48 protein-coding genes and 3 tRNA genes (2 of these 51 cut by a window edge) are annotated in these 57671 nt (G+C 52.8%); 36 read left to right on the plus strand and 15 right to left on the minus strand.

The features are described 5' to 3' along the window. Window positions 1-566 carry the 5' portion of a DNA mismatch repair endonuclease MutH gene (gene mutH, locus ACT3RT_RS19290; RefSeq protein WP_353503271.1) on the minus strand. Its footprint begins 121 nt before the window's first position, so 566 of the gene's 687 nt are visible here — the first part of the coding sequence; it begins with the start codon at window positions 564-566; its stop codon lies off the left edge, out of view. Between the two features lie 694 nt (window positions 567-1260). Here mutH and rppH point away from each other — a divergent pair. The 12 genes from rppH to recD all read left to right on the plus strand — a co-directional run bounded on the left by rppH (window position 1261) and on the right by recD (window position 20072). Beyond that, window positions 1261-1788: an RNA pyrophosphohydrolase gene (rppH, locus tag ACT3RT_RS19295; protein ID WP_353503270.1), complete on the plus strand. Its 528-nt coding sequence runs from the start codon at window positions 1261-1263 to the stop codon at window positions 1786-1788. Between the two features lie 11 nt (window positions 1789-1799). Next, the gene (gene ptsP / locus ACT3RT_RS19300) at window positions 1800-4046 is read left to right on the plus strand and encodes a phosphoenolpyruvate--protein phosphotransferase (protein ID WP_034792869.1); all 2247 of its coding nucleotides are present in this window, start codon (window positions 1800-1802) and stop codon (window positions 4044-4046) included. 245 nt (window positions 4047-4291) lie between these two features. Beyond that, window positions 4292-5158 (plus strand): prolipoprotein diacylglyceryl transferase, encoded by an 867-nt coding sequence (gene lgt, locus ACT3RT_RS19305; RefSeq protein WP_353503269.1) that lies wholly within the window; start codon window positions 4292-4294, stop codon window positions 5156-5158. 6 nt (window positions 5159-5164) lie between these two features. Next, window positions 5165-5959, plus strand: coding sequence for a thymidylate synthase (gene thyA / locus ACT3RT_RS19310; RefSeq protein ID WP_353503268.1), 795 nt, complete (start codon window positions 5165-5167; stop codon window positions 5957-5959). 264 nt (window positions 5960-6223) lie between these two features. Continuing rightward, window positions 6224-6721: a prepilin peptidase-dependent protein gene (locus tag ACT3RT_RS19315; protein WP_496203593.1), complete on the plus strand. Its 498-nt coding sequence runs from the start codon at window positions 6224-6226 to the stop codon at window positions 6719-6721. Continuing rightward, window positions 6712-7290 (plus strand): prepilin peptidase-dependent protein, encoded by a 579-nt coding sequence (locus ACT3RT_RS19320; RefSeq protein ID WP_496203594.1) that lies wholly within the window; start codon window positions 6712-6714, stop codon window positions 7288-7290. Before ACT3RT_RS19315 ends, ACT3RT_RS19320 begins: the two co-directional genes overlap by 10 nt. Next, window positions 7287-7808: a YgdB family protein gene (locus tag ACT3RT_RS19325; RefSeq protein WP_496203595.1), complete on the plus strand. Its 522-nt coding sequence runs from the start codon at window positions 7287-7289 to the stop codon at window positions 7806-7808. Before ACT3RT_RS19320 ends, ACT3RT_RS19325 begins: the two co-directional genes overlap by 4 nt. Then, window positions 7792-8127 (plus strand): prepilin-type N-terminal cleavage/methylation domain-containing protein, encoded by a 336-nt coding sequence (locus tag ACT3RT_RS19330; protein ID WP_496203596.1) that lies wholly within the window; start codon window positions 7792-7794, stop codon window positions 8125-8127. The genes ACT3RT_RS19325 and ACT3RT_RS19330 overlap by 17 nt, the downstream gene beginning before the upstream one ends. Window positions 8128-8239: 112 nt before the next feature. Then, a complete protein-coding gene (recC, locus tag ACT3RT_RS19335; protein WP_496203597.1) occupies window positions 8240-11614 on the plus strand; it encodes an exodeoxyribonuclease V subunit gamma in 3375 nt (1124 codons plus the stop codon). Between the two features lie 42 nt (window positions 11615-11656). Next, complete coding sequence (gene ptrA / locus ACT3RT_RS19340) at window positions 11657-14545, plus strand: pitrilysin (RefSeq protein ID WP_496203598.1); 2889 nt, start codon at window positions 11657-11659, stop codon at window positions 14543-14545. Next, window positions 14542-18126, plus strand: a complete 3585-nt coding sequence (gene recB / locus ACT3RT_RS19345) for an exodeoxyribonuclease V subunit beta (RefSeq protein ID WP_485904038.1) — start codon at window positions 14542-14544, stop codon at window positions 18124-18126. Before ptrA ends, recB begins: the two co-directional genes overlap by 4 nt. Next, window positions 18123-20072, plus strand: coding sequence for an exodeoxyribonuclease V subunit alpha (gene recD / locus ACT3RT_RS19350; RefSeq protein WP_485904039.1), 1950 nt, complete (start codon window positions 18123-18125; stop codon window positions 20070-20072). The genes recB and recD overlap by 4 nt, the downstream gene beginning before the upstream one ends. Before the next feature lie 75 nt (window positions 20073-20147). Here recD and argA read toward each other — a convergent pair whose 3' ends face one another. Continuing rightward, window positions 20148-21473, minus strand: a complete 1326-nt coding sequence (gene argA / locus ACT3RT_RS19355; protein ID WP_353503259.1) for an amino-acid N-acetyltransferase — start codon at window positions 21471-21473, stop codon at window positions 20148-20150. 229 nt (window positions 21474-21702) lie between these two features. Between argA and amiC the strand changes: the two genes are divergently transcribed. After that, window positions 21703-22953, plus strand: coding sequence for an N-acetylmuramoyl-L-alanine amidase AmiC (gene amiC / locus ACT3RT_RS19360; protein ID WP_353503258.1), 1251 nt, complete (start codon window positions 21703-21705; stop codon window positions 22951-22953). 142 nt (window positions 22954-23095) lie between these two features. On the opposite strand, the gene ACT3RT_RS19365 is transcribed toward amiC, so the two are convergent. The 3 genes from ACT3RT_RS19365 to ACT3RT_RS19375 form a co-directional block, all read right to left on the minus strand. Further along, window positions 23096-23172, minus strand: a tRNA-Met gene (locus ACT3RT_RS19365). A gap of 49 nt (window positions 23173-23221) precedes the next feature. Continuing rightward, a tRNA-Met gene (locus ACT3RT_RS19370) sits at window positions 23222-23298 on the minus strand. A gap of 69 nt (window positions 23299-23367) precedes the next feature. Next, window positions 23368-23444 (minus strand) — tRNA-Met (locus tag ACT3RT_RS19375). A gap of 221 nt (window positions 23445-23665) precedes the next feature. On the opposite strand from ACT3RT_RS19375, the gene mltA reads away from it, so the two are divergent. Together mltA and tcdA are read left to right on the plus strand one after the other, a co-directional pair. Further along, entirely contained in the window at window positions 23666-24853 is a 1188-nt protein-coding gene (mltA, locus tag ACT3RT_RS19380; RefSeq protein WP_353503257.1) for a murein transglycosylase A, read from the plus strand. Between the two features lie 127 nt (window positions 24854-24980). After that, window positions 24981-25796, plus strand: a complete 816-nt coding sequence (tcdA, locus tag ACT3RT_RS19385; protein ID WP_496200186.1) for a tRNA cyclic N6-threonylcarbamoyladenosine(37) synthase TcdA — start codon at window positions 24981-24983, stop codon at window positions 25794-25796. A 28-nt stretch (window positions 25797-25824) separates the two neighbouring features. On the opposite strand, the gene csdE is transcribed toward tcdA, so the two are convergent. Beyond that, on the minus strand, window positions 25825-26259 hold the full coding sequence (csdE, locus tag ACT3RT_RS19390; protein WP_485904052.1) for a cysteine desulfurase sulfur acceptor subunit CsdE: 435 nt from the start codon (window positions 26257-26259) through the stop codon (window positions 25825-25827). Between the two features lie 34 nt (window positions 26260-26293). Further along, complete coding sequence (gene csdA / locus ACT3RT_RS19395; protein ID WP_485904055.1) at window positions 26294-27499, minus strand: cysteine desulfurase CsdA; 1206 nt, start codon at window positions 27497-27499, stop codon at window positions 26294-26296. A 252-nt stretch (window positions 27500-27751) separates the two neighbouring features. Between csdA and ACT3RT_RS19400 the strand changes: the two genes are divergently transcribed. The 4 genes from ACT3RT_RS19400 (at window position 27752) to rlmM (ending at window position 30938) form a co-directional block, all read left to right on the plus strand. Further along, a complete protein-coding gene (locus ACT3RT_RS19400) occupies window positions 27752-27973 on the plus strand; it encodes a YgdI/YgdR family lipoprotein (RefSeq protein WP_034792834.1) in 222 nt (73 codons plus the stop codon). Between the two features lie 509 nt (window positions 27974-28482). Then, complete coding sequence (locus tag ACT3RT_RS19405) at window positions 28483-29403, plus strand: transcriptional regulator GcvA (protein WP_034792832.1); 921 nt, start codon at window positions 28483-28485, stop codon at window positions 29401-29403. 40 nt (window positions 29404-29443) lie between these two features. Continuing rightward, the gene (locus ACT3RT_RS19410; RefSeq protein ID WP_034792830.1) at window positions 29444-29839 is read left to right on the plus strand and encodes a DUF423 domain-containing protein; all 396 of its coding nucleotides are present in this window, start codon (window positions 29444-29446) and stop codon (window positions 29837-29839) included. Further along, window positions 29832-30938, plus strand: a complete 1107-nt coding sequence (gene rlmM / locus ACT3RT_RS19415; RefSeq protein ID WP_353503253.1) for a 23S rRNA (cytidine(2498)-2'-O)-methyltransferase RlmM — start codon at window positions 29832-29834, stop codon at window positions 30936-30938. Before ACT3RT_RS19410 ends, rlmM begins: the two co-directional genes overlap by 8 nt. Window positions 30939-31026: 88 nt before the next feature. Here the strand turns inward: rlmM and xni are convergent, their stop codons facing one another. The 3 genes from xni to queF form a co-directional block, all read right to left on the minus strand. Next, window positions 31027-31782, minus strand: coding sequence for a flap endonuclease Xni (xni, locus tag ACT3RT_RS19420; RefSeq protein ID WP_496203599.1), 756 nt, complete (start codon window positions 31780-31782; stop codon window positions 31027-31029). A gap of 77 nt (window positions 31783-31859) precedes the next feature. After that, window positions 31860-33224 carry a nucleotide 5'-monophosphate nucleosidase PpnN gene (gene ppnN / locus ACT3RT_RS19425; RefSeq protein WP_353503251.1) on the minus strand — a complete coding sequence of 455 codons (1365 nt, stop codon included), beginning with the start codon at window positions 33222-33224 and terminating at the stop codon, window positions 31860-31862. Window positions 33225-33467: 243 nt separating this feature from the next. Further along, entirely contained in the window at window positions 33468-34313 is an 846-nt protein-coding gene (gene queF / locus ACT3RT_RS19430) for an NADPH-dependent 7-cyano-7-deazaguanine reductase QueF (protein WP_496203600.1), read from the minus strand. Between the two features lie 93 nt (window positions 34314-34406). Here queF and syd point away from each other — a divergent pair, with 93 nt between their 5' ends. Beyond that, complete coding sequence (syd, locus tag ACT3RT_RS19435) at window positions 34407-34958, plus strand: SecY-interacting protein (protein WP_353503249.1); 552 nt, start codon at window positions 34407-34409, stop codon at window positions 34956-34958. A gap of 697 nt (window positions 34959-35655) precedes the next feature. On the opposite strand, the gene ACT3RT_RS19440 is transcribed toward syd, so the two are convergent. Next, on the minus strand, window positions 35656-36894 hold the full coding sequence (locus ACT3RT_RS19440) for an MFS transporter (protein WP_496203601.1): 1239 nt from the start codon (window positions 36892-36894) through the stop codon (window positions 35656-35658). A gap of 202 nt (window positions 36895-37096) precedes the next feature. Between ACT3RT_RS19440 and ACT3RT_RS19445 the strand changes: the two genes are divergently transcribed. Genes ACT3RT_RS19445 through ACT3RT_RS19455 form a run of 3 tightly spaced genes read left to right on the plus strand, consistent with a single transcriptional unit; the run spans window position 37097 to window position 38683 of the window. Continuing rightward, window positions 37097-37420, plus strand: a complete 324-nt coding sequence (locus ACT3RT_RS19445) for a YqcC family protein (RefSeq protein ID WP_353503247.1) — start codon at window positions 37097-37099, stop codon at window positions 37418-37420. A gap of 1 nt (window position 37421) precedes the next feature. Beyond that, a complete protein-coding gene (gene truC / locus ACT3RT_RS19450) occupies window positions 37422-38192 on the plus strand; it encodes a tRNA pseudouridine(65) synthase TruC (protein WP_496203602.1) in 771 nt (256 codons plus the stop codon). Window positions 38193-38233: 41 nt separating this feature from the next. After that, complete coding sequence (locus ACT3RT_RS19455; protein WP_353503245.1) at window positions 38234-38683, plus strand: flavodoxin; 450 nt, start codon at window positions 38234-38236, stop codon at window positions 38681-38683. An 86-nt stretch (window positions 38684-38769) separates the two neighbouring features. On the opposite strand, the gene ACT3RT_RS19460 is transcribed toward ACT3RT_RS19455, so the two are convergent. The 4 genes from ACT3RT_RS19460 to map all read right to left on the minus strand — a co-directional run bounded on the left by ACT3RT_RS19460 (window position 38770) and on the right by map (window position 43771). Beyond that, complete coding sequence (locus tag ACT3RT_RS19460) at window positions 38770-39159, minus strand: DUF3461 family protein (RefSeq protein ID WP_034792811.1); 390 nt, start codon at window positions 39157-39159, stop codon at window positions 38770-38772. Between the two features lie 159 nt (window positions 39160-39318). Then, the gene (gene dapD, locus ACT3RT_RS19465; protein ID WP_034792809.1) at window positions 39319-40143 is read right to left on the minus strand and encodes a 2,3,4,5-tetrahydropyridine-2,6-dicarboxylate N-succinyltransferase; all 825 of its coding nucleotides are present in this window, start codon (window positions 40141-40143) and stop codon (window positions 39319-39321) included. 48 nt (window positions 40144-40191) lie between these two features. Next, a complete protein-coding gene (gene glnD, locus ACT3RT_RS19470) occupies window positions 40192-42882 on the minus strand; it encodes a bifunctional uridylyltransferase/uridylyl-removing protein GlnD (RefSeq protein ID WP_353503244.1) in 2691 nt (896 codons plus the stop codon). 91 nt (window positions 42883-42973) lie between these two features. Continuing rightward, window positions 42974-43771 (minus strand): type I methionyl aminopeptidase, encoded by a 798-nt coding sequence (gene map / locus ACT3RT_RS19475; RefSeq protein ID WP_034792806.1) that lies wholly within the window; start codon window positions 43769-43771, stop codon window positions 42974-42976. A 372-nt stretch (window positions 43772-44143) separates the two neighbouring features. On the opposite strand from map, the gene rpsB reads away from it, so the two are divergent. The 13 genes from rpsB to lpxA form a co-directional block, all read left to right on the plus strand. Continuing rightward, window positions 44144-44869 carry a 30S ribosomal protein S2 gene (gene rpsB / locus ACT3RT_RS19480; RefSeq protein WP_013574193.1) on the plus strand — a complete coding sequence of 242 codons (726 nt, stop codon included), beginning with the start codon at window positions 44144-44146 and terminating at the stop codon, window positions 44867-44869. A gap of 274 nt (window positions 44870-45143) precedes the next feature. Then, a complete protein-coding gene (gene tsf / locus ACT3RT_RS19485; protein WP_353503243.1) occupies window positions 45144-45995 on the plus strand; it encodes a translation elongation factor Ts in 852 nt (283 codons plus the stop codon). Between the two features lie 157 nt (window positions 45996-46152). Then, window positions 46153-46884, plus strand: coding sequence for a UMP kinase (gene pyrH, locus ACT3RT_RS19490; RefSeq protein WP_034792800.1), 732 nt, complete (start codon window positions 46153-46155; stop codon window positions 46882-46884). Between the two features lie 124 nt (window positions 46885-47008). Next, window positions 47009-47566 (plus strand): ribosome recycling factor, encoded by a 558-nt coding sequence (gene frr / locus ACT3RT_RS19495; protein ID WP_353503242.1) that lies wholly within the window; start codon window positions 47009-47011, stop codon window positions 47564-47566. Between the two features lie 159 nt (window positions 47567-47725). Further along, window positions 47726-48922: a 1-deoxy-D-xylulose-5-phosphate reductoisomerase gene (gene ispC, locus ACT3RT_RS19500; RefSeq protein ID WP_353503241.1), complete on the plus strand. Its 1197-nt coding sequence runs from the start codon at window positions 47726-47728 to the stop codon at window positions 48920-48922. A 228-nt stretch (window positions 48923-49150) separates the two neighbouring features. Continuing rightward, window positions 49151-49909, plus strand: a complete 759-nt coding sequence (gene ispU / locus ACT3RT_RS19505; RefSeq protein ID WP_034792792.1) for a (2E,6E)-farnesyl-diphosphate-specific ditrans,polycis-undecaprenyl-diphosphate synthase — start codon at window positions 49151-49153, stop codon at window positions 49907-49909. 9 nt (window positions 49910-49918) lie between these two features. Then, a complete protein-coding gene (cdsA, locus tag ACT3RT_RS19510) occupies window positions 49919-50767 on the plus strand; it encodes a phosphatidate cytidylyltransferase (protein ID WP_353503240.1) in 849 nt (282 codons plus the stop codon). Between the two features lie 41 nt (window positions 50768-50808). After that, window positions 50809-52164: a sigma E protease regulator RseP gene (rseP, locus tag ACT3RT_RS19515; protein ID WP_353503239.1), complete on the plus strand. Its 1356-nt coding sequence runs from the start codon at window positions 50809-50811 to the stop codon at window positions 52162-52164. Window positions 52165-52200: 36 nt separating this feature from the next. Further along, window positions 52201-54627 carry an outer membrane protein assembly factor BamA gene (bamA, locus tag ACT3RT_RS19520; protein ID WP_353503238.1) on the plus strand — a complete coding sequence of 809 codons (2427 nt, stop codon included), beginning with the start codon at window positions 52201-52203 and terminating at the stop codon, window positions 54625-54627. A 150-nt stretch (window positions 54628-54777) separates the two neighbouring features. Further along, a complete protein-coding gene (gene skp / locus ACT3RT_RS19525) occupies window positions 54778-55275 on the plus strand; it encodes a molecular chaperone Skp (protein ID WP_185689321.1) in 498 nt (165 codons plus the stop codon). Between the two features lie 2 nt (window positions 55276-55277). Further along, window positions 55278-56300, plus strand: coding sequence for a UDP-3-O-(3-hydroxymyristoyl)glucosamine N-acyltransferase (gene lpxD / locus ACT3RT_RS19530; protein WP_353503237.1), 1023 nt, complete (start codon window positions 55278-55280; stop codon window positions 56298-56300). A gap of 149 nt (window positions 56301-56449) precedes the next feature. Next, window positions 56450-56905: a 3-hydroxyacyl-ACP dehydratase FabZ gene (gene fabZ / locus ACT3RT_RS19535; protein WP_034792780.1), complete on the plus strand. Its 456-nt coding sequence runs from the start codon at window positions 56450-56452 to the stop codon at window positions 56903-56905. Between the two features lie 3 nt (window positions 56906-56908). Then, window positions 56909-57671, plus strand: partial view of an acyl-ACP--UDP-N-acetylglucosamine O-acyltransferase gene (lpxA, locus tag ACT3RT_RS19540; protein ID WP_496203603.1) — the 5' portion only. The gene runs 26 nt beyond the window's last position; 763 of the gene's 789 nt are visible here — the first part of the coding sequence; the start codon lies at window positions 56909-56911; its stop codon lies off the right edge, out of view.

Genomic DNA, 57671 nt, shown 5'->3' on the forward strand with positions numbered 1-57671 from the left:
TTGGCCCCTTTGGGACGAAGTTGTAAGAATTCGCCTTTACGCGCGGTTATGGTTTCGACCTTGCCCAAAACAATCAAATCCATCAGCTCTTCCCAGTCTTCGCGCAGTTGCTGCTCTTCCTCTTCGGAAGGACTCCAGATGAGAGGCGCACCAATGCGGCGCTCTGCCAGCGGGATCTGCCGCTCGCCTTCGACCGGTATCCACAGCACTCGCGCTAATTTATGTCTGACATGGCTATTTTCCCACGTCACGCCGCTGTTGCCGGTCAGGGGCGCGACGCAGACAAAAGTGGTCTCTAAAGGTTTACCCTGTGCGTCGATGGGGATGGTTTTTAGCTCGACGCCGATGTCCGCAAAGTCCTGCTCCGGCTTACTGCCCGCCATCGCCCCTAAATAGACCTCAAGCAGCATGCCGACCCAACCCTTCTCGCGCTTGAGATCAGGAGGAATAGGCAAAGAAGCCCGGGCAGCCAGTTCACCCAGTGAGTAACCAGCCAGGGACTGGGCGCGCGCCAGCAGGCTCTGTTCATCCTTGGGAGGTTCTGTCATAGGAAATGGAATCGACATACAGCAAGTCTCAGATTTATTGGTTAATTTTCATACGCAGGTTTAATCACATCGGGAATTAAAAGTTATACCCGTGGATAGGTCGAATAATAGCATGATTTATTGCGCTTTTTTTTCCGCATAGCCGCGATCGCGCGAGGGATAATATAAAGTTGATCCACAGTTGCGGGTGACAATGAACAGGATCTTCCCCCTAGTTATCCACAGATTTTCTGGATAACCTCAGCTTATTCCGATCACTGGTTCGATTTACAGGCTTGACGGAGGGGGTATTTTGTCTTTTTGTCCCATAATTGGACAAAGTAGCGACTTTCTCTGTGGATAAAAACGGCGTTGATGGATCTTTCGCCAATAGCGATCGCTGTTACTCATTAAGGGCTGAGTAAACCCAGTGAAGAAGCTGTGAATTACTTTTAATTACATGAAATATATATCTTTAATATCACTGTCATCTGAGGGTAAGAAAAAGCTAAAAATAGTTTTACCCCTCTTGCTATGAAGTTCTTCACACATCTATCCACAGAAAAAGTGAATAAAATCGCACGACATGGCGAGCTTCTGTTTATAACTTTGCCATTCTCTGTGAGTTATCCCATTTTTATTCGTGAAGATAGGGGGTAAGCAGTGGTTTACCGCCTGTTGGTAGTATGAAACAATCAAGACATCTATGATTTGAAGTTATTGAGGTAGTCCGGTGATCGATGATGATGGCTACCGCCCGAATGTTGGTATCGTAATCTGCGACAAGCAGGGTCAAGTTTTATGGGCCAGACGATACGGCCAGCACTCCTGGCAGTTTCCGCAAGGGGGCATCAACCCTGGCGAAACCGCCGAACAGGCCATGTACCGTGAACTGTTTGAAGAGGTAGGTCTCAGCAGAAAAGACGTACGTATTCTGGCTTCGACCCGCAACTGGTTGCGCTATAAATTGCCAAAACGTTTGGTGCGTTGGGATACAAAGCCGGTGTGTATCGGCCAAAAGCAAAAATGGTTCTTGCTGCAATTGATGTGTAATGATGCGGACATCAACATGCAGCGCAGCAGTACGCCAGAATTCGATGGCTGGCGCTGGGTGAGTTTCTGGTATCCGGTGCGTCAGGTCGTGTCCTTCAAACGTGATGTTTACCGCCGCGTAATGAAAGAGTTCTCCACGACTGTGATGCCAATACAGGAGATCCCCGTGCCCCGGACATCGCCCGCTTACCGTCGGAAAAGAGGCTAAGTCGCAAAGAGATGCTCACGCGTTTGCGAGAAATTGTTGAAAAGGTAGCAATGGCGTCCAGCCTGAATGATGCGCTGGACGTTTTGGTCAATGAAACCTGCCTGGCGATGGACACAGAAGTGTGTTCCGTTTATCTCGCTGATAATGACCGCCGTTGCTACTACCTGATGGCGACGCGAGGTTTGAAAAAACCTCGCGGGCGCACTATCACGCTAGCCTTTGACGAAGGGATCGTCGGGTTGGTAGGGCGGCTTGCCGAACCCATCAACCTCGCCGACGCTCAGAGCCACCCTAGTTTTAAATATATTCCTCAGGTTAAAGAAGATCTTTTTAGATCCTTCCTCGGCGTCCCGATCATTCATCGTCGTCAGCTGCTTGGCGTGTTGGTTATCCAGCAGCGTGAGCATCGGCAGTTCGACGAAGGTGAAGAGTCCTTTATGGTCACGCTGGCCAACCAGCTGGCAGGGATACTTTCGCAAGCGCAGCTCAACGTTCTCTATGGCCGCTTTCGCCAGACTCGCGTCAAAGCGCTGGCCGCCTCGCCGGGTGTAGCTATCGGCATTGGCTGGCAGGACAGCACCCAGCCTTCGCTTGACCAAGTCTACATGGCGTCCACGCTGGACACCGTGCGTGAACGCGAACGCCTGACCCGCGCACTGGAAGAAGCCGGAGCCGAGTTCCGCCGCTTCAGTAAGCGTTTCACCGCCAGCGCGCAAAAAGAGAGCGCGGCTATTTTCGACCTCTACTCGCATCTGCTCAACGACGCGCGCCTCAAACGTGATTTATTCACTGAGATCGACAAGGGCGCGGTGGCCGAGTGGGCGGTTAAGAAAGTGGTCGAGCAGTTCGCCGCGCAGTTCGCCAGCTTGCAAGACACTTATATGCGCGAGCGCGGCAGCGATTTGCGCGCGCTCGGCCAGCGGCTGGTGTTCCACCTTGATGACACCATTCAGGGCAATACGACGTGGCCAGAGCGTTTCATTCTGGTGGCCGATGAGCTGACGGCAACCCTGCTGGCGGAAATGCCTCAGGATCGCCTTGCTGGCGTGGTGGTACGCGACGGCGCGGCTAACTCGCACGCCGCGATTTTGGTGCGCGCCATGGGTGTGCCGACCATCATGGGGGCCGATATTCAGCCTTCGTTGCTCAGCCAGCGCCAATTAATTGTGGATGGCTATCGCGGCGAGTTGCTGATCGACCCGGAACCCGTGCTGGTCAATGAATATAAGCGCCTGATTAGCGAAGAGATGGAGCTAAGCCAGCGCGCCGAGTATGACGTAGAACAGCCCGCGGCGATGAAAACCGGCGAGCGCGTTCAGGTGATGCTGAATGCCGGTTTGAGCGCCGACCACGAGAAACTGTTTGGCAGCCGTGTCGACGGCGTGGGTCTCTACCGTACTGAAATTCCCTTTATGCTGCAGAGCGGTTTCCCCTCTGAAGAGGAGCAGGTAGCGCAGTATCAGGGCATGCTCCAGCTGTTCCCAAGCAAGCCGGTGACGCTGCGTACGCTGGACATCGGTTCAGACAAACAGCTGCCTTACATGCCAATTAGCGAGGAGAACCCTTGCCTCGGCTGGCGCGGTATCCGCATTACCCTCGACCAGCCTGAAATCTTCCTGATACAGGTACGTGCCATGCTGCGTGCCAATGCCGCCACCGGCAATCTCGGTATTTTGCTGCCGATGATCACCAGCCTGGAAGAGATTGACGAAGCGCGCCGCCTGATCGACCGTGCGGGGCGCGAAGTGCAGGAGCAGTTGGGTTACGATCTTCCAAAAACCCGAATTGGCGTGATGATCGAAGTTCCTTCGATGATTTTCATGCTGCCATCGCTGGCAGGTCGGGTCGACTTTATCTCGGTTGGTACCAACGACCTGACTCAGTACCTGTTAGCCGTCGATCGCAACAACACGCGGGTCGCGGGTCTGTATGACAGTCTGCATCCGGCAATGCTGCGTGTCTTGAAGCAGATTGTGACCGAAGGCGAAGCGGCGGGTTTACAAATCAGCCTCTGTGGAGAAATGGCGGGCGACCCAATGGGCGCGCTGCTGTTGACCGGCATGGGCTACCGCAACCTCAGTATGAACGGCCGCAGTGTGGCAAGAATTAAATATTTATTGCGCAGTATTGAGCTGGCGGATGCTCAAGAGTTGGCGCGCCGGGTGCTTGAAGCCCAGTTCACCACTGATGTGCGACATATGACTGCAGCCTTTATGGAACGCCGAGGTTTAGGCGGTTTGATTCGCGGCGGTAAATAGCCCTAAGGCGCTAAATCACTGCTTTTCCAGCCGTCAGTCAGTATTAAACTGGCGGTAATGAGACGTTTTTTTACAGAACTTTTCCAGCCGTGTTTGCCCGTGGCTCATATTGCCTGTGCTATGATCCGCGACCTGCTGACCCCTAACCGGGCGATATCTGTGTACGTCGTGTTGCAGGAAGGCAACGAGCACACCTGCACCCGAAGTATGAAGGGTATAAAACAATAAACTACTTGTGGTGATAGATGAGCAATAGCTATCTGGCGTTTCCCCAGTTTGATCCGGTCATTTTCTCGCTAGGACCGGTTTCACTTCACTGGTATGGCTTGATGTATCTGGTCGGTTTCGTGTTCGCAATGTGGCTGGCCGTGCGCCGTGCCAACAAGCCGGGCAGTGGCTGGAAAAAAGAAGAAGTTGAGAACCTGCTGTATGCCGGATTCTTAGGCGTCTTCCTCGGCGGCCGCATCGGCTATGTCTTTTTCTACAACTTGCCACTGTTCCTCGAAAACCCGCTTTATCTGTTTAAAGTCTGGGATGGCGGCATGTCCTTCCACGGCGGTTTGATTGGCGTTATCGTGGTGATGCTGTGGTTTGCGCGTCGCACAAAACGCACTTTCTTCCAGGTTTCAGATTTTATTGCTCCGCTGATCCCATTTGGTCTCGGTGCAGGGCGCTTGGGTAACTTCATCAATGGCGAACTGTGGGGCCGCGTGACCACGGTGCCTTGGGCAATGCTGTTCCCTGGCTCGCGTCAGGAAGATATCGCCATTGCCTCCGCTGACCCGCAATGGCAGCCGCTGCTCAACCAATACGGCGTTCTGCCGCGTCACCCTTCGCAGGTTTACGAACTGCTGCTGGAAGGCGTAGTGCTGTTTATTATTCTCAACCTGTTCATCCGTAAGCCACGCCCAATGGGTGCTGTTTCAGGTCTATTCCTGATTGGTTACGGCGCATTCCGCAGCATCGTTGAGCACTTCCGCCAGCCGGACGCTCAGCTGGGGCTGTTCGACGGCTTCATCAGCATGGGACAGATCCTTTCGCTGCCGATGGTTATCGCTGGTGTCATCGTGATGATCTGGGCCTACCGTCGCCCGCAGAAACAATTATCTTGAGGTAACATGAAACAGTATCTGGATTTAATGCAGAAGGTGCTCGATGAGGGCACACCTAAAGCTGACCGTACCGGTACGGGTACGGTGTCAATTTTTGGTCATCAGATGCGTTTCAATCTGCAAGATGGCTTTCCACTGGTAACCACCAAGAAGTGCCATTTGCGCTCTATCATTCATGAGCTGCTGTGGTTCCTGAAAGGCGAAACCAACATTGCTTATCTGCGTGAAAACAACGTCACCATTTGGGACGAGTGGGCAGATGAGAATGGCGATCTTGGCCCGGTTTATGGCAAACAGTGGCGTTCTTGGGGCGCGGCCGATGGCAAGCAGATCGATCAGTTAAGCAACGTCATCAAACAGTTGAAGCAAGATCCTGACTCTCGTCGCATCATTGTTTCCTCTTGGAATGTCGGTGAATTGGATCAGATGGCCTTGGCGCCTTGCCATGCCTTCTTCCAGTTCTACGTGGCTAACGGCAAGCTCTCTTGCCAGCTATACCAGCGCTCATGCGACGTCTTCCTTGGCCTACCATTCAACATTGCCAGTTACGCTCTGCTGGTGCATATGGTGGCTCAGCAGTGTGACCTCGAAGTGGGTGACTTCGTCTGGACAGGCGGTGATACTCACCTCTATAGCAACCACATGGAACAGACTCATTTGCAACTGAGTCGCGAACCCCGTGCCTTGCCGAAACTGGTTATCAAACGTAAGCCGGCCTCACTGTTTGATTACGAGTTCGACGATTTTGCTATTGAGGGTTATGACCCTCACCCACCGATTAAAGCGCCGGTCGCTATCTAACCTCGCGTTATTCCCGCCAGCTCCCCGCTGGCGGGAAACTCACTCTCCCTTTTTTAACTCCCTCCCTTAACGCCATCTTTCCTGAACGCTTTTCTACACTTTTTTTCTGCCGGTATCCGGTATTTTTTCACCCGCTATTCAAGTTTGCGAGGCATCACGCAAAATCCTTGTGATTGATGATTTTTGCAGAATATTTTCTCGAGGTTTCTTGGAGATCAAAGGCTTACCCGTAGCGCAGAGAAAATGGCTGGGTAAACTCGCCGCATGGAAATGACCAACGAAGTAAAAGAGCGGGGCATGACGCTGATTGAAATACTGGTGGTGATCGCGCTTATTGCGATGTGCAGCTTATGGGGGCTACAGGGCTGGCGGGCCTATCAGCAATCGCTGGTACTGGAACAGCATGCCCAAAGATTGCGTTCATACCTGACTGAACTGCAGGCCGAGGCGAATGCTTATAACCGCTCTGCTATTTTATGGGTTATCGGCGGGAGCGGAGGCTGCGTGGGGCAGGGAAACAAGCCCGTGCGCTGTGACGCAGATAGTCCCGCGCCGCACTTTCGCATTATTGATGCCGAGGTGGAAGTTGCCGATTTTACCCACAAGGTGATGGGCTTTTATGGCATCCGCAATGCTGCTCAGGCTGGGCATATTACTCTGCGTAATTCTGCCGGCAGCCTGCGCATTATTCTTTCTGCCAGAGGCAGACTTCGAATATGCAGTGAAGGCAAAGCCATATTGGGAATATCACTATGCGTCTGAAACAGCGCGGTTTTACTTTGCCAGAGGTGCTGATGGCCTTGAGTATCGGCAGCATGCTAATGCTCAGTTCGGCGCAGCTTTATCCTTTGCTGCGCCAGCGCAGCCAAAACCTTAGTCATCACTTCCAATTAGACCAATTACTGAGAAGCGCGGCTTCTAATCTCGAGAAAGATCTGCGTCGCGCCGGCTTTTGTAATGGTGAATGCAGAGGGAGCGCCACGGTTTTTGGGCAAAGCACAGGAGAGCCAGCACATTCCTGCATCATCATCGCCTATGACCTCAATCGTAATGGCCGCTGGGAGCCTGCCGGCAATGACAATGCCGAATACTTTGCCTATCGCTTACGCGCAGGCGCCATTGAAACCCAGCGAGGTGCCGCGAGCTGCCAAGGGAGTGGTTGGGAGAAATTGCTGGATCCCGCCGAAGTCAAAGTGACCGATTTCAACGTCACAAAGCGGCTAACTCCACGTGGCAATTCATTGTTTACTATTAATATTGCTGCACACTGGCGCGAGACGCCGACGGTGCATCGCCGGGTTGAAACCCGGGTGGCAGGGCGGGCGAGATGATGGCATCAGGATGGCGGATTCAGCGGCAGAGAGGCAGCGCCATGATGCTCAGCGTCATGATGATGATGTCTCTGGGGATTATCGTTCTGACTAACCTTGGGCAGCAACTGGCGGATAGCCTGACACTCACTGGCCATGAGCATCGCTATCTAAAAGCGCGCGAGCAGGCCGAATCCTCACTGAACTGGGGACTTAACCAAACATGGCAAGCTTCAGCGAGCAATCAATGGCAGTGCCAGCATGCTGATATCCACATTCCCGGCCAGCCGCCGCAGAGCTTACGTAGCTGTGTTCGTCCCTCCCTGCGCCAAGGCGTTTTTTTGCTCAAGGGGGAGGGCACAACTGATAACCACACGCGACCGCTGGTGGTCTATCAGCAGGCGAGGATGCTGGGTTCGCCGAACGGCAGCCGCAGATTTGCCGCAATTGCGCAGGGCTGGTTAGATTTCTGCCCTGAGTCAGAGCCTGATTATTGTGAAGAAGATGCAAGAGAGGATAACAATGCAAAAGGGATTTAGCCTGCCAGAGGCGCTGATAGCGACTTTGCTACTCGCAGTCTCTTTATTGGCGCTGTTGCAATATTACCAATCACTGAGCAATGGCTTTAGCCGCCAGTGGCAGTTCAGACAGGCAAAGTCTGAGGCACACGCCCAGCTCGAGGTCTTTGCTGTTAGCGGCAAAGGTTATCCACTGGCGGCTGGCTGGCAAAGCCAGATAACTGTGGCAAATCAGCTCGGCGGGTGCCGAAGCGTAGTGACTCAGGTACAAGCCCCTGTTGGATATCTCGCCCGTGCGGCAAGAATATTGTGTGATTCAGATAGCGAACCCGTCTTATGACGCCAATCGGCCTAGGTCACGGGTTTTCATTAGGTTCTAAGCTGGTTAGAGTAGTCTGCTGAATCTTCAAAATGCACATATAAATTCGTCTTTTTTCCTCAAGGAAGCGCCAATGTTTACGGTTTATCACTCAAACCAATTAGATATTCTGAAAACGCTGACCACGGCGCTAATTGAGGGGCGCCCGCTCGCCGATCCTTTCAGCCAAGAAGTGATTCTGGTGCAAAGCCCAGGCATGGCGCAGTGGCTGCAAATGGAGTTGGCGCAGACATTTGGTATCGCAGCGAACATCGCATTCCCGCTGCCCGCGACCTTTATTTGGGACATGTTCACTAAAGTCTTACCGGGCATTCCCAAAGAGAGCGCCTTTAGCAAGGACGCGATGACATGGAAACTCATGTGGCTATTGCCGCAGAAATTGGGTGAAGAGGACTTTGCCTCGCTGCGCCACTATTTAGATGACGACGAAGACAAACGCAAAATACATCAGCTCGCCGCCCGGGTAGCTGACCTTTTTGACCAATATCTGGTTTATCGTCCCGAATGGCTTAAAGCATGGGAAAGCGAGCGACAGGTGGAAGGGCTTGATGAGGCGCAGCGCTGGCAATCCTCCCTGTGGCGCGCGCTGTGTACCTATACTCAAGAATTGCAACAGCCGGAATGGCACCGTGCCAACCTGTATCAGAACTTCATTTCCCAGCTGGAAAACGCCAAAGTCACTCCGGCGGGCTTACCTTCTCGCGTATTTATCTGCGGGATCTCTGCATTGCCTCCGGTCTATTTGCAGGCCTTACAGGCGTTAGGCAAGCACATTGATATTCATCTGATGTTCACCAACCCGTGCAAATATTATTGGGGTGATATCCAGAACTACGCCTTTCTCGCCCGGCTGCAAAGCCGCAAGCGACGCCACTATCTTGAAAAGCTGGAAGATCCCTCTCTGTTCCGTGAGCCGGCACAGGCTGCTCAGCTCTTTAACGATGACGGCATGCAGAACCTGAGTAATCCATTATTGGCTTCATGGGGCAAGCTTGGGCGCGACCACATGTTCTTGTTGTCGCAGGTGGACGATATTCAGGAAGTCCACGCCTTCGTTGATGTGGGAGATGGCTCTCTACTCCATGCCGTTCAGCAAGATATGTTGGAATTAGAGGACCATGCCATCATAGGGATGACGCCGGAAACCCTGCTCAGCAGTGACCAAAAGAGGGTGTTGAATCCAAAAGATCGCTCCCTAAGCTTGCATGTGTGCCACAGTCCGCAGCGCGAAGTTGAGATTCTGTATGACAATCTGCTCGCGCTGATGGCTGAAAACCCGGCGCTTACCCCGCGCGATATTATCGTCATGGTGGCGGATATCGACAGCTACGCGCCTTATATTCAGGCGGTATTTGGTAATGCGCCAGCAGAGCGCTATCTGCCCTTTGCCCTGTCGGATCGTAAAGCAAGTCAGGCTCACCCCGCGCTGCAAGCCTTTATCTCCCTGCTCGATTTACCGCAAAGCCGCTTTACTGCCGAACAAGTTCTCGGGCTGTTGGAAGTCCCCGCGCTGGCTTCGCGCTTCTCCATTGATGAAGATGGACTGCGACTTTTGCGCCAGTGGGTCGGGGAATCTGGGATTCGCTGGGGGCTGGATGACGACAACGTCCGTGAGCTGTCACTGCCCGCGACTGGCCAGCACACCTGGCACTTTGGTTTGACCCGCATGCTGCTGGGCTACGCCATGGATAGCCAGTCGGGAGAGTGGCAGGGCGTCTTACCTTATGATGAATCAACCGGGCTGGCCGCCGAATTGGCCGGGCATTTAGCCGAGTTGCTGATGCAGCTTAGCCAGTGGCGCATAACCTTATCCAAGCCGCGCAGCGTCAGCGAGTGGCTGCCTCTGTGTCAGGAACTGCTTAGCACATTCTTCTCCGCCGAAGGGGAAACCGAAGTGGCATTGGCACTGATTGAGCAGCAGTGGCAAAAAGTTCTCAGCCACGGCGTTGCTGCTCACTATCCAGATCTTGTCCCGTTGTCTATCTTGCGTGACGAACTGACGTCAAAACTCGATCAAGAGCGCATCAGCCAGCGTTTTCTGGCCGGCCCGATTAACTTCTGTACCCTGATGCCAATGCGGTCCATCCCCTTCAAAGTGGTATGCCTGCTGGGAATGAATGATGGCATTTACCCAAGAACGCTGCCGCCGCTGGGTTTTGATCTGATGGCGCAGAAAGTGGAAAGGGGCGATCGCAGCCGCCGCGACGATGACCGTTATCTATTCCTTGAAGCGCTGCTTTCGGCTCAGGATCATCTCTACATTAGCTATATTGGGCGCTCGATTCAGGATAATAGCGAGCGCTACCCTTCGGTGCTGGTGACAGAGCTGTTGGAGTACATCGGCCAAAGTTACTGTCTCGACGGTGATGAAGGCTTAACGGCGGATCAAAGTGCTGAGCGCGTCACAAAGCATCTGCTGTGCTGGCATCCGCGCACGCCTTTTGACGCCACTAATTTCGAGGCCGGTAACGAACATCAAAGCTTTGCGGCAGAATGGCTGCCTGCGGCCAGCCGAAAGGGTGATGACGTTCTGGATTTCAACCAACCTTTAGAGCCAGTGGCAACCACTGAAGTGACGCTAGAAAACTTGCTGCGTTTTTATCGTCACCCTATCAAGGCCTTTTTCCAAATGAGGCTCAATGTGAGTTTCGTGCTGGAAGAGACCGAACTGTCGGATGAAGAGCCTTTCATTCTGGACAATCTTGACCGTTACCAGTTCAACACCCAACTTCTCAACACGCTGATTGAAGAGCGGGATCCTGCACAACTCTTTACCCGAGTTCGCGCGTCCGGCGGCCTGCCGTACGGCCCGTTTGGTGAAATTTACTGGCAGAAGCAGTTGGAAGAAATGACTGAATTAGCCGACACCGTGCGCAGCGAAAGACAGGAGTACGGCAGCGTTGAGCTAGATTTGTCCGTGGGCGATATCAAACTGACGGGTTGGCTACATCAGGTACAAGACAATGGGCTGCTGCGCTGGCGTCCTGCGGCCTTGCTGGCCAGAGACGGTCTGTTATTGTGGATTGAACACTTAGCCTATTGCGCCGCCGGTGGCAAGGGCGACAGTCGGATGTATGGTCGCGGTGCCACGGCATGGCGATTTGCCGCGATGCCAGCTGAGAGAGCAACGCAGCATCTACAGGATTTGATTAACGGGTATCTGGAGGGGATGTCTGAACCTTTGATTTTACTCAACAAAAGTGGCTGGGCATGGTTATCGCAGTGTTTTGATAAAGATACTGGTACGGTAAGTCATGATGAGGAAAAGCTTGAGAAAGCGCGCAACAAGTTACTTCAGGCATGGCAGGGGGATATTCGCGTGCCGGGAGAAGGTGCCGATCCTTATATTCAGCGGGTGTTCCGTCAGTTAGATACGCAAAAATTACAAATTATTATCCGTGAAGCGGAACGCTTCCTTTTGCCCCTAGCCCGACACAATCTGGCATAGTGGCATGAGTTCAAAAATTTACCTTATTGGGGGAGAGTGGCAATGTTAAAACAGCTTACCCGTGTTTCAGGGTTACTGTTGTTATCAGTCTTTTGGATACCGGCAGCATGGTGTGCGACTGACTGGCAGCCGTATGCACAAGCAATCAATAAGAGTCAGAACGACCCGCGTCAGTATCAGGCGATCACGTTGAATAATGGGATGACGGTGCTATTGGTTTCCGACAGCGAAGCCAGTAAATCTCTGGCTGCGTTAGCGATTCCCGTGGGATCTTTAGAAGATCCCGACTCCCAACTCGGTCTGGCACACTACACCGAACATATGCTGCTGATGGGCTCCAAAAAGTATCCCGAGCCGGAAAGCCTGTCTGAGTTTTTGAAAAAGCACGGTGGCAGCCACAATGGCAGCACCGCCTCCTACCGCACGGCTTTTTATCTTGAGGTTGAAAATGACGCGCTACAGCCCGCGGTTGATAGATTAGCGGACGCCATTGCCGAGCCGCTGCTCGACCCATTGAATGCCGACCGTGAACGTAACGCGGTCAATGCCGAGCTGACCATGGCGCGTTCCCGAGACGGCATGCGTATGGCGCAAGTTCGCGCTGAAACCCTGAACCCTGCTCACCCTAGCGCCCGTTTTTCCGGCGGCAACCTTGATACGCTAAAAGATAAGCCAGGGAGTAAATTACACGATGAGCTTACGGCGTTTTATCATCGTTATTACTCGGCTAATCTGATGGTGGCCGTGATTTATAGCAATAAACCCTTGCCCGAACTGGCCCAGCTGGCCGCAGACACCTTTGGTAAAATTGGCAATCACAACGCCAGCGTCCCGGCCATTACTGTTCCGACGCTTACCGAGGCGCAAAAGGGTGAGATTATTCATTTCATTCCGGCCCAGCCGCGTAAACAGCTGCGCATTGAATTTGCCATTGATAACAACAGCGCTGCTTTCCGCAGTAAAACTGACACCTATATCAGTTACTTGATTGGCAACCGTAGCCCTAACACCTTATCGGACTGGTTACAGAAAGAGGGGCTGGCTGATGGAATTAACGCCGGGGCGGATCCTATGGTGGATCGCAATCAGGGCGTGTTCAATATCTCAATTTCCCTTACGGATAAAGGGCTGGCTCAGCGCGACAGAGTGATTGCGGCGGTGTTTAGCTATCTGAATGAGATGCGTCAGCAGGGGATCAAAAAAGAGTATTTCGACGAAATCGCGCACGTCATGGCCTTGGATTATCGTTATCCGGCGTTAACTCGCGATATGGATTATGTCGAGTGGCTGGTTGATACCATGCTCAGAGTGCCTGTCGAGCACGTTTTAGATTCGCCATATTTAACCGACCAGTTTGACCCTGCGGCTATCGCTGCTCGACTTGATCAACTGACACCACAGAATGCTCGTTACTGGTACATCAGCCCTGATGAGCCCCACAATAAAGTGGCCTATTTTGTGAATGCGCCTTATCAGGTTGATAAGCTCCCCGCCGCGACCTTTGAACAATGGAAGCAGCAGAGCCAGCAAATTTCGCTCTCTCTGCCTGCGCTGAACCCCTACATTCCTGACTCATTGGCGTTAGTGAATAAGCAGGGCGACCAGACCAAACCTAAGCTGGTGGTGGAGAAAAACGGCCTGCGCGTTTTCTATATGCCAAGCCGCTACTTCTCGCAAGAGCCTAAAGCCAATGTGATGGTGTCGTTCCGCAACGCCCAGGCGCTGGGTAATGCAAAAAACCAGGTATTGTATGGCCTGACGGACTATCTGACCGGCGTGGCCTTTGACCAACTGAGCTATCAGGCCTCTATTGGCGGCATTAGCTTCTCCACCTCGCCAGACAATGGATTGCAGTTTGCAGCCACTGGCTTTACCGAGCGTTTGCCGGTATTGCTTAGCAAGCTGGTGGACAGCTATCCGGACTTCAAACCGACCCAAGAACAGCTTGATCAGGCTAAGTCCTGGTATCTGGAACGTTTAGCGTCAGCGGATAAAGGCAAGGCCTTTGAGTTGGCCCTGCAACCCGTCCAGCTGGTTTCCCGCATCCCTTATACCGAGCGAGAAGAGCGCGAAAAGCTAGTCAAGGGCATCACCCTTGAGCAAATCAACGCCTATCGCGAGAGCCTTATCCATAACGCCGCAGTGGAGATTATGGTGATTGGCAACATGACTGAGCCCGAAGTGAAGGCCATGTCAGAAGCTATCGTCAATAAAGTGGGAGTACACGGTTCTCAGTGGTGGCGTGGCAGCCATGTTGAAATCAAAAAGCCGCAGAAGGTCAATATTCAGCGTCAGGGTAGCAGCACGGACTGCGCGCTGGCGGCGGTCTATATTCCGACTGGCTATGATGAAGTGCAGAGCATGGCCTACAGCTCGCTGCTCGGCCAGATTATCCAGCCTTGGTTCTACAGCCAATTACGCACTCAGGAGCAGCTGGGGTATGCCGTGTTTGCCTTCCCAATCCCTGTCGGCAAGCAGTGGGGGATTGGCTTCCTGCTGCAAAGCAACAGCAAGCAGCCACATTACCTTTATCAGCGCTATTTGGCATTTTATCCTCAGGCGGAAAAACGGCTGCGTGCGATGAAGCCTGACGAATTTGCGCAGTACAAACAGGCGCTGATTAATGAGATGCAGCAGCGTCCGCAAACGCTTGATGAAGAGGCCGATCGCTTAGGCAATGATTTCAGCCGTGGAGAAAGCGACTTTAATACGCGCGACAAGGTGCTGGCGGTTATTAAGAGCCTGACCCAACAGGAGTTGGCGGATTATTTCCATAAAGCGGTGATCAAAATGAACGGCCTGGCGATGCTTTCGCAAGTGTCAGGCAATGACGCGAAAACGGCTGACTATGCCAAACCGGCCGGGTTTAAAACCTACCCGAACACGTCTTCAATCCAGAAAACATTTCCTCACCAGGTAAACAGTCAATGACAGAGATTATCCCGCAGAAGCTTGAACCGCTGACGCTGCCCCTCACCGGAGCACGGTTGATTGAGGCCTCTGCGGGCACGGGCAAGACCTTCACGCTGGCCGTGCTTTATCTGCGGCTATTGCTCGGGCTGGGCAAGGAGGCCGCTTTTCCCCGCAGTTTGACGGTGGAAGAAATTCTGGTGGTGACCTTTACCGAGGCGGCCACTGAGGAGCTACGTGGCCGTATCCGCAGCAACATTCATGAGCTAAGAATTGCCTGCGTGCGGGGCCAGAGCGACAATCCGATGATGATGTCGCTGATGGCGCAAATCGAGGATTTAGCTTCGGCAGCCCATATTTTGCTGGCGGCAGAACGGCAGATGGATGAAGCCGCGATTTATACTATCCACGGATTTTGCCAGCGAATGCTCACTCACAACGCTTTCGAGTCAGGCATTCTGTTTGAACAGACCTTAGTTCAAGACGAGTTACCTTTGCGCCGTCAGGCCTGCGCCGACTTCTGGCGTCGCCATTGCTATCCGCTGCCACTGGACATCGCGCGCGTGATTTCGCAGGAGTGGAGCGGGCCGGAAGCCTTACTCAGCGACTTATCGCCTTATTTGCATGGTGAAATGCCCCAGCTCCGCCAGCCGCCAGCTGAGGACGAAACTATTGAGACGCGTCACCAGCAGATACTCGAACGCATTAACAGCATCAAGCAGCAATGGCTGGCGGCATCGGCTGATATCGCCGCTATCATCAATGACTCCGGGGTCGATAAACGCAGTTATAGCTCACGATATCTGCCGGTGTGGCTGGAAAACGTCGGGTTATGGGCTGCGCAAGCCACTGAAGACTACCAGTTGCCGAAGGAACTTGAGCGCTTTAGGCAGTCGGTGCTGTTGGAAAAAACCAAGAAAGGCAATGCTCCGCAGCACGGCGTTTTCGACAGCATAGACGCCATCCTCACCGAGCCACTGACGCTGCGCGATTTGATTATTGCGCGAGCATTAAGCGAAATTCGTTTCACCATTCAGAAAGAGAAGCGCCAGCGCGCCGAGCTAGGCTTTGACGATCTCTTGAGCCGCCTTGACGCCGCGCTGCATCAGCCTGGTGGAGAGCTGTTAGCACAGGCTATTCGCAGCCGTTATCCGTTGGCGATGATCGACGAATTCCAGGATACGGACCCCCAGCAGTACCGCATCTTCCAGCGTCTATATGTCAACCAGCCCCAGTGCGGCTTGCTGCTTATCGGCGACCCCAAGCAGGCGATTTATGCGTTTCGCGGCGCTGACATCTTCACCTATATGCGGGCGCGTTCGGAAGTTAGCGCTCACTATACTATGGACACGAACTGGCGTTCATCCGTCAGTATGGTGAAAGGCGTTAATCATCTGTTTTCCCAGCTTAATAACCCGTTCGTGTTCTCCCAGATTCCTTTTATTCAGGTCTCTCCGGCGGAGAAAAATGCTCAGCTCGACTTTGAATTGGATGGGGTGAGCCAACCAGCTTTGCATTTCTGGTTACAGCAGGGGGAAGGGGTTGGAGTAAGTGATTACCAACAGCTTATGGCGCGCCAGTGCGCGGCGCAGATTCGCGACTGGCTGACGGCCGGGCAAAATCAGCAGGCGTGGCTGGTGAATGCCAAGGGTGAACGTAGTCTGGTTCAGGCGTCCGATATTACCGTTTTGGTACGCAGCCGCGCAGAAGCGGCCTTGATCCGCGACGCCCTGAGCGCGCTCGACATTCCTTCTGTGTATCTCTCCAACCGCGACAGCGTTTTCGAAACGGCGGAAGCCAAGGACATTTTGTGGCTGTTGCAGGCGGTGCTGACACCTGAGCACGAGCGCACCCTGCGCAGTGCCATGGCCACCGGCATCATCGGCCTTGATGCCCTGACGCTGGATAACTTGAGCAAAGATGAGCGGGCCTGGGATGCCTTAGTCGACGAGTTTGACGGCTACCGCCAGCGCTGGGCGCGGCGCGGCGTGCTGCCCATGCTTAAGTCATTGATTGCTCATCGTCATTTGGCCGAGAACCTGCTGGCGGCAACCGGGGGAGAGAGAAGACTGACCGATTTACTGCATCTTGGCGAGTTATTGCAGGAAGCCGCCGCCCAGCTTGATAGTGAGCACGCACTGGTGCGCTGGTTGGCGCAGCAAATCGCCTCCCCGGATCGCCAATCGCAGAGCCAACAATTAAGGCTGGAGAGCGATAAACACTTGGTGCAGGTGGTGACCATTCATAAGTCCAAAGGTCTGGAGTATCCGCTGGTCTGGCTGCCGTTTATCAGTAATTTCCGCCAGCAGCAGCAAGGCTTGTACCACGACCGCAGCACCTTTTCGGCCATGCTAGACCTCAATAGTGATGAGCAAAGTAAGGAGTTGGCCGAAGAGGAGCGTCTGGCGGAGGATCTCCGTCTGCTCTATGTGGCGCTGACGCGTTCGGTTTACCACTGTAGCGTGGGCATTGCGCCTTTGATGCAGGGCAACCGCAAAAAGCAGGGCGATACCGATTTACACCTCGGGGCGATGGGCTATTTGGTGCAGAAAGCTCAGGCTGCCGACGCCGCAGGGTTAGTCGCCTGCCTCAGTAGCATTAGCAATGAGGATGTGGTGTTCTCCACTATTGAATCGCCAGAGCAAACGCCGTGGGCCGCACCAAGCGATGAGCTAAAAACACTTTCCGCACGCCAAATGAAACGCCAAATTCAAGACAGCTGGCGCATCACCAGTTACTCCGGCCTACAGCAGCACGGCACGGCGTTGGCGCAAGACCTGCTGCCGAAGCTAGATGTTGAAGCTGCGGGTGAGCAGCAAGAGGCCGTCGAGCCACAAATGAATGCCCACACGTTTCCGCGCGGTGCTTCGCCCGGGACCTTCCTGCACAGCATTTTCGAGGAAATCGCCTTTGACGCAGAGGTTGATGACCAATGGCTGACGGAAAAGCTAACAGCTCAGGGCCTTGATGCTGAGTGGCTACCCGTGCTTAAAGCCTGGATTGAAGCCATTTTAAACACGCCGCTCGGTGAGCCGCAGATGAAACTCAGCGCGATTGACCAAGGCAAATTGCAGTCTGAATTGCAGTTCTACTTGCCTATCGACAGCTTGCTTCAGGCTTCGCAACTCAACGCCGTGGTGAAACATTTCGACAGTTTATCCGCCCGCTGCCCGTCGCTTAACTTCCAGCAGGTGCAGGGCATGCTCAAAGGCTTTATCGACTTAGTATTCTTCTGGGAAGGGCGTTTTTACTTGCTCGATTACAAGTCCAACTGGCTGGGTGATGACAGTAGTGCTTATACCGAAGAAGCAATGGAAAGCGCGATGGCTGAGCACCGCTATGACCTGCAATACCAGCTCTATACGCTGGCGCTCCATCGCTATTTAGGCCATCGGCTGGCCGATTATGACTATGAGCGCCATTTTGGCGGCGTGATTTACCTGTTCCTGCGCGGCGTCGACCCGGAGCATCCGGGTAATGGCGTTTTTCGCCGTCGCCCGTCGCAGGAGTTCATCGAGTGCCTTGACCTGTTATTTAGAGGCGAGTTTGTCCCTGATGAAGCCATGCTTGAACAGGCCAGGATGCTGGAGGGGCAGCTATGAATAGCTCTGCGACATTGAAAATTGGCTCAGCGGTTGATGCCCTGTTCGAACAAGCCTTACTGCAAGGCGCGTTGAGATCACTGGATGTGCAGTTTGCCCGCATGATTGCCGGAGGAACGCAGGCTGAGACTGAATATGCCGCGTTAATGCTGGCGGCCGCCTGCCTGAGCAGTGAAGCGGGGAGTGGTCACGTGTGCCTGCATTTGGACCAGCTCAGCCCAGATTCCCTGTTTGACGGTCGTTATCCGCAGCTAGCTATTGAGCTTTGGAAAACAGCCGGTGAGCCGGATACCGAGCAGTGGCTGACACTATTAAACCGCCACGCAGCTGTCAGCGACGGCAGCCAGCCAACGCCGATGGTCTTGCAGGAAAACCGTCTTTATCTCCAGCGAATGTGGCAGAGCGAGGGCGAGGTCGCCGATTTCTTCAGTGCTGAAAAACGTCTGGATGCCTCGCTCATTTCACCACTGACCGTGGATGAAACGCGGCTTAAAACGATTCTGGATGACCTGTTTGGTCACTCAGACTCAGCCGAGATTGATTGGCAGAAAGTCGCGGCGGCGGTGGCGGCCACGCGGCGGATTTCAATCATTTCCGGCGGGCCTGGTACCGGCAAAACCACCACGGTTGCCAAGCTATTAGCCGCGCTGGTTCAGCTCTATCCGCAGCAGAAACTGCGCATTCAACTCGCCGCGCCCACCGGCAAGGCGGCAGCGCGTTTGACCGACTCTCTGGGGCAGGCCAGTCTGCGTTTACCTCTTAGCGAAGCCGAGCGCGCCGCTTTCCCGGCTGAAGCCTCGACATTACACCGATTGCTGGGCGCACAGCCCGGCAGCCAGCGCATGCGTTACCACCGTGGGAATCCGCTGCACCTTGACGTGCTGGTGGTGGATGAAGCCTCAATGGTTGACCTGCCGATGATGGCGCGGCTGATTGAAGCACTGCCCGCGCAGGCGCGAGTGATTTTCCTTGGCGACCGTGACCAGTTGGCTTCGGTAGAAGCAGGGGCGGTGTTGGGAGATATCTGCCGCTTTGCAGAGCAGGGGTACAGCGCAGAGCGCGCCACCCAACTGAGTTATTTGACCGGCTGCCCTGTCGCGCCAACCGAAGTGGCTAACGCCGCCAGCGTGCGCGATAGCTTGTGCCTCCTGCGCCGCAGCTATCGGTTTGATTCGGCGTCGGGTATTGGTCAGTTGGCGAAAGCCGTCAATGCAGGGGAGAGCGCCGCCGCGTCTGCCGTGCTGGCGCAAGGCTTGCCGGACGTGACGGGCTATCCGCTCAATGAAACTGAGGATTTCCAGCCGCTTCTCGATGCCTGCGTGGCGGGCTATCTTCCTTATCTCCAAGGCGTCAGACACAGCGCATCGCCGGATAGCATTTTGCAGGACTTTGGCCGTTTTCAGGTGTTATGCGCGCTGCGCGAAGGACCGTTTGGCGTAAAAGGGCTGAATGAGCGCATCGAACAACTGCTAAATCGCAAAGGGCTGATCCGCCGACCTGCCGTGCTGGCGGGGAAATGGTATGCCGGCAGGCCGGTGATGATCAGTCGAAATGACAGCGCGCTGGGGTTATTCAACGGTGATATCGGTATCGCCTTGCAAAGCGAAAGTGGCGAGCTGAGGGTCTACTTCCAGCTTCCGGGCGGTGAAGTGAAATCCGTGCAGCCGAGCCGCTTGCCAGCCCATGAAACGGCTTACGCCATGACGGTGCATAAGTCTCAAGGCTCTGAGTTTGACCACACGCTGCTGGTGCTGCCTAACCATTTCCTGCCGGTGCTAACCCGTGAGTTGGTCTATACCGCCATTACCCGAGCTAAAAAGCAGTTGTCGCTTTATGCCAGTGAGAAGGTGTTCAACATCGCGACCCGCACGCGAACTCGCCGCCGCAGCGGGCTGGCGGAACGGCTGAGCGAACAGGGCGAGTCGTCCTCTCTCAATCCTGAGTAGTAAAAACAAAACGGGGCTTCTCTACGCGTGAGAAGCCCCGTTATTTTTTATCACTAACCTAGTGTAAGCCCTGCTTTAAAGCTCGGTCAGCAGAATTTTGGAGCGGCGCTGATAGTTGTACATTTCCTGTTTCTGGATTGGCAGGACGTCTACTTCAGCCGGCTGGAAACCGCGCTCCTGGAACCAGTGGATGCTGCGAGTGGTTAACACAAACAGGCGATCCAGCCCCATTTGCTTCGCCTGACTGGCGACGCGTTTCAGCAGCATTTCGCCGCGTGACGAGCTGCGATAGTCGGGGTGCACCGCCACGCAGGCCATTTCGCCAATACGCTCTTCCGGGAACGGATAGAGCGCGGCGCAGGCGATGGTCAGGTTATCGCGTTCGATAATGGTGAATTTGTCGATTTCCATCTCTAGCTGCTCGCGCGAGCGGCGAACCAAAATACCCTGCTGCTCCAGCGGGCGAATCAGCTCGAGAATGCCGCCGATATCGTTAATTGTCGCACGGCGCACCTGTTCGGCACTTTCCATCACGATTTGCGTACCGATGCCGTCGCGGGAGAACAGCTCCTGAACCAGGGCGCCGTCTTCCTGATAGCTGATCAGATGGCTACGGCGCACGCCGCTGCGGCAGGCTTTGACTGCCCCGCGCAGGAAGCGCACGGTGCCGGACTGATAATCGCCACTGGCTTCCATGGTGTCGATTCGAGCCTGCGCATCGTTCGGGAACAGTTCCGAAATAATATTATCGTCTTCGTCGATCACGCCCTGAGACGAGCAGAAGCCAATCATTTTTTCTGCTTTCAATTTGATTGCAAGCTGGGTCGCCACCTCTTCGGAGGTCAGGTTGAAGCTTTCACCCGTAACGGAAACGGCAACCGGCCCAAGCAGCACAATGGCGTTGCTGTCGAGTTGGCGGTGGATCGCTTCCTCATCAATGCGGCGAATACGGCCGGTATGGCAGTAGTCGATACCGTCGTCGACCCCCAAAGGCTGGGCTATGATGAAGTTACCGCTGACCACATTAATATGCGCACCCTGAAGTGGCGTATTATTCAGGCTCATGGAGAGGCGGGCGGTGATGTCGAGCTGCAATAAACCCGCCGCTTGCTTGACTAATTCGAGGGTACGGGCGTCGGTGACGCGGGTATTCTTATGGTAGATAGGTTCATAATTATGCTCCGCCAGATTTTCATCAATCTGCGGGCGAGCGCCGTAAACCACCACCAAACGAATGCCCAGACTGTGTAACAGCCCGATATCATTGACGATGTTGGTAAAGTTCTCATGCTCAATGGCTTCGCCGCCCAGCATGACAACGAACGTTTTGCCACGGTGTGCATTAATGTAGGGAACCGAGTGGCGAAAACCCTGAACCAATTCAGTACTACGTTCCTTCACGGCAAAACCTCATTTGAATTTTTATTCGTAATTTCTGTATTTTTATTCTTTTATGTCGATGTGGCAAGTAAGAAATCTCTCTTTTTGTTCACAAACCATCAACAAGCTTAAAATTTAGCCAATCCCGTTTATGAATGACAGGGGGGAGTCGATTCGTTAGAATTTTCCTATTGAGCCTTTTTGGCTGTTTTGTTTTTTGCTCATTTTGAGCCCTTACCTTTGAGACTGCATGACTGACGATAATCACAATTTTGGCCGAAGACGCCTGTTACAAAGCGTAGCTGCTTCGTGGATGCTCAGCGTCAGCCGGGTGGGTTTTGCCGCCAGTTCACAAGTGGTTGCCGTGCGCGTCTGGCCCGCTTCTTCCTATACTCGCCTGACGCTAGAGTCCAGTACCCCGCTGAAATATAAGCATTTCACTCTCACCAATCCTCATCGGCTGGTTATCGATATTGAAGGTGTCCACCTCAATAGCGTGCTTAAGGGCGTAGGTAAGCAGATCCAGCAAAATGATCCTTTTATCAAACAGGCCAGAGTAGGCCAGTTTGATAAAACGACGATTAGGCTGGTGATGGAGCTGAAAAAGCAGATTAACCCGCACGTTTTCACTCTTAAGCCGGTTGCCGGAATTCACAACCGCTTGGTGGTGGATCTCTACCCGCAAGAGGGGGCAGTGAGCGCGGAGGATGATCCTCTATTGGCATTGCTGGAAGATTACAACAGGGGCGATGTGGCGCGAACCCTGCCGCCGGAGACGGCCAAAGATGGCAAAGCGGGGCGCGAGCGGCCGTTGATCATCATGCTCGATCCGGGGCACGGCGGGGAAGACCCCGGTGCCATTGGCAAATATAAGACCCGTGAGAAAGATATCGTTCTGCTGATTGCCCGCAAGTTGCAGAAACTGATTCAGCGCGAGCCGAACATGAAGGTGCACATGACGCGCAACGAAGACGTCTTCATCCCTTTGAAAGTCCGGGTCGCTAAGGCGAGAAAGCTGCGGGCAGACCTTTTTGTGTCGATTCACGCCGATGCCTTTACCAACCGTGCCGCCCGTGGATCTTCGGTTTTCGCTTTATCGACCAAAGGGGCGACCAGCGCCGCGGCGCGTTTTCTGGCGCAGACCCAGAATGAGTCCGATCAAATCGGCGGCGTGAGTAAAAGCGGCGACCGCTATCTCGACCACACCATGTTCGATTTGGTGCAGACCGCCACCATCAGCGACAGCCTGAAGTTTGGTAAAGAGGTGCTGACGCGCATGGGCAAAATCAATCATCTGCATAAGAACAAGGTCGATCAGGCCGGATTTGCAGTACTGAAAGCGCCAGACATTCCTTCCATTCTGGTGGAAACGGCGTTTATCAGTAATGTGGAAGAGGAGCGCAAGCTGAAGACCAGTCACTTCCAGCAGAAGGTGGCGGAGTCCATACTGGCGGGCATCAAGGCCTATTTTGCCGATGGCGGCATGTCGGTCAGAAGGTGATGGGCTAAGGCTTTACGAATAAGAAGGTCAGTGGAGAACATCGCTGGCCTTTTTTGATCGGCTGAAAGAATTTCCAGACGCCAGAAACAAAAAAACACCCGTTAAGGTGTCTGTTGTTCTTTCTTTTATGCTGATTTGTAGTTGGTTGCGGAGGCCGGATTTGAACCGACGACCTTCGGGTTATGAGCCCGACGAGCTACCAGGCTGCTCCACCCCGCGTCCGTCACTACAATGTACTGCTTTTTTTACTTCCCATCCATACTGCAATTGGTTGCGGAGGCCGGATTTGAACCGACGACCTTCGGGTTATGAGCCCGACGAGCTACCAGGCTGCTCCACCCCGCGTCCGTCATTGCTGTACTACTTCATCGGTAAGTCTTTCATTCCACTTAAGCTTTTACATCTGCATTAAGTTGGTTGCGGAGGCCGGATTTGAACCGACGACCTTCGGGTTATGAGCCCGACGAGCTACCAGGCTGCTCCACCCCGCGTCCGATGAGGGCGAACTATACGCTGCGTGAGATTTCGTGCAACCCTTTTTTCCAAATTAATGTGATAAACCGCCTGTTTAACTGCTTTTTATACACTCTGATGGCTTTTTAAACAGCCCGATCGAATTCATTTTTTTCGATGGTGGCAATTCCTTTCTGATAGGGCCTTTGTTATCGTTTTGGCGGTAGTTTCCCCCTGAAAGCAAGAGAGCGCGGCAATAATGAAAGGACGTTGGAGTAAATATCTGCTGAGTGGTCTGGTCATCGCGATATTGGCGGGCTGTTCATCCAGACCGACCGATCGCGGGCAGCAGTATAAAGATGGTCGACTGGAAAATGCGCTCGAGTATGTGAATGAGCCGAACGCCACGGGCAAACCGGTGAATGCCAAAGATTACGCTAGTCAGGTGATGGAAGTGCAATACGCCTCTTCCACGCTATACGGTAGAAATAATACGACTTTTCAGGCCGTGGAGCAGTGGCTCCGCGCCGGTGCTGATACCCGCACGCTGAGCCAATACGGCATCAGCGCTTATCAGATGGAAGGCGCTGACAACTTCGGTAACGTGCAATTGACCGGCTACTACACGCCGGTGCTGCAGGCACGCTACACCCGTCAGGGTGAGTTCCAATATCCTTTATATCGCATGCCGCCAAAACGCGGTCGCCTGCCGGATCGCGCTTCAATTTACTCCGGCGCGCTGAGCGATAACTACGTCATTGCCTATACCAACTCGCTGATGGACAACTTCATGATGGAAGTTCAGGGCAGTGGTTATGTCGATTATGGCGATGGTCGCCCATTGACCTTCTTTGGCTATGCCGGCAAAAACGGTCATGCTTACCGCAGTATCGGCAAAGTGCTGATTGACCGTGGCGAAGTGGCGCGTGAAAACATGTCGATGCAGGCGATTCGTCAATGGGCCGATACTCATAGCGAAGCGCAAGTTCGCGAGCTGCTTGAGCAGAATCCTTCTTTCGTTTTCTTCAAACCAGAACCTTTCACGCCAGTTCGCGGTGCGAGCGGTATCCCGTTGATTGCTAAGGCTTCGGTGGCTTCTGACCGTTCGCTGATCCCGGCAGGTTCCACCTTGTTGGCGGAAGTGCCTGAGTTGGACAACAAAGGCAAATTCACCGGCAAATACCATATGCGCTTGATGGTGGCGCTGGATGTCGGCGGGGCAATTAAAGGCCAGCATTTCGATATGTATCAAGGGATTGGCCCGGATGCAGGCCACTCGGCGGGCTTCTACAATCACTATGGTCGCGTGTGGGTGCTGAAATCAGCACAGAGCGGACAGCCGCTATTTACTGCTTATAACGCCGCAGGCGCGTCATCCGGCCCGGCGACCACCTTGGCTCCGGCTCCGGCGGCGAGCAGCAACGGTGGTTCCTTCTTGTTGAAGTAGCATTATTTCGGCTTCGCGCCTAATTGAGTTAAAATAGTCCATCAAAAGCAGCCTCCGGGCTGCTTTGTTTTTCTGATTCAGAAGCCATTCCCTTGAATTTTAAAGCAAGTACAGAGGTTAATCCGTCATGACAGCAGCTTACTCCGATGCCTATTTACAGCGTTTTGGCGGCACTGCGCGCCTTTACGGCCAGCAGGCATTGACGCTGTTCTCCCAGGCTCACGTCTGTGTGATTGGGATCGGCGGGGTGGGTTCGTGGGCCGCTGAAGCATTGGCGCGTACCGGCATTGGCACTATCACCTTGATTGATATGGACGATGTCTGCGTGACCAACACCAACCGCCAAATTCACGCGCTGCGTGAGAATGTCGGGAAGGCGAAAACCGAAGTCATGGCTGAGCGCATTTTGGCGATTAACCCTGAGTGCAAAGTCACCTGCATTGATGATTTCATTACGCCAGAAAATGTGGCGGAAATGCTGAATCGCGATTTCAGCTATGTCATTGATGCGATTGACAGTGTGCGCCCCAAAGCTGCGCTTTTGGCTTACTGCCGCCGCTACAAAATCCCGGTGGTTACCACCGGCGGGGCGGGCGGACAAATCGACCCAACCCAAATCGCGGTCGTGGATTTAGCGAAAACCATTCAAGACCCGCTGGCGGCAAAACTGCGCGAGCGCCTGAAGAACGATTTTGGCGTGGTGAAAAACAGCAAAGGTAAGCTGGGGATTGACTGCGTGTTCTCTAGTGAGCCGCTGATGTACCCGCAGGCCGACGGCAGCGTGTGTGCATCACGGGCCACGGCAGAAGGGCCGAAGCGGATGGACTGTGCGTCCGGATTTGGTGCCGCCACCATGGTGACCGCCACCTTCGGTTTTGTCGCCGTGTCGCACGTGTTGAAGAAGATGATGGCCAAAGCGCAGCGCCAGCAGGCCGCCGCTTAAGGCTGTGTGATGGCGTAAAGCCGGTCAGTCAGGCGTGTTGGCGAGCCAGTGCCAAGACGCCTTCGGCCAGAGCGGAAAGGCCACTGGCCCGGCTAGTGCTTAACTGTTCGCGCAGCCCCAAGGTGTCGAACAGCGCCAGAGGGTCACTCGCCAGGATCTCCTTTGGCGTCTTGCCTTCCACCGTGGTCAGTATTACCGCCAGCAGGCCTTTGACAATGCGGCCTTCGCTGTCACCGTAGAAATGCATCCCGCCGTTTTCCGCCAGTTCGCCCCCCAGCCATACCCGATTTTCACAACCCGAAAGCTCTATGTCGGCAGTTTTGAGCTGGGGATCCAGCGCGGGGACTCTTTTCGCCAATAAGATCAGCTGGCGATAACGATCCTCCCACTGGCGCAGGCCGGAGAATGTCTCGGACAGCGACTGGGGGGTGATCTCATGTCCAAAAGGATGGGGCGCTAACATGTTAATTCTCTTTATTCGGCTTAATATCAATGGGTTAATCGGCGAGTAGCTCCAAGGCGTACTTCACCGCAGCGATCAGGCGTTCGACATCATTTTGCGTATTATAAGGCGCGAAAGAGACGCGTAATGTGCCACTGACCCCCATGGCATCCATCAACGGCTGTGCGCAGTGCTGCCCAGCGCGCAGCGCGATACCCTGCTCGGCCAGCAGCGCGACCAAGTCGCTGTGGTGTACGCCGGCAATATCAAAAGCTAATATAGACGCGTTTTGGCAGCGGAAACTGCGAAAACCCGGCAATAGCGCCAATTGCTGTTCAGCCAGCGTAGCCAAGTGCTGCGCGTACTTTTCGCCGCCAGCCGTATCAATAGTTTCTAGCCATTCAAGCGCGGCGTCAAAGCCGATAACGCCCGCGATATTCGGCGTGCCTGCTTCAAAACGCTGGGGAACCTTCTGCGGCGTAAAGCCCTGCATGGAGGCCTGAGTGAGCATTTTCCCGCCGCCGTGCCAGGGCTGCATCGCCTCGAGCAGCTCGGTTTTACCATACAGCACGCCAATGCCGGTCGGGCCGTAGAGCTTATGGGCAGAGAAAGCATAGAAGTCGATGTCCATAGCCTGCACGTCCGCCGCGCTGTGAACCACGCCCTGCGCGCCGTCCACCACCACCAGAGCGCCGTTGGCATGGGCCAAACTGATAATGCGCTCGAGCTGGGGCATTCCCCCGGTCACGTTGGACATCTGCCCAATCGCCACCAGACGCGTTTTGCTGTTGAGCAGCGCGGGCAGGGCTTCGGCATCGGGCATAAATTGGGCGTTAAGAGGTAATGTCACCACCTTGGCATGACAGCGTTCTGCCAGCATCAGCCAGGGGATCAGGTTGGCGTGATGCTCGGCCTGACTGACAATAATCTCATCGCCGGGCTGTAGGCGCGGAGCAAAATAGCTCTGCGCCAGCAGATTAATTGACTCGGTGGTGCCTCGGGTCCAGACGATATTTTCTGCTGTCGACGCATTGATCAGACGCGCGACGCGCGACCGCGCTTTTTCATATTTTTCGGTTAAAGACTGAGCAGCGCGGTGCTGACTGCGATGAACCGTCGCGCCTTCTTGAGAATAAAATTTCAAAGTTGCATTTATTACATTTTGCGGCTTCAGCGCGGTTGCAGCGCTATCCAGATAGCATCCTCCGTGCGTAAGTGACGGAAAATTCTCACGAAAAGCGGAAAGGTCGAAATCAGTCATAGTGAAGTAAATCTCTTAAATCGGCTGAAAAACATGAAAATTATCCCCGCTGGTACTCCGCATTTATTCATTTTAGGAATGGTTACCGTGGAAATATACCAGAAGCTTGTTATGCTGAATTACGAAGGCTAGAAGAATTAGTCAGATGACTTATCTGGCAACTAAAGCATTTTAATCTATCCCCTTCGTACTTGGCGCTGTAACGTTGTTTTCAGCAGTGCCAAAAACTTTGGGTATAACAAGGAGTCTATGATGAAAAAGATCGCCGCCGTAGTTTCAGCCGTACTGCTGACTTGTACTCTTGCTGCGTGTTCAAGCAACTATGTTATGCATACCAATGATGGTCGTACAATCGTTGCAGAAGGGAAGCCAAGTACCGATGACGATACAGGTATGATCAGCTATACCGATGCGTATGGCAACAAACAGCAGATCAACAAAGCTGAAGTGAAAGAGATGGCTAAAGGTAACTAATCCTTAGTCGAGTCTTTCCAATACGGGAAGCGCTCTTGCTGAAAGTGGCATGAAAATGCCCATCGACAAAACCGGCCATCTTAGGATGCTGCCGGTTTTGTTATTTTATAGTGTCGGTACTTTTAAAAGGCTAAAACGCAAGGGATCTGTAAAGGTTGCGCGTTGGCGCAGAATGCTATCGACAGGCAAAAAAAAGCACCGCAAAATGCGGTGCTAAAAAATCACTTTGGACAGACAGGGTAATGTACAGGAAGTGAAAATTTGTAGCATTTAAGCTACGCGTCTGGATTGCCAGACAATTGCAAACACAACATCACAACCACAAGCCAAAAGTATTTCAGCATCCTCATACCAATTTACTTTTCGTTCCGGCCTAGGAAGTGGCGCCACTATAGGTTTTTGCCTGTACATCCTCAACGGACAATTTATAATGTCTCGGATTAAAAAAACTAATAGTAAAATCCACGGTGAAGCGCTTTGCTGACCGGCGAATAATAAGTATCCACTCAATGTCAAAACGTTTACCACCTCTCAACTCTCTGCGCGTTTTTGACGCAGCGGCACGCCACCTTAGTTTTACTAAAGCGGCGGAAGAGCTATTTGTGACGCAAGCGGCAGTAAGCCACCAGATCAAGTCACTTGAGGACTTTTTAGGCTTAAAACTGTTTCGTCGCCGCAATCGTTCGCTGCTCTTGACCGAAGAAGGGCAGAGTTATTATCTGGATATCAAAGAGATATTCTCTGCTCTTAACGAAGCTACCCGTAAGCTTCAGGCACGAAGTGCTAAAGGCGCGTTGACCGTCAGTTTGCCGCCAAGTTTTGCTATTCAGTGGCTGGTTCCGCGTTTGTCTGGCTTTAACTCAGCTTATCCGGGAATTGACGTTCGTATTCAAGCCGTTGACCGTGAAGAGGATAAACTGGCCGACGACGTGGATGTGGCGATTTTCCACGGTCGGGGAAACTGGCCGGGGCTGCGCGCCGAACGTTTGTATGCCGAATATCTGCTGCCGGTCTGTGCGCCTTCGCTGCTGCTCGGCGATAAACCGCTGAAGCTGCCGGAAGATTTGGCGCACCACACGCTGCTGCATGATGCTTCTCGTCGCGACTGGCTGGCTTACACCAAACAGCTTGGTTTGCAGCATATTAATGTGCAGCAAGGGCCGATTTTCAGCCATAGCGCCATGGTAGTGCAGGCCGCCGTTCACGGGCAGGGCATTGCGCTGGCTAACAACGTGATGGCGCAAACCGAGATTGAAGCAGGGCGTTTGGTATGCCCCTTCAACGAGGTGTTAATCAGTAAAAATGCTTTTTATCTGGTTTGTCATGACAGTCAGGCAGAACTGGGTAAAATAGCCGCCTTTCGTCAGTGGATACTCGCACGGGCGGCGAGTGAACAAGAAAAACTACGCTTTCGATACGATCAGGCTTGAACGTGAATCACCCACTAACAACGAGAACAGGTAACGTCCCATGACCAGTCGTTCAATGTTGATTTTTGCCGCCATCAGCGGCTTTGTCTATGTTGCCTTTGGTGCGTTTGGCGCACATATATTGAGTAAATCTCTCGGACCGGCCGAAATGGCCTGGATTCAAACCGGTTTAACCTACCAGAGTGTGCACACGCTGGCCGTGTTGGTGCTTGGTGTTGCAATGCAGCGCCAGCGCAACCTGTGGTTTTACTGGAGCAGCGCCTGCCTGGCGCTAGGAACAGTGCTGTTTAGTGGCAGTCTCTACTGTCTGGCGCTGTCGCATTTAAGGTTATTTGTGTTTGTCACTCCGATCGGTGGAACCTTCTTCCTGATCGGCTGGATACTGATGTTGATCGGCGCTTTGCGTCTGAATAATAAGGCAAAACGCCATGAATAAAGTTGCTCTCTACTGCCGCTCTGGTTTCGAAAAAGAGTGTGCGGCCGAAATTACCGCCAAAGCCGCCCAGATGGAAATCTTCGGCTTTGCCCGCGTGAAAGAAGACAGTGGTTATGTGCTGTTCGAATGCTATCAGCCGGAAGACGCCGACCGTCTGGCGCGCGACTTGCCTTTCCGCGAGCTGATTTTCGCTCGCCAGCTGATCGTCGTGGGTGAGCTGCTGAAAGACCTGCCGCCGGAAGATCGCGTATCGCCTATCGTCGGTATGCTGCACGGGGTTATTACTAACGGCGGCGAACTGCGTGTCGAAGTGCCTGACACTAATGAAAGCAAAGAGCTGACCAAGTTCTGCCGTAAGCTTACCGTGCCGCTGCGTTCCGCCATGCGCGAACAGCGCATTTTGGGCAAAAAGGAGAACCCTCTGCGCCCGGTAGTCCACGTATTCTTTATTGCATCGGGCTGCTGCTACGTCGGCTATTCCTACAGTAACAACAACTCGCCATTCTATATGGGCATTCCGCGTCTGAAATTCCCATCCGAGGCACCAAGCCGTTCAACCCTCAAACTGGAGGAGGCGTTCCACGTCTTTATTCCTGCGGATGAGTGGGATGAGCGTCTCGCCAGCGGCATGTACGCGGTAGACCTCGGGGCTTGTCCCGGCGGTTGGACTTACCAGTTAGTGCAGCGCAGCATGATGGTGACGGCGATTGATAACGGCCCGATGGCGCCTAGCCTGATGGACACCGGGCAGGTTATTCACCTGCGTGAAGACGGTTTCCGCTACAAATCGACCAGTACCAAAAACTACTGGCTGGTGTGTGACATGGTTGAGAAGCCAGCGAAAGTCGCGGCTTTGATGTGTGACTGGCTGATTAACGGCTGGTGCCGCGAAACTATTTTCAACCTGAAGCTGCCAATGAAAAAGCGTTATGAGGAAGTGTCAAACATTCTCGAACGTATCAAAGAGCGTCTGGAAGAAAACGGCATCAACGCTGAGATCCACGCCAAGCAGCTCTACCATGACCGTGAAGAAGTGACAGTGCACGTGCGCCGCTTCTGGTCCGCCGTGGGTGGGCGTCGCGATGAGCGCGACCATTAATTAGCTCTCTGGCCTGAGGCCGTTTTCAGGCAATAGTGCGCAAAACGCCGGTGCTGGTGCAGCCCGGCGTTTTTTTATTGGCGCGGCATCAGCCAGGCAAACGCAGCTGTTGCAGGTTGCCGCTGAGAGCTAAATCAGTTTGCAGCGTGGAGACGCGCTTACAGGCATAGGCTAAATCGCGATGCTCGAGCAGTTTGGTCCGCCACTTCTCTGGTACAGCCTCGAGATTGTCATACAGCGCGTCTAAGCTTCCGGCCTGCGATAGCAGCATGACCGCTGCCTTGGGGCCGATACCGGGAACGCCGGGGATCTTACTGCTGCTAATGCCCGCCAGTCCCCAATAGTCGGTGAGCTGTTGCGGCAATACGCCAAACGTCTCTTGCACGAAAGGCATATCAAGCCAGCGCTTTTGGAAGTAATCGCGGATTTGCACATTAGGCGCCAGCAGCTGGCAGTAGCCTTTGTCGGTCGACACGATGGTCACCTGATGCCCACTCCCCGCCACCTTGGCGGTTAGCGTGGCGGCCAAATCATCGGCTTCATTCCCCGCGGAGTGCCAGCAGGCCACACCGCGCGCGGCAAAGCCTTCTTTCAGGCTCGGCATCTCGGCAAACAGGTTCTCCGGCATGGGGGAGCGGCCCGCCTTGTAATCGGGAAGGCACTGGTGACGCCAGCTGTCGTTGCGATCGTCTTCATCAAACACGGCCACGGCGTGGGTGGGCTGCACGTGTTGAATTAGCTGACCCACGGCGTTTTGGCAGGTCAGTAAGCAAGGGGAGCCTTGAACGGCATGGATGCGTCGAATGAGATTCAGCGCGTCAATAATTAGCAGATGTATAGCCATAGTCAGATTGATTCCATCAATAAGTAGGGCGACTCGCGCCGCCCTACGTTTCCCTTAAATCTGCGCGTCACTTAGCGTCAGGCGCAGATTTCATAGCAAGGAATATAGGCGCTGCCCGGCAGCTTCATACGGTGCTGGGCGACGAAACCTTGCAGCAGGCTGTCCATTTTCTTCATTAATGCCGGGTCGCCGTGCAGCTTGAAACGACCATGTTTCTCGATTTCACGGATGCCGAACTCTTTCACGTTACCTGCCACAATCCCCGAGAAGGCTCGGCGCAGCGCGGCGGCCAGCTCTTCGGGTGGCTGGTCCGGGTAGAGATTCAGCGCGGCCATGTTTTCGTGGTTCGGCTCAAACGGCATTTGCAGGTCCGGCGCGATACGAATCGACCAGTTGAAACTGTAAGCATCGCCACTGTTGCGACGATTCTCTTTCACCAATGGCATCGCGCGCTTCATTTGGCGCGCCACTTCCACCGGATCATCAATGATGATGGTGTAGTGTTTGCGGGCTTCTTCACCCAGCGTGTCTTTGATGAAGGCGTCCAGCACGTTGAAGTAGTCGGCGCTCTCTTTCGGCCCGGTCAGAATCAGTGGCAGCACTTGGTCGCTGTTTTCCGGATTCATCAGAATACCCAGCAGATACAGCAACTCTTCGGCCGTGCCCACGCCGCCAGGGAAGATGATGATGCCATGCGCTATACGCACGAACGCCTCAAGGCGTTTTTCGATATCTGGCATGATAATCAGTTCATTAACCAACGGGTTAGGTGGCTCTGCCGCGATGATTGATGGCTCGGTCATGCCGATAAAGCGGCCGAGTTTATAACGCTGCTGCGCGTGGCCTACCGCCGCGCCTTTCATTGGGGCTTCCATCGCGCCCGGCCCACAGCCGGTGCAGATATTCAGTTCGCGCAGGCCTAATTGGCTGCCGACGTTGCGCGCATACTGGTATTCCACTTCATTAATAGAGTGACCGCCCCAGCAAACCACCATGTTAGGGTCTTCATCCAGATGCAGCGCCCGGGCGTTACGCAGGATAGAAAACACCATGTTGGTCAGGTGGACGGAGTTCTCTTTGTCGAAGTTTTCGAAACGATTATTGTTGGCGATCTGCGCGTTTACAAACAGGATATCGCGCAGCACGGCGAACAGGTTGGCTTGCAGAGAACGAATAATTCGGCCATCGACAAAGGCATCTTCTGGCGGATTTACCAGCTCCAGCTTCACGCCGCGCTCGCGCCGTAACACGTTGATATCGAAGCTTTCGTAGCGATCGAGCAGCTCTTTACTGCTGTCAGTCTGGCTGCCGCTGTTGAGCACGGCGAGTGAGCAATTGCGGAACAGGCGGTACAGGTCGCTGCTCGCAGTGCGTTTGAGCATGTCGACTTCCAACTGCGACAACAAATCCATTGAGCCCAACGGGCTGATATGTGTGATCAAAGTTGCTCCTTTACGCCCGATGGGCGGTATTCACTTCTGCCGGCAGAAAGGCTGCACATGATTTTTGGGATCTCGCTTTTTGCGGCGTGCCGGATCCTGATGGCAGGAATATTTAGCTGATTCCGAAGGCGCCGTGGCGATGAGATACGCCGCGTAACGCCTTCAGAATTAACAGTAACCTCGTCCTCCGGCTTTTACCAACTCAAGCTGACTGTTAGGTTAGTTCTTGAGCGGCATCTCGCATTATTGTCTGACAAGGCGAGCCGTTGCAGGAGTGAACGGGAAGTTGGATCGCCACGGGTTAATGTCTAAACCGCCGCGACGCGTGTAACGAGCATAAACCGCTAATGTTTCAGGCGTGCAGAAATGCATGATGTCGTTGAAGATGCGTTCAACACACTGCTCATGAAATTCATTGTGATTGCGGAAAGAAACCAGATAGCGCAGCAAGGCTTCGCGATTGATTTTCGGCCCGCGATAATGAATTTGCACCGAGCCCCAGTCGGGCTGATGGGTGATCAGGCAGTTGGATTTCAGCAAGTGGCTGACCAGCGACTCTTCGACCATCTCATCACCGGCGGCTTGTGCCAGATAATCGGTGCTGAATTCGTAGCTGTTGATGGTGATGTCTTGATTGTCGATGCACTCACCGGCAAAACGGCCAACCGGACTGCCTTCCACGTCTTCAAGGCGAGTGAGGGTGACGCTGACGTCCCCTTCGGCGCAGGCGCTGAGATCACGAGTTAATGTCTCTAACACCACGTCCCAGCTGGCGAATTTGGTCTGGTTGAAACTGTTCAGGTACAGCTTAAAGCTTTTGGATTCGATCAGATTAATGCTGTTGGCATTCAGGCTAATCTCACCTACCGCCACCTGCGGCAAGCCTTTGTCGTTGAGCCAGGACAATTCGTAGAGTGTCCAGATATCCGCGCCGTGAAACGGCAAATTGTCGGGGAACAGCCCCAAAGGCTCGCGGTTCATGCTGCGCGGAACGGCTTGCAGCAGCGACGCGTCATACTGGTCGCGATAAGGCGTTGATTTGCCCAATGTCAGCTGCGAGAGGGCGGGATTATCCTGATATAAGGACATGCTGTCACCTTAGTCTAAGTTCTGGGTACAATAGAATATGAGAAAACCTTTCACGCTAGTTTAACTTAGCCCGGTATGAAGATGAGAGAATTTATGGCTTCAGATGTTTCTGTAGCATTACGTGAGTTTACCCAGCGTTATGTGGATTTTTGGCAGCAAGAGACAGGTTTCCCTCCGTCGAGCGAGGATCTGCTGGGCGTTGACTCCCCCTGCGTAGTGAAAAGCAGCGACACTGCCGTCTACTGGCTGACCCAGGTTTTCAGCCCTGAAGAGACATTAGCCAACGTGGAGCGCGCGCTCGACTTGCAGCTGCGCCCTGAAGCTCACGCGTTTTATACCACGCAGTTTGCCGGGGATATGTCGGCTAAATGGCAGGACCAGCGCCTAACTCTGCTGCAGGTTTGGAGCCCGGAAGACTTCACTCGTCTGCAAGAAAACCTGATTGGCCATCTGGTGACTCAGAAGCGGTTAAAACTCACACCGACCATTTTCTTGGCTACCACTGACTCCGAAATGAGCATGGTTTCGCTGTGCAATGTTAGCGGCGAGGTGGTGCTGGAACAGTTTGGTAGCAAGAAGCGAACTCTGCTGGCACCTACGTTGTCAGAGTTTTTAGCAGGGCTTTCTCCTGCTTTTCCGGATTAAGTCAGACAGTTGATTCAAGCCAATTGGCTCACAAGCGTGTGAGAGATCTCTCACACAGCCTGTAAGATATGTCGTTTAATCGTTCGCGCTATTTCTCCAGTCCATTAGCACAACCTTTAAATAACAATTAGTTAGGTTGTGGTTGCCCATGAGTGATAGTTACTTAGCTATCATTTGTCTCACAAGCTACCTTGTTCGACGTCACAAAATAGACGATTCTAACTGTGTCGAAGGATGACATGAGACAGAACATTAGGATGATGGCTGTTTCATAAAGTAGGGGATAGGCTCAGGACGAGTCAGGACAGCATCGGAGCATGCTAGGATGTTTCAGGACGAAACAAGGGACACCTCCAGGACGGAGATTGAGAGCTCGGAAAGGATAACGAGTGGGTCAGGAAGACTAAAGGATCAATATCAGGAAGATATCAGGAAGACTCGTCAGGATGAAAGTTGGACGATGCAAAGGATGGCTGGTTAGGATAACCAAAGGAAAAGTTTTCAGGGATTGAGCAGGGAGCACTTAGGTAGCTGGATTGCTATAAAACGAACCGGGGGCACTGTGCAAACAGTGCCCCCAACTTTTTGTCTCTATCTTCTGCTTTCAACATCTTCTCGTTTTAGCCGCGCATTTCTCTGCCCAAGCCCTGTTCAGCGGCTCAGGCAGTTGCCTTCTCAGTGCCTATTTGCCAATAACTTACCCAATAGCGCCCAGCGCATCTTCTTTACCTTGGCGCTTTGGCAGCAAGAATAAAGTCGCATAGATATCTAACAGGTAGATGGCTGCCAGCAAGCTGATGGCGGCGGTGAAGGAGACTTGCGACACCAGCATGCCTATCACCAGTGGCCCGAAACCGCCCACGCCCCGCCCGACGTTAAACAAGATATTTTGTGCCGTAGCGCGAACATTTACCGGATAAGTGTCTGATATCAAACCGCCATATCCCCCAATCATGCCATTGACGAACATCCCCATCACGGCACCGGCGAACAGCATCGCCGTAGGATCGGTGAGCTGGGCGTAGCACACTACCATCAGCACCGCGCCGATTTGGTAAATCAGGAAGATTTTCCAGCGCGGGAAACGATCCGCCAGCACGCCGAACAGCCAGATGCCGAACGTCATGCCAATCACCGTCACGGCGGTCCACAGGCCCGATTTGTTCAGCGAGAAGCCGAAGTTCTTCGACAGGTAGCTTGGCATCCAGATCATCAGCCCGTAATAGCCAAAATTCTGCACCGAGCAGAGGATCAGAATGCCAATGCTGGCTTTGGTGGTCGGCAGATCTTTGAACAGCAATTTGACCCGGCTAAACAGCGATTCCGTCGGCGCTTTGCTGGCATGTTTGACGAACTCTTCTGGCTCGCCCATGGTCCGGCGAATTAAGAAGGAGGCAAGGGCAGGCAGTAAGCCGACCAAGAACATGCCGCGCCAGCCAATAACGCCCAGCAGCAGCGGCGTCAGGAAGGCCGCAAGCAAGACACCAAGCTGCCAGCCCATGCCGACGTAAGCCGAAGCCCGGTTACGCTTCTCAGCAGGCCAAGCCTCGGCGATTAACGCCATGCCAATACCAAACTCCCCGCCTAGGCCAACGCCCGCCAAGGTGCGGTAGGCCAGCAAATCCCAGTACCCCTGAGCGATAGCGCACAGGCCGGTAAACAGGGAAAACATCAAAATTGTGAAGGTCAGAACGCGAATGCGGCCAAAGCGATCGCTGATTGGCCCGAAGATCACGCCGCCGAGCACGGCACCTATTAGCGTCCAGGTGACCAGTGAACCGCTTTGAGATGAGGTCAGGCCCAGCTCTGTGGCGATGGCGGGTAGCATAAATCCGAGAATTAATAGGTCGAAACCATCCATGGCGTAGCCAGTGACGGAGGCAATCATCGCTTTGGCCGGGGTGGCGTGGGCTTTTTTGGAGTGTTGGGCAGGCATAGTTAGCGTCAAGTTATGTAAAGTTGGATTATTTTGCCCGCAGAGCACGCTAAGTACCAGTATGAAAAACCTATAGATAAGAATTAGCGATAAGCTTAGAAGGGGCATAGCTGGCAGTTGGGGCCTTACGGCTTCAATGCTATGCTTTGCCACATTGTGAGAGCCTTTGACGCCCACAAATAATGAATGCAGAGAGAGTGCGATGAGTTCAGAAAGTACAGAAAATCAGGTTCGCCATATTTTACACGATATTGAACAGGCTATGCGTCGGCTGGACCTGTGGAGCGAAGTGCCACCCGAGGCGGAAGCCTTTGACAGCGTTGAGCCTTTCTCCGTCGACACCATGAATGCCGAGCAGTGGCTGCAATGGGTGCTGGTACCAAGGATGTTTGCTTTATTGGCCGCCGAAGCCGATTTACCGACCCGCTTTGCGATTACGCCTTATTTCGAAGTCGCCTTGCCTGAGGCTCACTCCCTGCTGGCTGAGCTGCAGCGTCTGGACGATTTGCTGAATATAGAAGACTGACATGCTGGAAATTTTGTATCAGGACGAGCATCTGGTGGCGGTGAACAAGCCCGCTGGCATGTTGGTTCATCGTAGCTGGCTGGACAAACATGAAACCGTTTTTGCGATGCAAACGTTGCGCGATCAAATTGGTCAGCATGTGTTTACCGTGCATCGACTGGATAAGCCGACCTCGGGCGTGCTGCTGTTCGCACTCTCCAGCGAGGTCGCCCGACTGCTGTCGCAGCAGCTCGAAACGCGCCAAATGAATAAGACTTACCACGCGGTGGTGCGCGGCTATGTGGCTGAAGACGCCACGCTGGATTATCCTCTGACCGAAGAGCTGGACAAGATTGCTGACAAGTTCTCCAACCCTGACAAGGCCCCTCAGCCTGCGGTGACCCATTATCGCGTGTTGGCGCAGGTGGAGATGCCCGTGCCGGTTGGGCGTTACGACACGGCGCGCTACAGCTTGGTTGAGCTTAAACCGGAGACCGGCCGCAAGCACCAGCTGCGCCGCCATATGACTCACCTTCGCCATCCGATTTTGGGTGACAGCGCCCACGGCGACCTGAAGCAAAACCGCGGCATGGTCGAGCACTTTGGCTGCCCCGGCTTAATGCTGCATGCCAGCCATCTGCAATTGCCTCATCCGGTGACGGGTGACATGCTGGAGATCACCGCCAAGTGGGACAGTCGCTGGCAAAATCTGGTGGAGCGTTTCGGGTGGCAGGCGCGTGTCCCTGCACTTGAAAGGGTTGAGTTTGCTGCCGACTGCGGTCAGGATAGCTAACCATTTTTCAATGACTTTTAGATTAACGAGGGAATTACACCATGGCTGAGATTGGTATTTTTGTCGGCACCGTTTACGGCAATGCGCTGCTGGTAGCAGAAGAGGCTGAAACTGTTCTTAAGAAGCAAGGGCATCAGGTGAAACTGTTCGAAGAAGGCACATTGGAAGCCTGGCAATATTATCGTCACCATTTTGCCCTGGTCATTACCTCTACCACCGGACAGGGCGACCTGCCGGACAGCATCAAGCCGCTGTTTGAGGCTATCCGCGACACCGTCGGTTATCAGCCTGAACTGCGCTACGGGGTAATTGCTCTGGGCGACAGCAGCTACGATCACTTCTGCGGCGGCGGCCATAAAATGGATGATTTGCTGCAAGAGCAGGGTGCATCGCGTCTTGGCGATTTGCTGGAAATTGATGCCATGGAAACCGCCGAGCCGGAAACCGTGGCGGTTCCTTGGGCTGAAAAATGGGGCCAGCTGCTTAAATAAGCTTTCATGTCGCAGCGGCAATAAAAAAGGTCAGGTTATTCACCTGACCTTTTTTTATATCAACCGAACGCGGCGGGAGTCGAAACTTATCGGCCGCTGGTCAGTTTTTCCAGATCAGATTCGATCTCGGTGATCTTGTTTGCCACCACGGATTCCAAATGACGCAGGTCATCAAGAATTTTACGTTTCAGATCGACTTCAACCTGATCGCGCTGACAGATTTGATCTAACTCATCAATGACATAGCGAAGATTCGGGCTGATTTCGTGAATTTCTTTATAGCCTTGGCCCGCATTGTCGGCCACGATCGTTTTACGCTGGCGTGGGTACTTAAACTTCACGCTTTTAGCAAAAAACTCGCCTTTATCTTTGCGGAAGTAGATCTTCAGAATGTCGTTATTGGCCTCCTGACGCAGGCTGTAACGATCGATGTCGTCAGGATTCGTAATACCCAAGCTTTTCAGGTTGTCATACATAGCGCCACCTTTATTAGATTCTACTAGTAAGTTGTCATAATGAGCGAAACGACGGCCATTATCATTGATTTAAGGCACAGTTTCCCATGATAAAAACGGCCGTCATAAAAGGGAATCACATCAATAAAATAGCGGGTAAATTCACCCGCCAAATTGAGTTTAGTCGATGGAACGCAATAACTCATTAAGACCGGTTTTGCCCAAGGTTTTGGCATCCACTTTCTTAACGATCACCGCACAGTACAGGCTGTATTTGCCATCTTTAGAAGGCAGGTTGCCGGAAACCACGACTGAGCCTGCTGGCACACGGCCGTAATGCACTTCGCCGGTTTCACGGTCATAAATCTTGGTGCTTTGACCGATGTAAACGCCCATGGAAATCACTGAGCCTTCTTCAACGATCACACCTTCCACGATTTCTGAACGCGCGCCGATGAAGCAGTTATCTTCGATGATCGTTGGGTTTGCCTGCAGTGGCTCGAGAACGCCGCCGATGCCCACGCCGCCAGACAGGTGAACGTTTTTACCGATCTGCGCACAAGAGCCTACGGTCGCCCAAGTATCAACCATGGTGCCTTCATCAACGAACGCGCCGATGTTGACGTAAGAAGGCATCAGCACCACGTTACGGGCGATAAATGCACCTTTGCGCACAGCGGCTGGTGGCACGACGCGGAAGCCTTCACGCTTGAAGCGCGCTTCGTCGTATTCGGCGAATTTCATTGGGACTTTGTCGTAGAAGCGGTTTTCCGCGCCTTCCATCACTTCGTTGTCATTGATTCTGAAAGAGAGCAGCACTGCCTTCTTTAGCCACTGATGCGTTACCCACTGACCATCAATTTTTTCTGCAACGCGCAGTTCGCCGCTGTCGATCTTATTGATCACTTGAGTCACGGCATCACGGGTTACGCTGTCTACGTTTGTCGGCGTAATGTCTGCGCGACGTTCGAAGGCTTCTTCAATTAGGGTTTGTAGTTGCTGCATCCTGTTCTCTTTCCTGATAGTGGTGTTAAAAAGTTAATATTCTTTGTATCACATTTTATCGTTAGGGTTGAGCGCCTCGGTAAGACGACGCTGAATTTCCTGACGGGTTTTTTTGTCCAGCGCGCGGCGTTCGCCATTCGCCAGAATGAATAAATCCTCAACGCGCTCGCCGATGGTGGAGATGCGCGCGCCGTGCAGTGACAGCCCCAAATCAGAGAACACTTCCCCCACCCGCGCCAGCAGGCCGGGCTGATCGAGCGCGACCAGTTCCATGTAGCTGCGTCTGTCGGTGTGAGTCGGCAGGAAGCTGACCTCGGTCGGCACGCTGAAGTGGCGCAATTTTGGCGAAGGGCGGCGCGCACGCGGCGGCTGATAAGCCTGCGTCATGGACTGCTCCAAGGCGTGGCGAATCACTTCGTGGCGGTCCAGCGCCAGCGGGCTGCCGTCCGGCTCAAGCACGATAAAGGTGTCCATCGCCATGCCGTCGCGGTTAGTGAAAATCTGCGCGTCGTGAATGCTCAGGTTGCGGCGATCCAGCTCTCCGGCCACGGTAGCAAACAGATAAGGGCGGTCCGGGCTCCAGATGAAAATCTCCGTGCCGCCGCGCGTCGCCTGTCGGCTGACCAGCACCAGTGGCTTGGTGGAGTCGTGCTCCAGCAGGTGACGGGCGTGCCATGCCAGCTGGTTCGGCGAGTGGCGCAGGAAGTAGTCGGCACGGCAGCGGCTCCAGATGCGGTGCAGCGCCTCTTCGTCGATATTGTCCATGCGCAGCAGGGCCAGAGCCTGAAGACGGTGGTGACGGACCCGTTCGCGCAGGTCCGGCGTGTTCTGCATCCCACGGCGCAGCTGCTTCTCGGTAGCAAAATAGAGCTCGCGTATCAGGCTCTGCTTCCAGCTGTTCCACAGGGTTTCGTTGGTGGCGCAAATATCCGCCACGGTCAGGTTTACCAGATAGCGCAGGCGATTTTCGCTCTGCACTTCGGCGGCAAACTGCTGAATTTCAGCCGGATCTTGAATGTCGCGGCGCTGCGCGGTAACCGACATCAGCAGGTGACAGCGCACCAACCAGGCGACCAGCTGGGTTTCGCGCGAATTCAGCCCGTGTAGCTCGGCGAACTCCAAGACATCCTGCGCGCCCAGAATCGAGTGGTCGCCGCCACGGCCCTTGGCGATGTCATGGAACAGCGCCGCCATCAGCAGTAATTCCGGCTGCGGCAGGCGCGGGTAAAGCTCGACGCACAACGGGTGGCGCGGGCGAGTGGCCTCATCGGCGAAGCTTTCCAGCTTTTGCAGCACGCGGATCGTGTGTTCGTCCACGGTGTAGGCGTGGAACAGGTCAAACTGCATTTGGCCGACAATCAGCCCCCACTGCGGCATGTAGGCCCACAGCACGCTGTGGCGATGCATCGGCACCAGCGCGCGGGAGACGGCTCCCGGATGGCGCAGAATCGACATAAAGATGCTGCGCGCTTCGGGGATCATGCATAGCGGCGTTTTCAGATGGCGACGCGCGTGGCGCAGGAGGCGAACGGTGGTGGAGTAAATCCCCTTAATTTCGCGGTGGCGCACCATCAGGTAGAACATGCTGATGATGGTTTCCGGGCGCTGAGTAAACAGCGACTCGTCGCGCAGGTCAATCAGGTCGCCGCGTAATTGGAAATGCTCATCGAGCGGGCGCGGTTTTTCATTCGGCCCGATAGCCAAAATAGCTTCGTCAAACAGCTGAAGCAGCATCTGGTTCAGCTCACCAACCCGGCGCGTCATGCGGTAGAAATCTTTCATCATCCGCTCGACCGGCTCGTTGCCTTCCCCCTGATATTGCAGCAGTTGGGCGACATTTAGCTGGCGGTCGAACAGCAGGCGGTTGTCATAGCGCGGCAGCACCAGATGCAGCGCAAAGCGAATGCGCCACAGGAAGCTCTGGCATTCAATCAGCTCATTGCGCTCGGCTTTGGTGAGGAAGCCGAAGGCCACCATTTCGTCCAGAGAGGTGGCGCCAAAGTGGCGGCGGGCTACCCATAAAATGGTGTGGATATCACGCAGGCCGCCGGGGCTGCTTTTGATGTCCGGCTCGAGGTTGTAACTGGTGCCGTGGTAGCGCTGATGGCGCTCATTTTGCTCGTCAATCTTGGCGCGGAAGAAGGTTGGCGAAGGCCAGAAACCGTCGCTGAAAACGTGTTTTTGCATGCTGAGGAACAGCGCGACGTCGCCGCAAATCAGCCGCGATTCAATCATGTTAGTGGCGACGGTGAGATCGGCCAAGCCTTCCAGCAGGCACTCCTCGAGGGTGCGCACGCTGTGGCCAACTTCCAGCTTTAAGTCCCACAGCAGGGTGATAAGCTCACCGATGCGCTGCGCCTGCTCGTCATTGAGGCGGCGCTGGCTGAGGACTAAAACGTCAATGTCGGAAAGTGGGTGCAGCTCACCGCGCCCATAGCCGCCGACGGCCACCATGGCGGTTTCCGGCACATCGTCGAAGCCGTAAAAGGTCCACAGGCGTTGTAATAGATGGTCGATGAACAGGGATCGCGCGTCGACCAGCTCTTCCGCGCGCTGCCCGGCATTAAAGGCATCGGCCAGCCACAGCTGGAACTGCTCCATGTGCTGCTTCAGGCTCTGGCGAGTTAAATCATCGTCAGGATAGGTAATAGGGGAGGCGGGCTGCGGGGGGATCGCGGGAAGAGATTCCGAAGATGGCGGAGTGGGAAGATCTTGTTCAGCAGGTGAATGTTCAATCATTTTTGCGCAGCCCATTCTTACAGTAAGAGACAAAAAAGCCGACTTGCGTCGGCTTGATAACCAGATTTAAACCGCCTTCTTCAGAAGGGGATCACTGCTGGTCGTGCGTAATGATATTCGGGATGGTGTCATCCTTACGCAGCGTCATAATTTCACAACCGTTCTCGGTGACCACAATAGTATGCTCGTATTGCGCCGACAAGCTGCGATCTTTAGTTTTTACTGTCCAGCCATCTTTCATGGTGCGAATGCGGTAATCACCGGCATTAACCATAGGTTCGATAGTGAATGCCATGCCGGCTTGCAGCACCACGCCGCCGTCATCGGCATCATAGTGAAGTACCTGCGGCTCTTCGTGGAAGACTTCACCAATCCCGTGGCCGCAGTACTCGCGAACCACGGAGAAGTTTTCAGCTTCGACGAATTTCTGGATCTCTTTACCCAGCGTGCGCAGGCGAATGCCCGGCTTAACCATTTTCAGCGCCAGATAGAGGCTTTCCTGAGTGATACGGCACAGGCGCTCGCCCAGAATGGTCGGTTTACCGGCGATGAACATCTTGGAGGTGTCACCGTGGAAGCCATCTTTAATAACGGTCACGTCGATATTCACGATATCGCCGTCTTTCAGAATCTTATCTTCGCTTGGAATTCCGTGGCAAACCACTTCATTAATCGAGATGCAGACAGATTTCGGGAAGCCGTGATAATTCAGACAGGCGGAAACGGCCTGCTGCTTATTATTAATGTGATCAGCACAAATGCGGTCTAATTCGCCAGTGCTCACGCCGGGCTTAACGTAAGGTTCGATCATTTCCAGCACTTCAGCAGCCAGACGGCCAGCAACGCGCATTTTTTCGATGTCTTGAGGGGTTTTGATTGAAATTGCCATGGGTGATCCTGCGGGTATCCTGTGTTGACGCCTTTCATTCTGCTAAAACGTCGTCAATAATTAGCTTAGACTTATGGTATCAGCCCTGATATTGCCTGCCAAACTATCATTTTCCGCGAACTATAGTTCCCAACAAAAGTTGCCGTCAGGTCGTGAATTATGGTATAAAGCGCGCCGGCAATCCGCGACAGCCCTTCGGAGCTTGAGCGTGATTAAAGCCGAACACTCACTCATATGTGTACTTATTAACGTAAGTAATAACACACACGTATCGACACATTCGCCGGGGTGCTCTGGGAATTCGTTCTGCAGGGTCGGCGTTATGGGATACGTGGAGGCATAACCCCAGCATCTACTTATAGAGGTTTTATCATGGCAACTGTTTCCATGCGCGACATGCTCAAGGCCGGTGTTCACTTCGGTCACCAGACCCGTTACTGGAACCCGAAAATGAAGCCATTCATCTTCGGCGCTCGTAACAAGGTTCACATCATCAACCTTGAGAAAACTGTTCCAATGTTCAACGAAGCTCTGGCTGAGTTGCAGAAGATCTCCTCCCGTAAAGGAAAGATCCTGTTCGTTGGTACTAAACGCGCTGCAAGCGAAGCGGTAAAAGAAGCTGCACACAACTGCGACCAGTTCTTCGTGAACCATCGCTGGTTGGGCGGCATGCTGACTAACTGGAAAACCGTTCGTCAGTCAATCAAACGTTTGAAAGACCTGGAAATTCAGTCTCAAGACGGCACTTTCGAAAAGCTGACCAAGAAAGAAGCGCTGATGCGCACTCGTGAGCTTGCGAAGCTGGAAAATAGCCTGGGTGGTATCAAGGATATGGGTGGTCTTCCTGATGCTCTGTTCGTCATCGACGCCGATCACGAACACATTGCAATCAAAGAAGCTAACAACCTGGGTATCCCGGTATTCTCCATTGTTGATACCAACTCCGATCCGGATGGCGTTGACTTTGTTATCCCAGGTAACGATGACGCAATCCGTGCAGTTAATCTGTACCTGAGCGCTGTTGCTGCCACTGTCCGTGAAGGCCGTTCGCAAGATCTGGCTGTTCAGGCAGAAGAAAGCTTCGTAGAAGCTGAATAATAAGACAGGCTCCCATATATACCCTAAATAGTTCGAGTTGTAGGAAGGCGGCAAGAGAGAGAATCCCTGGGAGCATAGATAACTATGTGACTAGGGTGAACGAACGTAGCCAACGCACAAACAATTCGAACTATGACGGGTATAGAGCCCTTATTAACCAGGTATTGAATATGTTGGTTAGGGGGCCTTTATTGGCCCCCTTTGCTTATCTTAAATGCGAGAAATATCTCACCGCAAAAGTCCCTTTTGCAGCGAGATAATCGAGGAAAATACAATGGCTGATATTACCGCTGCCCTGGTAAAAGAACTGCGCGAACGTACTGGCGCTGGCATGATGGATTGTAAGAAAGCTCTGGTTGAAGCTAACGGCGACATCGAGCTGGCAATCGAAAACATGCGTAAATCTGGCGCGATCAAAGCTGCTAAGAAAGCAGGCAACGTAGCTGCTGACGGCGTGATCAAAACCAAGATCGAAGGCAACTACGGTGTGATTCTGGAAGTTAACTGCCAGACTGACTTCGTTGCTAAAGATGCTGGTTTCCAAGCGTTTGCTGACAAAGTCCTGGACGCCGCTGTTGCTGGCAAAATCACTGACGTTGACGTTCTGAAAGCTCAGTTCGAAGAAGAGCGTATCGCTCTGGTTGCTAAAATCGGTGAAAACATCAATATTCGCCGTGTTTCTACTCTGGAAGGCGAAGTTCTGGGTAGCTACCTGCACGGTGCTCGCATCGGTGTTCTGGTTGCTGCTAAAGGCGCTGACGAAGAGCTGGTTAAGCAAGTTGCTATGCACATCGCTGCAAGCAAGCCAGAATTCGTTAAACCAGAAGACGTGTCTGCTGAAGTGGTAGAGAAAGAGTACCAAGTTCAGCTCGACATCGCGATGCAGTCTGGCAAGCCGAAAGAAATCGCAGAGAAAATGGTTGAAGGCCGCATGAAGAAATTCACCGGCGAAGTTTCTCTGACTGGTCAGCCTTTCGTTATCGACCCAAGCAAATCTGTTGGCGAAGTGCTGAAAGAGCACAAAGCTGACGTTATCAACTTCATCCGTTTCGAAGTTGGTGAAGGTATCGCTAAAGTTGAGACTGACTTTGCTGCTGAAGTTGCAGCAATGACTAAACAGTCTTAATTCGTAGTTGATGCTCTAAAATGGAACCGCTGAAGATTGGCGGTTCCGTTTTATCCAGCCCCAAATTCCAATAACATTGTGCGCTGTCTCTTTTTAACAACGCTATGATGTATAGATTGATTCCCATTACGACACATTGCTTCTTAGGACAGACACCATGGCTACCAATGCGAAACCCGTTTATCAGCGTATTCTGCTAAAACTCAGTGGCGAAGCCCTGCAGGGCAGCGAAGGTTTTGGTATCGATGCAAGCGTTTTGGATCGCATGGCTCAGGAAGTCAAAGAGCTGGTTGAGCTCGGCATTCAGGTCGGTGTGGTCATTGGCGGTGGGAACCTGTTCCGTGGTGCAGGCCTGGCACAAGCCGGTATGAACCGTGTTGTGGGCGACCACATGGGTATGCTGGCTACAGTGATGAATGGTCTGGCAATGCGGGATGCATTACACCGTGCCTATGTGAACGCTCGCCTGATGTCCGCTATTCCGCTTAACGGCGTGTGTGACAACTACAGCTGGGCCGAGGCTATCAGCCTGCTGCGTCACAATCGCGTGGTCATTTTCTCTGCGGGTACCGGCAATCCTTTCTTCACTACTGACTCAGCAGCATGCCTGCGCGGTATCGAAATCGAAGCCGACGTGGTGTTAAAAGCGACCAAAGTTGATGGCGTTTACTCTGCTGATCCAGTGAAAAACCCAGACGCCACGCTGTACGAACAACTGACTTACCAAGAAGTGCTTGAGCAAGAACTGAAAGTGATGGATTTGGCGGCCTTTACGCTGGCTCGCGATCACAACTTGCCAATTCGCGTCTTCAATATGAATAAGCCGGGCGCACTGCGCCGCGTAGTGATGGGTGAAAACGAAGGTACGCTGATTTCTCGCGGTGAATAATCTTCCCCCTGCCACTGCTGGCAAGAAATCATAAGCAAGTTTGCCAGCCTTGGCTGGCATGAGTATTCACGGACTATACTAATGCTATGGTCTGCCAAGTAACCAGTTCTTAAGGGTTCGCAACGTGATTAACGACATTAAAAAAGATGCTGAAATCCGCATGGAAAAATGCGTCGAAGCATTCAAAAACCATATCAGCAAAATCCGTACTGGCCGTGCTTCACCGGGTATCCTCGACGGCATCATGGTCGACTACTACGGTTCTGCCACGCCACTGCGTCAGTTAGCTCAGGTAACGGTTGAAGATTCCCGTACTCTGGCTATCTCCGTGTTTGACCGTTCAATCAGCGCCGCTGTTGAAAAGGCCATCATGACCTCTGATTTGGGTCTTAACCCATCTTCTGCTGGCGCCACTATCCGCGTTCCACTGCCAGCGTTGACAGAAGAGCGTCGTAAAGACCTGATCAAAGTTGTGCGTTCTGAAGCCGAGCAGGGCCGCGTTTCCGTGCGTAACGTACGCCGCGACGCTAACGATAAGACCAAAGCTTTGCTGAAAGATAAAGAAATCAGTGAAGATGAAGATCGTCGTTCCCAGGATGATATCCAGAAAATGACGGATATGTTCATCAAGAAAATTGACGTCGCACTAGCCGAGAAAGAAACCGAGTTGATGGAGTTCTAATCCACAACTTGTCTTCCTCCAAGCGCCGCCTTTGCGGCGCTTTATTTTTTGTGGTCGCTCTCTTTTTCCACCTGCTGCTTAAATCTCATAGACAAGCCGTCAAAGAGGTTTCAGACTAATGCGCATTGCGATCATGCACTGGTTCTACCGGGTATTTTCATGAAACAACTTACCATCCTTGGTTCGACAGGCTCTGTCGGCAGCAGCACCCTCGCGGTCGTTCGCGCTAACCCACAAGATTTCAAGGTAACTGCACTGGTTGCCGGTAAAAACGTGGACGTCATGGCGCAGCAATGTATTGAATTCCAACCTCGTTTTGCCTCTATGGCCGATGAAACTTCTGCCAAAGCATTGCGAACCATACTTGCTGAGCAGGGGATAAAAACAGAGGTACTCTCTGGCGAAAAGGCGTCCTGTGAGTTGTCGGCGCTGGATGAAGTTGATCAGGTGATGTCCTCCATCGTTGGCGCCGCCGGGCTGTTACCCACGCTTGCGGCGGTAAAAGCGCGCAAGCAGGTATTACTGGCGAATAAAGAGTCGCTGATCACCTGCGGACGCATCTTCATGGATGCCGTTCGCCAAAGCCGCAGCCAGCTTCTGCCAATCGATAGTGAACACAATGCAATTTTCCAGAGCCTGCCTGAGCGCATTCAGCAGCAGCTTGGCTATGCCTCTTTGGAAGAAAATGGCGTATCGCGCATTATCCTTACCGGCTCTGGTGGCCCATTCCGCGAGTTACCTTTGGCAGACTTTGCCCACGTCACCCCAGACCAGGCCTGTGCGCACCCGAACTGGTCTATGGGGCGCAAAATTTCTGTCGACTCCGCCACCATGATGAACAAAGGCCTCGAATATATCGAAGCCCGCTGGCTGTTCAATGCCTCTGCCGAGCAGATGGAAGTCATTATCCATCCGCAATCGGTGATTCACTCTATGGTTCGCTACCACGATGGCAGCGTCTTGGCGCAGCTCGGCTCGCCGGACATGCGCACGCCAATCTCCCACGCGATGGCTTATCCGCATCGTGTCGATTCCGGCGTTGAAGCGTTAGATTTCTGCCGAATCGGTGCGTTGACCTTCTGCGAGCCTGATTTTGACCGCTATCCGTGTTTACAATTGGCCATCGAAGCCAGCCGGACGGGGCAAGCAGCCACCACGGCATTGAACGCTGCTAATGAAGTTTCGGTCGCCGCATTCTTGGCGGGGCACATTCGCTTTACCGACATTGCCAACATAAATCGCGAAGTTATGGAGCAATCTGTCGCGAACGAACCGCAATCTGTTGATGAAGTATTGGAAATTGACCGTGCGGCGCGTGCGTCAGCTCACCAGAAATTACAGACTTTTGCGTTATGATGTTGCGGATAGCGGATTGCGGTAATTTGTTCGCATCACATTGAAATGATATAGTCTGCGCCACCTGACTGCGCCTTCAGTGCCGATACCTGAATGCGATTACTCTATAAAAACGGTAAACAGTCAGGGCAAGCCGTGCCTGAACAGGAACACGGCTTTTTTGCGCACAGAAATACGCTGGCGGTCAGTTAACATAGTTCTGCCCTAATAAGGAAATGAGTACGCGTTATGTCCCTCGAAAAGCAACAGATATCTGACGCGCCTTGCGCAATGCCACGCCATGTTGCCATTATTATGGATGGCAATGGTCGCTGGGCGAAACTTCAGGGGAAAATGCGCGTTTTTGGCCATAAAGCCGGTGTGAAATCCGTCCGTAAAGCAGTCAGTTTTGCGGCCAACCATCAGCTTAATGCGTTGACGCTTTATGCCTTTAGTAGTGAGAACTGGAACCGACCTGCTCAGGAAGTTTCAGCATTGATGGAGCTGTTCGTCCGTGCACTGGACAGCGAAGTTAAAAGTCTGCACAAACATAACGTCAGGCTAAAAATCATCGGTGATGTCAGCCGCTTTAGTGCGCGTCTGCAAGAAAGGATCCGTCGTTCAGAAACACTTACAGAAAATAACGACGGCCTTACGCTTAACATCGCTGCTAATTACGGCGGTCGGTGGGATATTATCCAGGGCGTAAAAAAACTGGCGAGTCAAGTTGAAGCTGGTTCTTTGCAGGTTGAGCAAATTACAGAAGAAGCATTAAATAGCACTATCTGTATGAGCGAGTTGGCACCCGTCGATTTGGTGATCAGAACCGGTGGGGAACACCGTATTAGTAACTTTCTGCTGTGGCAAATCGCCTATGCAGAACTTTACTTTACCGATGTCCTCTGGCCTGATTTTGATGAAAACACCTTTGAAGGCGCGCTGAATGCTTTTGCACAACGCGAGCGTCGCTTCGGGGGCACTACACCTATTGGCGCCAATGCGTCCTAGGGAGAACTTTTGCTGAAGTATCGCATCGCCACAGCGTTGATTTTGATCCCCATTGTTATCGCTGCACTGTTTATGCTGCCGCCTCTTGGTTTTGCCATTGTTGCGTTAGTCATCTGTATGTTGGCCGCGTGGGAGTGGGGGCAACTTTCAGGATTTAAGACTCGCAGTCAGCGCATTTGGCTGGCCGTGCTCTGTGGCTTTGTCCTTATTGCAATGATGCTGAGCATGCCGGCTTATCGTCAGCCAATTAACCTCCCTCAGGTGAGTGGCTCATTATGGGCTTCCCTAATATGGTGGATTGCGGCCTTTGTTCTGGTTATTTTCTACCCTAAATCTGCCTCATTTTGGCGCGGATCGCGCATATTACGTTTAGCCTTCGGTTTATTGACCATTGTTCCTTTCTTTTGGGGTATGGTGGCGCTGCGCCAGTACGGTTACGCTGAAAATCACCACACTGGAGCATGGTGGCTGCTGTATGTCATGCTGCTGGTCTGGGGCGCAGACTCTGGCGCTTACCTGTTTGGCAAGCTGTTCGGTAAGCACAAGTTGGCGCCGAAAGTTTCCCCTGGTAAGACATGGGAAGGCGTCATCGGTGGTCTGGTCACTTCGGCCCTGATTTCCTGGTTGTTCGGGCGTTATGCGCCATTAAATGTTGTTCCTGCTACGCTGTTGGTGTGTTCAGTCATTGCTGCTCTGGCTTCGGTGCTGGGGGATTTAACTGAAAGCATGTTTAAACGTGAAGCGGGTATAAAAGACAGTGGTAACTTGATACCGGGTCATGGTGGGATACTGGATCGTATCGATAGCCTGACTGCGGCTGTGCCGGTGTTTGCATGCTTAATGCTGCTGGTTTATTAATCCGTCCGAGACGGGATGTCTTCTAAGGGATCGTTAGGAATATGATGAACATACTCTGGAGTTTGGCCGCCTTTATCGTTGCACTGGGGGTGCTAATCACCGTGCACGAATTTGGCCATTTCTGGGTTGCTCGTCGTTGTGGCGTTTATGTTCAGCGTTTCTCCGTGGGTTTTGGGCGCACTCTGTGGCGCCGCACGGATAAACACGGGACCGAGTACGTTCTCGCCGTCATTCCCCTTGGCGGTTACGTTAAGATGCTCGACGAGCGTAACGAAACCGTTCCTGACGAAATGCGCCACCAGTCTTTCAATAGTAAAACCGTTTGGCAGCGCGCCGCTATCATCAGCGCTGGGCCAATCGCTAACTTCATTTTCGCCGTTTTTGCCTATTGGCTGGTGTTCATTATCGGCGTCCCAGCCGTGCGTCCGGTTGTTGGTGAAGTCACCCCACAATCCATCGCAGCGCAATCGAATATTTCTCCCGGCATGGAACTTAAGTCAATCGATGGCATCGAAACGCCTGATTGGGATTCAGTTCGTTTGTCTTTAATCGGTGAGATCGGAAACAATCAGACAACTTTAGGTGTCTCACAATTCGGTGGTTCTGAAGTTGTTGAGAAAAAGTTAGATTTAACACAATGGCGGTTTGACCCCGAAAAGCAAGATCCCGTTGTCGCGCTGGGTATTATTCCTCGCGGCCCACAGATAGAATCTGTGCTCGCAGAAGTGCAAACCGATTCGGCAGCTCAGAAAGCCGGTTTGCAAGCTGGTGACAGGATCGTTAAAGTCGATGGTCAAGTTTTGGCGAATTGGCGTACTTTTGCCATGCAGGTTCGTGATAACCCGGGCAAACCTATCGCGTTAGAAGTTGAGCGCGCAGGTTCATCGGTTGATCTCACACTGACACCGGACTCCAAGTCGGTAGGCAAAGGGAAGGAACAAGGATTTGCCGGAGTGGTGCCCAAAGTTATACCACTGCCTGATGAGTACAAAACTATCCGTCAGTATGGGCCGTTTGTTGCATTCTATGAGGCCGGGGATAAAACCTGGCAGCTGATGAAGCTCACGGTAAACATGCTGGGTAAGTTAATAACTGGCGACGTTAAGCTGAATAACCTGAGTGGTCCAATTTCAATCGCACAGGGAGCAGGAATGTCGGCGGAATATGGTTTAGTGTACTACCTGATGTTTTTGGCACTTATCAGTGTCAATCTCGGTATCGTGAACCTTTTTCCGTTGCCAGTGTTAGATGGTGGACACCTGGTGTTTTTAGCTATCGAGAAGCTAAAGGGTGGGCCAGTTTCCGAGCGAGTTCAAAACTTCAGTTACCGTATCGGCGCGATAGTGCTGGTGATGGTAATGGGGCTTGCACTTTTCAATGATTTCTCCCGTCTTTAAGGCTGGGGATTAGGTTAGGAAGAACGCATAACAACGATGGCGATCAAAAAGTTGCTCATAGCGTCGCTGCTGTTTGGCAGCGCCACCGTATACGGTGCAGATGGTTTCGTGGTGAAAGACATTCATTTCGAAGGCCTGCAGCGAGTTGCCGTCGGTGCGGCGTTACTCAATATGCCGGTTCGCGTTGGTGATACCATCACCGACGACGACATCAGTAATACTATTCGCGCATTGTTTGCCACTGGCAACTTTGAGGACGTTCGCGTTCTGCGTGATGGTGATACCTTGATTGTTCAGGTCAAAGAGCGTCCTACAATCGCCAGCATCACTTTCTCAGGTAATAAATCTGTGAAAGACGACATGCTGAAAGAAAACCTGGAGGCCTCTGGTGTCCGGGTTGGCGAAGCGCTTGATCGAACAACATTAACCAGCATCGAGAAAGGTCTCGAAGATTTCTACTACAGCGTCGGTAAATACAGCGCGTCCGTGAAAGCTGTTGTTACGCCTTTGCCGCGTAACCGCGTTGATTTGAAATTGGTCTTCACCGAAGGTGTTTCTGCAAAAATTCAGCAGATCAACATCGTGGGTAACCACGCGTTCAGTACGGATGAGCTTATTGCTCGCTTCCAGCTGCGTGACGAGGTGCCATGGTGGAACGTGGTGGGCGATCGCAAATACCAGAAACAAAAATTGGCGGGTGACCTCGAAACCCTGCGCAGCTTCTATCTGGATCGCGGTTACGCCCGTTTCAACATCGATTCAACTCAGGTCAGCCTGACGCCAGATAAAAAAGGCATTTATATTACCCTTAACATCACTGAAGGCGATCAGTACAAGCTTTCAGGCGTTGAAGTTAACGGCAATATGGCCGGCCACTCTGCCGAAGTTGAAAGCCTGACCAAGATCGACAAAGGCGAGCTGTATAACGGCGCGAAAGTCACCAAAATGGAAAACGACATCAAGCAGATGTTGGGCCGTTATGGTTACGCTTATCCGCGCGTACAGACTCAGCCTGAAATCAATGATGCCGACAAAACCGTTAAGCTGCACGTTAGCGTAGACGCGGGTAACCGTTTCTATGTGCGTCACATTCGCTTCGAAGGCAACGACACCAGTAAAGACAGCGTCTTGCGCCGTGAAATGCGTCAGATGGAAGGTGCGTGGCTTGGTAATGATCTGGTTGATAAAGGCAAAGAGCGTCTTAACCGTCTAGGCTATTTCGATACCGTTGATGTTGATACTCAGCGCGTACCGGGTACCCCAGATCAGGTCGACGTGGTCTATAAAGTTAAAGAGCGTAACACCGGTACCTTTAACTTTGGCGTAGGTTACGGCACCGAGAGTGGCGTGAGCTTCCAGGTCGGTGTTCAACAAGATAACTGGTTAGGTTCTGGTTATTCTGTTGGGATCAGCGGAACTAAAAACGATTATCAGACGTATACAGAATTCACTGTTACCGACCCTTACTTCACCGTAGACGGTGTGAGCTTGGGCGGTCGTATCTTCTATAACGACTTTAAAGCTGATAACGCCGACCTGTCTGACTATACCAACAAGAGTTATGGCATAGGCAGTACGCTCGGCTTCCCAATCAATGAAAATAACTCATTGCGCTTGGGCCTGGATTACGTACATAACGACCTGTCCAATATGGAACCGCAGGTAAGTATGTTCCGCTATCTGAACTCTGTGGGTATCAACCCGCCAGTCACCGTGGGTACAGATACCACGTCTGATGCAGACTTCAGCGCGAACGACTTCTTTGCGAACCTGGGTTGGGGTTATAACGACCTTGACCGTGGGTACTTCCCGACTTCAGGTACCAAAGCTAGCCTGAACGGCAAAGTGACAGTGCCTGGCTCGGATAACGAGTACTACAAGATTACGTTCGACTCAACGACGTACTTCCCTCTGAGCGAAAACCGTCAGTGGGTATTACTGGGTCGTGCTCGCGCGGGTTATGCAGATGGTATCGGCGGGAAAGAAGTACCGTTCTACGATAACTTCTACGCGGGTGGCTCAAGCAGCGTCCGTGGTTTCCGCTCGAATACTATCGGTCCTAAAGCGGCATACTATAACTGTGCTGCGGGTAGCACCTCTTACAGCAACTGTGCTGTAAACAACTCTGACGATGCTGTCGGCGGTAACGCCATGGCCGTGTTAAGTGCTGAGTTGGTCGTGCCTACACCGTTTATCAGTGAGAAATATTCAAACTCAGTGCGTACTTCTGTGTTTGTTGATGGCGGTACTGTTTGGGATACCAATTGGAAGAACACTGCGCAAACTGAAGCTGCAGGCGTTCCTGATTACAGTGATCCGAACAACTTCCGTGTTTCTACAGGTCTGGCGTTGCAATGGCAGTCTCCATTAGGGCCATTGGTGTTCTCTTACGCACGACCTATCAAAGATTACGATGGTGATAAAGCGGAACAGTTCCAATTTAACATCGGTAAAACGTGGTAACACATTCGTGGCTCTCAATGCTATGAGGGCTACAATGTTTGAGTTTTTATCAGCTCACGGGCAAAACGCCCGTGAAGTTGTTTTATAAACTCATTCTTATTGTGTAATTATCGTGCCATATGGCACAACGGGTGATGGAAGGAGTTTATAGTGAAAAAGTGGTTATATGCCGCCGGCCTCGGTTTAGTTATGGCTTCTTCAGTAAGCGTCCAAGCTGCTGACAAAATTGCTGTTGTTAACGTTCAGAGCATCTTCCAACAAATGCCAGCACGTGATGCTGTTGCAAAACAGTTGGAAAACGAGTTCAAAGGCCGTGCAACTCAGTTGCAAGCTCAAGAACGTGATCTGCAGACTAAAATGCAGAGACTACAGCGTGACGGCTCTACCATGAAAGCCAGCGATCGCAGCAAGCTTGAAAAAGACGTTATGGCTCAGCGCGAAGATTTCTCTACAAAAGCTCAGGCTTTTGAACAAGATAACCGTCGCCGCCAGGCTGAAGAACGTAACAAAATCCTGAGCCGTATCCAGGATGCAGTGAAGTCTGTTGCTAGCAAACAAGGTTATGACATCGTTGTTGATGCTAACGCTGTTGCTTACGCAAGCAATGAAAAAGACATTACTGCTGATGTGCTGAAACAGGTTAAATAAACATGTCTTCAATTCGACTGGCTGATCTCGCACAGCAGTTGGATGCACAATTGCACGGTGATGGCGATATCGTCATCACCGGCATTGCTTCAATGCATTCCGCGCACTCTGAGCAAATCACGTTTTTATCAAACAGCCGTTACCGTGAACAGTTAGCTACCTGCGCCGCAGGGGCTGTAGTGTTGACGGAAGCGGATCTGCCGTTTTGCCGCACTGCGGCATTAGTGGTTAAAAACCCATACCTGACTTATGCCCGTATGGCGCAATTGTTAGATACCACGCCAGCGCCGGCCAAAGATATTGCCGCCAGTGCGGTAATCTCCGACACCGCCATCTTGGGCAACAACGTTTCCGTTGGCGCCAATGCGGTGATCGAGTCAGGTGTTGTGCTTGGTGACAATGTTGTCATTGGGGCTGGCTGTTTCATTGGTAAGAATGCAAAATTAGGCGCTGGCACCAAAATTTGGGCCAATGTCTCTATTTACCATCGTGTGGAAATTGGCGAATCGTGCTTGATTCAGTCTGGTACCGTGATTGGTGCTGACGGCTTCGGCTATGCTAACGACCGTGGTAACTGGGTCAAAATTCCTCAGCTGGGTACCGTGCTGATTGGCGATCGCGTAGAGATCGGTGCTTGCACCACGATTGACCGCGGAGCCCTGGACGACACCATCATCGGCAATGGCGTTATCATTGATAACCAATGTCAGATTGCGCACAACGTCGTGATTGGAGACAATACGGCGGTTGCAGGTGGAGTGATTATGGCCGGTAGTCTGAAAATTGGCCGTTACTGCCAAATCGGCGGCGCCAGTGTTATCAACGGCCATATGGAAATTTGTGATAAGGCTGTAGTGACTGGAATGGGAATGGTGATGCGACCAATCACCGAACCTGGGGTATACTCCTCCGGTATTCCGTTACAGCCCAATAAAGTGTGGCGTAAAACCGCTGCGTTGGTAATGAATATCGATGAGATGAATAAGCGCTTAAAAGCTGTCGAGCGTAAAATCGAAGAAGACTAAATTACCGACTACTGTGTTGCTGGAAATTGGCAGTGGATGCCACCTTCCGGCGGCACTCGTTTCTATTTGCGGCCTGCCTAATGATCTTCTTTGGGGATCAAGCAGGCCGTGTTATTGATGCCATCAGTTTTTTAGACAGGAAGAGTATTTTGACAACTGACACTCATACTCTGCGTATTGAAGAGATATTGGATCTGCTGCCGCACCGTTACCCGTTTTTGCTGGTTGATCGCGTGCTGGATTTTGAAAAAGGGAAGTTTTTACGTGCAGTGAAAAACGTTTCTTTCAACGAACCGTTCTTCCAGGGCCACTTCCCGGGTAAGCCTATCTTCCCAGGCGTATTGATTCTTGAAGCGATGGCGCAGGCCACCGGCATTCTTGCCTTCAAAAGCGTAGGTAAATTAGAGCCAGGCGAGCTGTATTATTTTGCTGCTATTGATGACGCACGATTCAAACGTCCTGTGTTGCCAGGCGACCAGATGATTCTGGAAGTTGAATTCATTAAAGAGCGTCGTGGCGTTGCTCGTTTTAAAGGTGTCGCAAAGGTAGATGGCGAGATTGCTTGCGAGGCATCAATGATGTGCGCCCGTCGCCGGGAGTCTTAATTAATGATTGATAAAACCGCCTTTATTCACCCAAGCTCTGTTGTCGAAGACGGTGCCATTATTGGTGCTGGTGTTCGAATCGGTCCTTTTTGTCATGTCGGATCTGACGTTGAGATTGGCGAAGGTACTGAGCTTAAATCACACGTTGTTCTTAATGGCGTGACCAAAATTGGTCGCGACAACCGCATTTTTCAGTTCGTTACTATTGGTGAAATTAACCAAGATTTGAAATATGCGGGAGAACCGACACGCGTTGAAGTTGGCGATCGCAACAGTATTCGTGAGAGCGTGACCATTCACCGTGGTACCGTTCAGGGCGGTGGATTAACAAAAGTGGGTAGCGATAACCTGTTGATGGTTAACGCGCATATTGCCCACGATTGTGTTATCGGCAATCGCGTTATTCTGGCAAATAACGCGACCCTTGGTGGTCACGTTGAGATTGACGACCACGCCATCATTGGCGGTATGACTGCCATTCATCAGTTCTGCGTTATTGGTGCTCACGTGATGGTTGGCGGCTGCTCTGGCGTTGCTCAGGACGTTCCACCTTTCGTGATTGCTCAGGGAAACCACGCCACGCCATTTGGTATTAATATCGAAGGCTTGAAGCGTCGTGGTTTTGACAAATCTTCATTGCACGCTATCCGTAATGCCTACAAGTTATTGTATCGCAGCGGAAAAACGCTGGAAGAAGCGCAACCTGAAATCGCCGAAATTGCAGCAGAGTTCCCGGCGGTTAAACCGTTCAGCGATTTCTTCGCGC

It is taken from the genome of Ewingella sp. AOP9-I1-14 (assembly GCF_052375995.1).
Taxonomy (GTDB): domain Bacteria; phylum Pseudomonadota; class Gammaproteobacteria; order Enterobacterales; family Enterobacteriaceae; genus Ewingella; species Ewingella allii.

Coding starts and splice junctions, on each gene's coding strand:
- ptsP (WP_034792869.1), top strand. CDS start 1,800: ATGCTCACGCGTTTGCGAGAAATTGTTGAAAAGGTAGCAATGGCGTCC.
- lgt (WP_353503269.1), top strand. CDS start 4,292: ATGAGCAATAGCTATCTGGCGTTTCCCCAGTTTGATCCGGTCATTTTC.
- thyA (WP_353503268.1), top strand. CDS start 5,165: ATGAAACAGTATCTGGATTTAATGCAGAAGGTGCTCGATGAGGGCACA.
- ACT3RT_RS19315 (WP_496203593.1), top strand. CDS start 6,224: ATGGAAATGACCAACGAAGTAAAAGAGCGGGGCATGACGCTGATTGAA.
- ACT3RT_RS19320 (WP_496203594.1), top strand. CDS start 6,712: ATGCGTCTGAAACAGCGCGGTTTTACTTTGCCAGAGGTGCTGATGGCC.
- ACT3RT_RS19325 (WP_496203595.1), top strand. CDS start 7,287: ATGATGGCATCAGGATGGCGGATTCAGCGGCAGAGAGGCAGCGCCATG.
- ACT3RT_RS19330 (WP_496203596.1), top strand. CDS start 7,792: ATGCAAAAGGGATTTAGCCTGCCAGAGGCGCTGATAGCGACTTTGCTA.
- recC (WP_496203597.1), top strand. CDS start 8,240: ATGTTTACGGTTTATCACTCAAACCAATTAGATATTCTGAAAACGCTG.
- ptrA (WP_496203598.1), top strand. CDS start 11,657: ATGTTAAAACAGCTTACCCGTGTTTCAGGGTTACTGTTGTTATCAGTC.
- recB (WP_485904038.1), top strand. CDS start 14,542: ATGACAGAGATTATCCCGCAGAAGCTTGAACCGCTGACGCTGCCCCTC.
- recD (WP_485904039.1), top strand. CDS start 18,123: ATGAATAGCTCTGCGACATTGAAAATTGGCTCAGCGGTTGATGCCCTG.
- amiC (WP_353503258.1), top strand. CDS start 21,703: ATGACTGACGATAATCACAATTTTGGCCGAAGACGCCTGTTACAAAGC.
- mltA (WP_353503257.1), top strand. CDS start 23,666: ATGAAAGGACGTTGGAGTAAATATCTGCTGAGTGGTCTGGTCATCGCG.
- tcdA (WP_496200186.1), top strand. CDS start 24,981: ATGACAGCAGCTTACTCCGATGCCTATTTACAGCGTTTTGGCGGCACT.
- csdE (WP_485904052.1), bottom strand. CDS start 26,259: ATGTTAGCGCCCCATCCTTTTGGACATGAGATCACCCCCCAGTCGCTG.
- csdA (WP_485904055.1), bottom strand. CDS start 27,499: ATGACTGATTTCGACCTTTCCGCTTTTCGTGAGAATTTTCCGTCACTT.
- ACT3RT_RS19400 (WP_034792834.1), top strand. CDS start 27,752: ATGAAAAAGATCGCCGCCGTAGTTTCAGCCGTACTGCTGACTTGTACT.
- ACT3RT_RS19405 (WP_034792832.1), top strand. CDS start 28,483: ATGTCAAAACGTTTACCACCTCTCAACTCTCTGCGCGTTTTTGACGCA.
- ACT3RT_RS19410 (WP_034792830.1), top strand. CDS start 29,444: ATGACCAGTCGTTCAATGTTGATTTTTGCCGCCATCAGCGGCTTTGTC.
- rlmM (WP_353503253.1), top strand. CDS start 29,832: ATGAATAAAGTTGCTCTCTACTGCCGCTCTGGTTTCGAAAAAGAGTGT.
- xni (WP_496203599.1), bottom strand. CDS start 31,782: ATGGCTATACATCTGCTAATTATTGACGCGCTGAATCTCATTCGACGC.
- queF (WP_496203600.1), bottom strand. CDS start 34,313: ATGTCCTTATATCAGGATAATCCCGCCCTCTCGCAGCTGACATTGGGC.
- syd (WP_353503249.1), top strand. CDS start 34,407: ATGGCTTCAGATGTTTCTGTAGCATTACGTGAGTTTACCCAGCGTTAT.
- ACT3RT_RS19440 (WP_496203601.1), bottom strand. CDS start 36,894: ATGCCTGCCCAACACTCCAAAAAAGCCCACGCCACCCCGGCCAAAGCG.
- ACT3RT_RS19445 (WP_353503247.1), top strand. CDS start 37,097: ATGAGTTCAGAAAGTACAGAAAATCAGGTTCGCCATATTTTACACGAT.
- truC (WP_496203602.1), top strand. CDS start 37,422: ATGCTGGAAATTTTGTATCAGGACGAGCATCTGGTGGCGGTGAACAAG.
- ACT3RT_RS19455 (WP_353503245.1), top strand. CDS start 38,234: ATGGCTGAGATTGGTATTTTTGTCGGCACCGTTTACGGCAATGCGCTG.
- ACT3RT_RS19460 (WP_034792811.1), bottom strand. CDS start 39,159: ATGTATGACAACCTGAAAAGCTTGGGTATTACGAATCCTGACGACATC.
- dapD (WP_034792809.1), bottom strand. CDS start 40,143: ATGCAGCAACTACAAACCCTAATTGAAGAAGCCTTCGAACGTCGCGCA.
- glnD (WP_353503244.1), bottom strand. CDS start 42,882: ATGATTGAACATTCACCTGCTGAACAAGATCTTCCCACTCCGCCATCT.
- map (WP_034792806.1), bottom strand. CDS start 43,771: ATGGCAATTTCAATCAAAACCCCTCAAGACATCGAAAAAATGCGCGTT.
- rpsB (WP_013574193.1), top strand. CDS start 44,144: ATGGCAACTGTTTCCATGCGCGACATGCTCAAGGCCGGTGTTCACTTC.
- tsf (WP_353503243.1), top strand. CDS start 45,144: ATGGCTGATATTACCGCTGCCCTGGTAAAAGAACTGCGCGAACGTACT.
- pyrH (WP_034792800.1), top strand. CDS start 46,153: ATGGCTACCAATGCGAAACCCGTTTATCAGCGTATTCTGCTAAAACTC.
- ispC (WP_353503241.1), top strand. CDS start 47,726: ATGAAACAACTTACCATCCTTGGTTCGACAGGCTCTGTCGGCAGCAGC.
- ispU (WP_034792792.1), top strand. CDS start 49,151: ATGTCCCTCGAAAAGCAACAGATATCTGACGCGCCTTGCGCAATGCCA.
- rseP (WP_353503239.1), top strand. CDS start 50,809: ATGATGAACATACTCTGGAGTTTGGCCGCCTTTATCGTTGCACTGGGG.
- bamA (WP_353503238.1), top strand. CDS start 52,201: ATGGCGATCAAAAAGTTGCTCATAGCGTCGCTGCTGTTTGGCAGCGCC.
- lpxD (WP_353503237.1), top strand. CDS start 55,278: ATGTCTTCAATTCGACTGGCTGATCTCGCACAGCAGTTGGATGCACAA.